Genomic DNA, 55,992 nt, shown 5'->3' with positions numbered 1-55,992 from the left:
CGCAGGCCAGCAGATCCCGCGAGCGGCCCGACTCGCGCACCGGGACGACCCGGTGCAGGCCGGTCACCCGCAGCACCCGGGCGACCACCGGCTCGGGATCGACCAGCACCAACTCGCCGCCGCGCGCCCGGACCCGCAGGTGCGCGGCGGCCAACGTGCGCACCCCGGCAGCGGAGAGCAGCCGCACGCCGGACAGGTCGACCCGCACCACCGGCCGCGCCGGCGCCGCCCAGAGCGCGGCCCGGAACGCCGCCACGGTGGCGATGTCGATCTCGCCCACCGGGCGCAGCTCGACCACGTGGTCGAGCACCTCCGTCACCACGTGGAAGCGGTCGTCTGTCATACCGCAAACCTACCCCCGCCCACCGACAGTTTCCGCTGCTCGGCACCGGGGTTCCGGGTAGTGCCCTGGTGCCGACCCCGAGCCGTCTCAGGGTCATCCCGCAACCGCCCGCACGGCCGTGCCGAGCGGCCCGCCGGACGTTCCCGACCACCGCGGAGCGGCCCCGCCGGACCGCGAACCCGACCACCGCGGAGCGGCCCCGCCGGACCGCGAACCCGACCACCTCGGAGCCGGCCGGTGGACCGGACACGCCGTGCCGGACTCCCCGTCGGAGCACCGGCCGGGCCACAATGAGCCGATGGCCGTTCCCCGCCCGCGCGTCCCTTTGCTGATCCGCCCGGTCCGCGAGCCGGCCACCGTGCCGCCGCCGCTGGCCGGGGCCTGGGCCGCCGCCGACACCCGGCTGGACCGGGCCGACCTGCTGCCGCTGCCCGAGGGTGGGCACGGCCCGGAGGACGTGGTGATCGACGCCGAGGGGCGGGCGGTCAGCGGCGACGAGGACGGCCGGCTCTGGTGGTGGCCGGCGGACGCGCCGGCCGGCACCCGCCCCACGCTGCTCGCCGAGACCGGGGGCCGGCCGCTCGGCATCGAGCTGGACCCGGTCGACGGCGGGCTGCTGGTCTGCGACGCCTATCGGGGGCTGCTGCGGGTCGACCCGGCCGGGACGGTGCACGAGCTGACCGGCACCGCGCCGCCGGTGCACCTGGCCGACAACGCCGCGGTCGCCCGGGACGGCACCGTCTACTTCACCGACTCGTCCGACCGGTTCCCGCTCTCGCACTGGAAGCGGGACCTGCTGGAGCACCGGCCCAACGGTCGGGTGCTGGCGTACGACCGGCGCACCGGGCGCACCGACGTGGTGGCCGACGGGCTCTACTTCCCCAACGGGCTGGCGCTCACCCCGGACGAGTCGGCGCTGATGCTGGTCGAGACCGCCACCCACCGGCTGCTGCGGGTGGAGCTGCCCACCGGGCGGGCCACCGTGCTGGCCGACCTGCCGGCGTACCCGGACAACGTCTCCGCCGTCGGCGACGGCACGTACTGGATCGCGCTGCCCAGCCCGCGCCTGCCGATCATGGAACGGTTGCTGCCCCACCCCCGGGTCCGCCAGCTCGTCGCGCTGCTGCCCGGAGCGGTGCAGCCGCAGCCGCGCCGCTACGGGCTGGTCGCGTTGGTCGACGGCGCCGGGCGGGTGCTGCGCACGCTGCACGGCCCGAGCGGCGCGTACCCGATGGTGACCGGCGTGCGGCAGCACGGCCGGCAGCTCTGGCTGGGCAGCCTGACCGCGACCGGCGTGGCCCGCGTCGACCTGGACTGAGGTCGGCGTGGGGCCGGCCCGCGCGGACGCGGGCCGGCCCTCGGCCGTTCCTCCCCCGGTTCAGCCGCCGCTGTTGCTCGCCGACGGGGTGGGCGCGGGCGACGACCCGCCGGCCACCGCGCCCGGGTGCGGCGTCGGGCTGTGCGTGGGCTTCAGTCCCGCCGGTACGGGCAGCGCGCTGCCCTTGGCGAACTCGTCCCAGCTCACGTTCCAGGCGGTGAAGCCGTTGCCCTGCGCCAGCGGCACCTCGGTGCCCTTGACGGTCACCAGGTCACCGACCTGCGTGACGCCCATCAGCCAGTCCGCCCCGGCGGCCGACACGTTGGTGCAGCCGTGCGAGGTGTTGTTGTAGCCCTGTTCCCCCTCCGACCACGGCGCCGAGTGGATGAACTCGCCGCCCCAGGTCAGCCGCTGGGCGTCGTCCACGTCGACCACGTAGCCGCCGTCCGGCTCGCCGCGGGTGTCGAACGTGGTGTGCTCGTGCTTCTCCATGATCACCATGGTGCCGCTGGAACTCGGCGTGCTCGGCTTGCCGAGGCTGACCGGCAACTTCCGGAGCACCTTGCCGTCCTGGTAGACCGTCATCTGCTTGGTGGTGTTGTCGATGTCGAGCGACACCTGCCGCCCCACCTTCGCGGTCGCCACCCGATCGGAGTCACCGACCGCCTCCTTGCCGATCGGCAGCCCCTCCAGCGCGCTGCGCACGCTGATCCGGGTGCCGGGCTTCCAGCGGTCCGGCGCCCGGTACTCGGCCTGCTTGCCGTCCGCCATCCACGACCAGGTGCCCGGCTGCGGCGGGTCGGTCTTGACGAACAACCGGCGCTGCACGTCCGCCCGCGCCGGTTCCGGAATGGGCGGGTCGAAACCGAGTACGACCGGCATCGCCGTCCCGTACGTCTGATCGTCCTGCAGATACAATTCGCTGGTGACGGCCGGTTTGGTGGATTTGGCCATGGTCGTGAACGTCGTCTTCTGTGTCGCCGTCTTCCCGGAATCCCCGGTCACGGTCACCTCGGCCGTGTACGTCCGGGAATTCGCCAGCGGCCGGTCCGGCACCCAACCGGATCCGTCCTCGCGCGCTCTCGCCGGCACCGGGCGGCCCTTGTCGTCGGTCAGCTTGACGCCGGTCACCCTGCCGTTGCTGGGCTTCGCCCCCACCTCCGCGCTGATCGGCACGTCGCGGGCCCGGTCGGCCGGCGTCACCGTGACCGACGGCGGGGCCGCCTCCGCCCGCTTCGCCACCGACTTCGGGCCGGCGGTGCACGCGCCGACCGCGAGCGGCGCGACCGCGACGGTCATCGCGAAAAGCGTCAGTCGCCGCCTCACAAACATATTTCGCCCCCCATTTCGGCATCCCCTCGCCCACATTCTGTAGGCCCGGCGTCACGGTGTGGCACCTTCGGCGGAATTGCTCAGAAACGGCTGCGCGAAATAGCCCGGCGACTCCCCGATCGGGACCCCGCGCACCCCAACGACCGGTATCGCCGGTCACCCGGGGTCCGGGAGATCTTGGTAGGAAATGGCCCCTGGAGGGGCCGAAACCTTCCAAGATCTACTGGATTCCCACACTGTGGATGGAAAATCTCGGCAGGCGATACAAGTGGGTGTGACGGGGCCAGCCGCGCGGGCGACGGGCTCGGCAGTACCGGTACCGGCGCGGACCGGACGGCCGCAGCCCCGGGCCAGGGCTGCGGCCGTCCGGCTCAGACGTTCGCGACCAGCAGGGCGGGGCGTTCCACACAGTCGGCCACGTGGCGCAGGAAGCCACCGGCCACCCCGCCGTCGCAGACCCGGTGGTCGAAGGTCAGGCTGAGCTGGGTCACCTTGCGGACCGCGAGCTGCCCGTCCACCACCCACGGCTTGTCCACGATCCGACCGACGCCGAGCAGCGCCGCCTCCGGATGGTTGATGATCGGCGTGGAGCCGTCCACCCCGAACACGCCGTAGTTGTTGAGCGTGAACGTCCCGCCGGTCAACCGCGCCGGGGGCAGCGTCCCGGCGCGGGCCGCCGCCGTGGTCTCGGCGAGCGCGGCCGCCAGCTCACCGGTGGTCAGCCGCTGGGCGTCGCGCAGCACCGGCACCACCAGGCCCCGGTCGGTCTGCGCGGCGATGCCCAGGTGCACCCCGGCGGACTGGACGATCCGCTCCCCCTCGGTGTCGACGCGCGCGTTGAGCTGGGGATACCTCCGTAGTCCGCTGAGGCAGATCCGGGCCAGCAGGGCCAGGATGCTCACCGGCGCGTCCGGCGTGGCGGCGTTGATCGCGGCCCGGGTCTCCAGCAGCCCGGTGGCGTCCACGTCGACCCAGATGGTCACCTCGGGGATCTCCCGACGGCTGCGGGAGAGCTTGTCGGCGATCACCTTGCGGATGCCGGTGAGCGGGACGACCACGTCCCCGTCGGCGGTCGGGGCAAGCCCGAGGTGCGCGGCGGGCGCGTCCGGCACCGCCGCCAGCCGGGGCGCCGGGGCGGCCACGGCGGCCTCCACGTCGGCGCGGCGGATCACGCCCCCCGGCCCGGTGCCGCGCAGCGACGCCAGGTCGACCCCGCGCTCCTTCGCCAACCGCCGCACGATCGGCGAGATGACCAACGGAGCGGCCTCCGCACGACCGCCCGGAGCGGCGACCTCTTCAGGCGGTGACGCGGCGGCCACCGGCGCCGGCACGCCGGGCTCGGGGGCGAGCGCCAGGCGGGGCCGGCGACGCCGCCGGCCCGAGCCGCCGTGCCCGGTGCCGTAGCCGATCAGGACGTTGCCGGAACCGGCCCGTTCCTCCTCGCGGTAGGTGGCGTGCGGGTCGGGGGCGGCACCGCCGTCGAGCGCGGCGATGGTGATCAGCGGCTGGCCGACCGGGCGGACCTCACCCGCCGCGCCGTGCAGCGCGACGACCCGTCCGGCGTACGGGCAGGGCACGTCGACCACGGCCTTGGCGGTCTCCACCTCGACCACGCTCTGGTCCACCGTGACCACGTCGCCGACCGCGACCCGCCACTCGACGATCTCCGCCTCGCTGAGCCCCTCACCCAGGTCGGGCAGGAGGAAGTCGCGGGTTCCCACGGTGGCGCTCATGCCGTGTTGACCGGGCATGACCTCACGGCCCTCGCTCCGCTCGGTGCGTTCGCTCATGCCGGGCCGACCGGGCATGACCTCACGGCCCTCGCTCCGCTCGGTGCGTTCGCTCATGCCGCCACCCACCGGCTGTCGGGCTGGTCGTCCCACTGCAGGCGGGCCACGGTGTCCAGCACCCGGTCCACCGAGGGCAGGTGGGTGTGCTCCAGCATCGGCGCCGGGTACGGGATGTCCAGGCCGGACACCCGCAGCACCGGCGCGTGCAGCGCGTGGAAGCAGCGCTCCTGCACCCGGGCGGCGATCTCGGCGCCGACCCCGGCGAAGCCCTGCGCCTCCTGGATCACCACGCAGCGGCCGGTACGGCGTACCGACGCGGTCACCGTGGCGTCGTCGAACGGCACGATGCTGCGCACGTCGACGACCTCCAGGTCCCAGCCCTCCTCCCGGGCCGCCTCGGCGGCGGCCAACGCGACCGGCACCGCCGGGCCGTACGCGACGAGGGTCGCGTCGGTGCCGGGCCGGCGCACCACGGCGGTGCCGATCGGCGCGGTGCGCGCCGGCAGCTCCGCCTCGGCACTGGAGAAGTAGAGCTTCTTCGGCTCCAGGAACACCACCGGGTCCGGGTCGTCGATCGCAGCGCGCAGCAGCGAGTACGCGTCGTCGACGGTGGCCGGGGTGACCACCTTCAGGCCGGGGGTGTGCGCGTAGTACGCCTCGGACGAGTCGCAGTGGTGCTCCACGCCGCCGATGCCACCGGCGTACGGGACCCGGATCACGATCGGCACGCTGAGCGCGCCGCGGGTGCGGTTGCGCAGCTTCGCCACGTGCGAGGCGATCTGCTCGAACGCCGGGTACGCGAACGCGTCGAACTGCATCTCGACCACCGGCCGCAGCCCGGACATGGCCAGCCCGACCGCGAAGCCGACGATGCCGGCCTCGGCGAGCGGGGTGTCGAAGCAGCGCTTGTCGCCGAAGCGGGCCTGCAACCCGTCGGTGATCCGGAAGACGCCGCCGAGCTGGCCGACGTCCTCGCCGAAGACGACCACCCGCTCGTCGTCGAGCAGCGCGTCGGCGAGCGCGGCGTTGAGCGCCTTCGCCATGGTCAGCGTGGCCATCAGGCGTCGCCCTCCTGGTCGCGGTCCGCGGCCAGCTCGGCCCGGACCAGTTCCCGCTGCTCGAGAAGTTGCGGCGTCGGTTCGGCGTAGACGTGGTCGAAGAGGCTGAGCGGGTCCACGGTGGGCTGGGAGTCCATCCGGTGGCGCAGCGTGGCGGCGTACGCCTCGGCCTCCTCGGCGACCGCCGCGACCGCGGCGTCGTCGAGCACGCCCCGGGCCCGCAGGTACGCCTCCAGCCGGGCGATCGGGTCGCGGTCGCGCCACGCCTCGACCTCGTCGGCGTCCCGGTAGCGGGTCTGGTCGTCGGCGTTGGTGTGCGGTTCCATCCGGTAGGTGTGCGCCTCGACCAGGTAGGGGCCCTTGCCGGCGCGGGCGTGCGCGACGGCGCGGTTCAGCACCGCCAGCACGGCCACCGGGTCGTTGCCGTCGACCTGCTCGCTGGGCACGCCGTAGCCGACGCCCTTGTAGGCCAGGCTCGGCGCGGCGGTCTGCCGGGACAGCGGCACGCTGATCGCGTACTTGTTGTTCTGCACCAGGAAGACGACCGGCGCCTTGAACACGGCCGCGAAGTTGATCCCCTCGTGGAAGTCGCCCTCGCTGGTGGCGCCGTCGCCGATGAACGTCAGCGCCACCGTGTCCCGCCCCTGGTACGACTCGCCGTAGGCCAGGCCGGCGGCGTGCACGCACTGGGTGGCCAGCGGGGTGCACTGCGGGGCGGTACGCGTGACGGCCGGGTCGTACCCGCAGTGCCAGTCGCCGCGCAGCAGCGTGAGCACCTCGACCGGGTCGAGGCCGCGGGCGGTCAGCGCCATCGACTCCCGGTAGGTGGGGAAGACCCAGTCGGAGTCGCGCAGCGCGAGCACGCCGCCGACCTGGCACGCCTCCTGGCCGCGCGCGGACGGGTAGACGGCGAGCCGGCCCTGCTTGGTCAGCGCGGTGGCCTGGGTGTCGAAGCGGCGGCCGACGACCATCCGGCGGTACATCTCGCGCAGCGTCTCGACCGGCGGCTCGGGGTAGTCGTCGCGGGGCCGCAGCGGGGTGCCGTCGGGGTCGAGCAGCCGGACCGGCTCGGCCTGCGGCAGCAGGCCGGCCGACGGGTCGGGAGCGGCCGGGTTGGCCGGCCGGCGGGTACGCGGGGATGCCCTGCGGACCGCCTGGGGTGTGGTCGTCACGGCGGGGACCTCCTGGACGTGTGGTGGCCCTATGCTCCTGCTCATGGATGATTGACTCAACATCCGCGATGAAGGCGGGACGAATGGCACGGGAGGGTGAGCGGAGTGAGCCAGGAGACCGGCGCCACAGCGGGCCCGGCGGCCGGAACGGGACGTTCGGCCGGGCCGCTCGACGAGGTCGACCGGCGGATCCTGCGTGAGCTGGTCGCGGACGCCCGGCTCTCCATCCGCACGCTGGCCGAACGGGTGCACGTCTCGCGCACCAACGCGTACGCCCGGGTGGAGCGGCTGCTGCGCGACGGCGTGCTGACCGGTTTCACCGCCCGGGTGGCGCCGGAGCCGGCCGGGTTGGGCACGTCGGCGTACATCGCGCTGACCATCGAGCAGAACACCTGGCGGGAGGTCTCCGCCGAGCTGGCGCAGGTGCGCTACATCGAGCACGCGGCGCTGCTCAGCGGCGAGCACGACGTGCTGGCGCTGGTCCGCGCGCCGGACAACGCCACGCTGCGGGACGTGGTGCTGGACCGGGTGCAGAGCATCGCCGGGGTGCTCTCCACCCGCACCTGGCTGGTCTTCGAGGAGTTCGACGGCGCGCGCACCCCGTGGGCCGAGCGATAACACGAATAAATACCAGAGACTACCCAATCGGGCATTCATCGGTCAATAGCTCCTAAACTGCCGGCGTGGCCATACCAACACATTTCTGGACCGAGACCCGACCCGCGGCGCCGGCGCCGCGGGCCACGCCGCCGGCACGCGTCCCCTCGTCGTTCCGGGGGGACATCGAAGGCATGCGGGCGGTCGCCGTGCTGCTCGTGCTCCTCGGCCACGCCGGGGTGCCGTACCTGGCCGGCGGCTTCGTCGGCGTGGACGTGTTCTTCGTGATCTCCGGCTTCCTCATCACCGGCCTGCTGCTCGACGAACTCGACCGGCGCGGCCAGATCTCCCTGGCCGGCTTCTACGCCCGGCGGGCGAAGCGTCTCCTGCCCGCCGCCGCGACCGTCCTCGTCGCCACGCTGGTGCTGACCTACTTCTTCATCCCGCGGACGCGCTGGTCCGCGACCGCCTGGGACGTCGTCGCCAGCGCGGGCTACGTGATGAACTGGCGGATGGCCGCCCAGTCGCTCGACTACGTCGCCGTCAACGCGGCGCCGAGCGCGGTGCAGCACTTCTGGTCGCTCGCCGTGGAGGAGCAGTTCTACCTGGTCTGGCCACTGCTGCTGATCCTGCTCGGGTGGGTGGGCCGGCATTGGCGCAGGGGCCGGCGCGGCCTCTTCCTGGCCGGGCTGGCGCTGATCGCGGTCCCCTCGTTCCTCTGGGCGCTGCGCACCTCGCCCGCCGACCCGTCGGCGTACTTCGTCACCACCACCCGGATGTGGGAGTTGGCGCTGGGTGGCGCGATCGCCGTCGCGGCCACCGGGCTGGCTCGGGCACCACGCGCGCCGGCCGCCGTCCTGGCCTGGGCGGGACTGGTGACCGTCGTCGGCTCGGCCGCGTTGATCGACACGGAATCCGGCTTCCCGGGCCATGCCGCGCTCGGTCCCACCCTCGGCACCGCCGTGGTGATCGCATTCGGGACGGCCGCCGGCCGAGCAGGGCCCGTCCTCCTGCTCGGCCGCCGACCGTTGCGGGCCGTCGGCGCGCTCTCCTACTCGCTGTACCTGTGGCACTGGCCGCTTCTGATCGCCGCGCAGGCCCGGTTCGGCGACCTGAACACCGGCGAGGCGCTCGCGGTCGTGGCGGTGTCGGCGATCCCCGCCGTGCTCACCTACCACTTCATCGAGAACCCGGTCCGACGGTCCCGGAGCCTGACCGACCGGCCGTCGCTGGCCCTGCGCGTCGGCGCGCTCTGCACCGGTGCCACCGCACTCGCCGCGGTGGCGTTCCACCTGGCCGTTCCCACGTCGGCGGCGCCCGGGACCGCCTCGGTGATCATGGGTCAGGTTCCCGGCAGCACCGCGTCCGCGTCGACGACGCGCCCGCCCGGCGCCGCCGCCCTGGGCGCCGCACCCCGCACCAGCCCGGCCGGCGTGCCGGTCGACCGGGTCAGCTCGATGACCCCCGACCCGATGTCCGCCGTGCAGGACGCCCAGCAGGTCAAGGCGCCGGGTTGTCACGTCGACCTGACGTCCGCGACGCCCAAGGACTGCGTCTACGGCAAGCCGGACGGGACGACCCGTGTCGCGCTCGTCGGCGACTCGCACGCGGACCACTGGGTGCCGGCGATGCGGGTGGTGGCGGAGAAGAACGGCTGGCGTCTGGTCACCTACACGAAATCCGGGTGCCCCTTCCTGGCGGCGGAGATCAGGTTGAACGGCCGGCCGTACACGTCCTGCCGGGCCTGGAACGACGCGGTCCGGGAGCGGCTGCTCGGCGCCGACCGTCCCGACGTGCTCGTGGTCACCCACTCGGAGTACCCGATCGTGGGCGAGGCCAAGACGGACGTGCGGGCGGCGATGGCCCGGGAACTGCGCAGGACGTGGACCGGAATGGTCGAGGCCGGCGTGCCAGTGGTGGTGATCCGGGACACCCCGTTGCAGCTCAAGGACATCGCCGCGTGCGTGGCCCAGAACCCGGAGCACCTGACCCGCTGCACCACCCCCCGCGACGAGGCCCTCAACTACGGCGGCGGCCCGGCCCAGGAGAAGGCGGCGGCCGGACTCGACGGCGTCCGCCTGATCGACCTGAACGACTGGATCTGCCCCGCGAGCCGGTGCGCGCCGGTGATCGGCGGCGTCCTGGTCTGGCGCGACGGCCACCACCTGACCGCCACCTACGCGGAGACCCTCGCACCCCGACTCGACATCGCGCTCAAGCCGGCGATGGCGGCGCTGCGCGCTCATCGTTAGCCGCCGGGAGGTCGGCCGGGTTCAGCGCTCCGGCGGTGGCTCCAGGCCCTCCCGGTCGGCCAGCTCCAGCAGCGGCTCCAGCGAGTGCCGGCGGCCGTCCAGGCCGGCGTGCGGATCACCGCGGTCGGCGAAGCGGGCCGGCATGCTGAGCACGTCGAAGTCCTCCGGCCGGGCGTCGTCCAGCTCGGCCCAGTCCAGCGGCGCCGAGACCAGCGCCCGGGGCGTGGGCCGGATCGAGTACGCCGACGTCATGGTGTGGTCGCGGGCCATCTGGTTGTAGTCGACGAAGACCGGTCGGTCGCGCTGGTCCCGCCACCAGGTGGTGGTGACCAGGTCGGGCCGGCGTCGCCGCATCTCCCGCCCGAGCGCCAGCACCGCCCGCCGGCACTCGCCGAAGCTCCACCGCGGCTCGATCGACAGGTAGACGTGCAGGCCCCGCCCGCCGGTGGTCTTCGGGAAGCCCTCCATGCCCAGCTCGGCCAGGAACGCGCGCACCTCGTGGGCCACCGGCACCACCTGGGCGAACTCCACCCCGGGCATCGGGTCCAGGTCGATGCGCAGCTGGTCGGGGTGCTCCACGTCGGCCGACGAGACCGGCCACGGGTGGAACCGCAGCGTGCCCAGGTTCGCCGCCCAGATCACCACCGCCAGCTCGCTCGGCGCCACCTCGTCGGCGGTCCGTCCGCTGGGGAACGTGATGTGCGCGGTGCGCACCCAGTCGGGCGCACCGGCCGGCAACCGCTTCTGATAGAACGCGTCGCCCCGGTTGGTCTGCCGGGTGGCGATCGTCGCGCCCTCGAACACGCCGCGCGGCCAGCGTTCCAGCATGGTGGGCCGGTCCCGCAGGGCGCGCAGCACGCCGTCGCCGACGGCGAGGAAGTAGCGCACCACGTCCAGCTTGGTCAGCCCGCGCTCGGGGAAGTAGGGCTTGTCGGGGCTGGAGACGCGGACCAGCCGCTCCCCCACCCGGATCTCCTCGGCCGCCGTGGTCGCCACGCCACACACCGTAGGGCACCGACCGGCGTCGCGCGGGCATCTCGTCAGGTGATCAGCAGGACGCCGACCACGATCAGCGGGACCGAGACGAACAGGAAGATGCCGACGCCGGTGAGCACCCGGCCGCCGCCGGCGTCCTCGCGCTCCGGCGCCAGCCCGAACGTGGACCGGGCCGGCAGCATGCCGATCCGGCTCAGCGTCAGGTCGCCGGTCATCCCGATCACGGCCCCGACCAGCAGGAACGCCACGCCGACCCGGTGCACGAAGTCGCCGCCGGCGACCGCCACCCAGATGCCGACCGCCACCGTGATCGCCACCACCGCGATCACGAAGAGCACCAGCGCCTCCCGCAGACCCCGGACCACCGTCGACATGCGCACCTCCCCGACCGGGCCACCCGACCCGGCGGACATTCTGCCGGGTCGATGCCGGCTCGCGCTGCCCCGTGGCCGGGAGCCGTCGGGACCCGGCCGGACGAGCCGGCGGGCCGGCCGGCGCGGTTACCGGGCGCGGGGCCCGGGTACCGGGAGCCGCATGGCGGAGTTGGCAGCGCTCTGGATCGTCCGGCACGGCGAGAGCACCGCGAACGTCGCGGCCACCGCGGCCGAGACGTCCGGTGCCGAGCTGATCGACCTCACCCACCGGGACGCGGACGTGCCGCTGTCGCCCACCGGCGAGGAGCAGGCCCGGGCGACCGGGCGGTGGCTGGCCGGCCTCCCCGCGGAGCGCCGGCCCGAGGTGGCGGTGGTGTCGCCGTACCTGCGCGCGGTGCGCACCGCCGAGCTGGCGCTGGCCGGCACCGGCGTGCCGATGAGCCGCGACGAGCGGCTGCGCGACCGGGAGCTGGGCATCCTCGACGGGCTCACCGGGCACGGCGTACGCCGACGCCACCCCGAGGAGGCCCGGCGGCGGGACCGGCTCGGCAAGTTCTACTACCGGCCGCCGGGCGGCGAGTCCTGGACCGACGTGGCGCTGCGGCTGCGGGCCCTCCTCGGCGACCTGCGCCGCGACCACGAGGGCGGCCGGGTGCTGCTGTTCGGCCACGACGCGCTGGTCTTCCTGCTCCGCTACCTGGTGGAGGGGCTGACCGAGGCGGAGCTGATGGCGCTCACCCGTGAGCACGTGATCGCCAACTGCTCGGTGACCGGCTGGCGCGCCGACGGCGCGGGCCGGCTCGCGCCGGAGATGTTCAACGACGTGACCCACCTGCACCGGCAGGGGGCGCGGCCCACCAGGGAGGACGAGGTCCATGCCGAGCCGGTCTGACGTGATCACCCCCGCGCTGCTGCGGGACTGGGCGTTGCCGGTGCCCTCCGGCGGCAAGGAGGCACGCGGCACGGTGCTGGTGGTCGGCGGTTCCCGGTTCACGCCCGGGGCGGTGCTGCTGGCCGGCGTCGCCGCGCTGCGCGCCGGCGCCGGCGTGCTCCAGCTCGCCGCCCCCGAGTCGACCGCCACGGCACTGAGCATCCAGGTCCCGGAGGCGCTGGTGGTCGGCCTGCCGGAGACCGGCGAGGGCGCGGTCCGGGGCGACCCCGGTGACGTGCTCGGCGGGTTGGTCGCCGATGCGGACGTGGTGACCGTCGGCCCCGGGTTGAACGACATCGACGCCACCCGGGAGCTGCTGCGCCTGGTGCTCGACGCGGCCGGCCGGGAGACCGCGCTGGTGCTCGACGCGTACGCGCTCGGCGCGCTCAGCCACGAGCCGGAGCTGCTGGTCGGCTCCGGCCGCAAGGTGGTGCTCACGCCGAACCTCACCGAGGCCCGCCACCTGCTCGGCCGGGACCCCGGCGACGACCTCGACGCCGAGGCGGTGGAGCTGGCCGGCCGGTACGAGGCGGTGGTCTCGCTCTACGGCCACATCGCCACCCCGGACGGCCGGGCCTGGCGGGAGGAGAGCGGCGACGCCGGGCTGGGCACCTCCGGCAGCGGCGACGTGCGGGCCGGGCTCCTCGCCGGGCTGCTCTCCCGCGGCGCCGACCCGGCGCAGGCCGCGTGCTGGGCGGCGTTCGCGCACGCGGTCAGCGGGCAGCGGCTGGTGCCCCGCTACGGCCGGATCGGCTTCCTCGCCCGCGAGCTGCTCGACGAGATCCCGTACACGTTGGCCACCGTCTGACGGTCGACACGCGGCGGCGAGGGTGTGTGTAACACCACACGGCACCGCCGCGCTGATCCGGTGAAGGGCGCGCAGTCTGCGCGTCCTCCACCGGATCGGCCCCCTGGGAGTACGTGTGAACAACCTTCGTCGCAAGACACTGGCCGCCGCGTCCGCCGTGACGCTCGGCGCCGGCCTCGCCGTCACCGGTGGCCTGGCGCCGGCGGCAGCCGCCGGACCGGAGACCTCGTACCTGGTCCTCGCCCCGCAGGGCGCCACCACCGGCAAGGCCGCCGCCCGGGTGGCCGCCGCCGACGGCACCGTGGTGGCCAGCTACGACCAGATCGGCGTGCTCGTCGCCCGCTCGACCAACCCGGACTTCGCCGCCCGGGTGGCCGGCGCGGGCGTCGAGTCGGTCGCCTCCACCGCCGGCCTCGGCACCGCCCTGGACGAGGGCGAGACGGTCGAGGTCCCGGCGGCGCAGGTCGCCGCCGACCCCACCCGCGAGCCGCTCTACGGCCAGCAGTGGGACATGGACATGATCCGCGTCCCGCAGGCCCACGCGGTGACCACGGGCCGCCCCGACGTCGTCGTCGGCGTCCTGGACAGCGGCATCTCCAGCACCCACCCGGACCTGGCGACCCAGATCGCCAAGGACAAGAGCACGTCCTGCGTCGGCGGCGTCACCGACACCACCGAGGCGGCCTGGAACCCGACCAACAGCGACCACGGCACCCACGTGGCCGGCACCATCGCCGCGGCGATCAACGGCGTCGGCGTCACCGGCGTCGCGCCGGGGGTCAAGGTCGCCGCCGTCAAGGTGGTCAACGACGACGGCTACATCTTCCCGGAGGCCGCGGTCTGCGGGTTCCTGTGGGCGGCCGACCACGGGATGCGGCTGACGAACAACAGCTACTACATCGACCCGTGGGAGCTGAACTGCCGCAACGACGCGCGGCAGCGCCCGGTGTGGCAGGCCGTGCAGCGGGCGATCCGCTACTCGCAGTCCAAGGGCGTGCTCAACGTGGCGTCCGCCGGCAACTCGAACTACGACCTCGCCCACAAGATCACCGACACCGGCAGCCCGAACAACGGGACGCCGGAGGAGCGCGAGAACCTGACCAACGCCTGCCTCGACCTGCCGGCCGAGGCGCCCGGCGTGGTGACCGTCGGCGCGGTGGGCCCGACCGGCGCGAAGAGCTACTACTCCTCGTACGGGCAGGGCGTGATCGACGTGACGGCGCCGGGCGGCGACACCCGGTTCCGGACCCAGGGCGCGCGCTCGACGTCGACCGACGGCATCCTGTCGACCACCTTCAACACGGTGACCCGCACCAACGGGTGGGGCTACAAGCAGGGCACGTCGATGTCCGGCCCGCACGCCACCGGCGTCGCGGCGCTGGCGTTGTCGGCGCACCCGGGCATGACCCCGGGCCAGTTGTCGTCGTTCCTGGAGCGCACGGCGGTGGCGAAGTCCTGCCCGGCCGGCGTCTACAACCCGGTGCCGCTGATCCCGGCGGGCCCGAACGCCTACGACGCGACCTGCTCCGGCGGCAACCGCAACGGGTTCTACGGCGCCGGCCTGGTCGACGCGTACAACGCGGTGCGGTAACCCCGACCGGCACCGACCGGGCCCGGCACGATCGTGCCGGGCCCGGTCCGTTTGTCCTGGTCGGGCGTCGGGTAGGGGGCCTCATCAGTCGACCTAGGAGGTAACCCGGTGTCCACCGACGCGATCGTCCTGCTCAAGGAGGACCACAAGGAGATCCGCCGTCTGTTCAAGGCCTTCCAGGATGCCGAGGACGGGCCGCCGAGCAAGCGCGGGAAGATCGTGACGCAGATCCTCGAGGCGCTGACGGTGCACACCTACCTGGAGAACGAGGTGATGTACCCGGAGGTCCGCAAGCTGGTGCCGGACGTCGAGGACGACATCCTCGAGTCGTACGAGGAGCACCACGTCGCGGACGTGCTCTGCCTCGAGTTGTCCGCCATGGACGCCGACGACGAGCGGTTCGTCGCCAAGACGACGGTGCTGATCGAGAACGTGCTGCACCACGTCGAGGAGGAGGAGCAGGAGTGGTTCCCGAAGGTGCGCGACGCGCTCGGCCGTAACCAGCTCCAGGAGATCGGCCAGCGGATGCTCGACCTGCGCCCTCAGGCGCCGAAGACGCCGACCGCCCCGAAGGCGCTGAAGAAGGCGCGCGACGCCGTGGTCGCCTGAGCCCGGGTGTAAGGCGGGGCCCCCTTTTAACACGTGGATGTTAAGAGGGGGCCCCGCCTATGCAGAATGCGTTAAGAAGGGGCCCCGCCTTACCTCCCTCTCCCGGAGGGCCGGCGGGCCGGCCCCGCTCTCGGTGTGCCCCACGGCGGGCCGCCCAACCCCGCAGGCCCGGTCCGGGACCGACCGCTAGGATTTCCCACGGGCCGTGACTGGCGCTGGAGATGGAGCACCATCGGGGAGCGGCCTCGTCATGAGGACGCATGCCGAGCGCCTGGGCCTTCCGCACGTCACCAGGAGGTCGCATGTCGCACAACGCCGAGTCCACCGCCTTCCGCAGCGCGCTGGAGGTGATCCGCGGCGTCGAGCCGCGGGTGGCGGACGCCATCTCCGCGGAGTTGGCCGACCAGCGCGAGTCGCTGAAGTTGATCGCCAGTGAGAACTACGCCTCCCCCGCGACGCTGCTGGCCATGGGGAACTGGTTCAGCGACAAGTACGCCGAGGGCACCGTCGGTCGACGTTTCTACGCCGGCTGCCAGAACGTGGACACCGTCGAGGCGCTCGCCGCCGAGCACGCCCGGGAGCTGTTCGGGGCCGCCCACGCGTACGTGCAGCCGCACTCCGGCATCGACGCCAACCTGGTCGCGTTCTGGGCGATCCTGGCCGACCGGGTCGAGTCCCCCGCGCTGAAGAAGGCGCAGGTGCGCCACGTCAACGACCTGACCGAGGCGGACTGGTTCGCGCTGCGGCGCGAGCTGGGCGACCAGCGGATGCTGGGCATGTCGCTGGACGCCGGCGGCCACCTCACCCACGGCTTCCGGCCGAACATCTCCGGCAAGATGTTCGACCAGCGCAGCTACGGCACCGACCCGGCCACCGGGCTGATCGACTACGACAAGGTCGCCGCGGCGGCCCGGGAGTTCCGGCCGCTGATCCTGGTCGCCGGTTACTCGGCGTACCCGCGGAAGGTCAACTTCCGGATCATGCGGGAGATCGCCGACTCGGTCGGCGCCACGTTCATGGTCGACATGGCGCACTTCGCCGGCCTGGTCGCCGGCAAGGTCTTCACCGGCGACTTCGACCCGGTGCCGCACGCGCACATCGTCACCACCACCACGCACAAGTCGCTGCGCGGGCCGCGCGGCGGCATGGTGCTCTGCGGCCCGGAGCTGGCCGACCAGGTGGACCGCGGCTGCCCGATGGTGCTCGGCGGCCCGCTGCCGCACGTGATGGCCGCCAAGGCGGTCGCGCTGGCCGAGGCCCGCCGGCCCGACTTCGCCGACTACGCCCAGCGGATCGTGGACAACGCGCAGGCGCTCGCCGACGGGCTGCTGCGCCGGGGCGCGACGCTGGTCACCGGCGGCACCGACAACCACCTGGTGCTCATCGACGTGTCCGGCTACGGCCTGACCGGCCGGCAGGCCGAGCAGGCGCTGCTGGACTCCGGCATCGTGACGAACCGCAACGCGGTGCCGCAGGACCCGAACGGCGCGTGGTACACGTCCGGCGTCCGGATCGGCACGCCGGCGCTGACCACCCGCGGGCTGGGCACCGCCGAGATGGACGCCACCGCCGAGCTGATCCACACCGTGCTCACCCGGACGAGCCCCGGCACCGGCCCCGACGGCGCACCGTCGAAGGCGAAGTACGTGCTGGACCCCGCGGTGGCCGAGCAGGTCGGCAAGCAGGCCGCCGACCTGCTCACCCCGTTCCCGCTCTACCCCGAGGTCACCCTCGGCTGAGCCGCTGTCACCCGGCAGGGGCCGGCACCCGCGCGGGTGCCGGCCTCTGCCGTCAGCGCAGCGGGCGCTTGAGGTGGTAGCGGTGCACCTCGGTGCTGCCCTGCACGTTGTTCACGTCCTCGGCGGCGGTGACCAGCTCCCAACCCTCGCGACCCACGCGGTTGAGGTGCGCGACCGCGGTGTCACCGTACGCGGTGACGTCGGTGCGGGACCCGTCCGGGCCGTACCAGACGAACGAGACGTGGAAATTCCGGCCCTGCCCCTGATAGCGGCGGACCAGCAACGCGTACTCCCAGGCAACCATCCGTCCATTATCAACGGACACCGGGTCGCCGGGGAACACGGGTGGTGCCGGAACCGCGACCCTGCGGCGTCAGGCCGGCGCGCCCACCGCGGCCGTGGCGTCCGCGACCAGCGCGGCGAGCCGGTCCAGGCCCACGTCGATCTGCGCCGGGGTGACCGCGCTCACCGACAGTCGCAGCGCGTTCACCGGCGTGCCGGCGTCGTAGAAGTGCGCCATCGGGGTCCAGAGCACGCCGTACTCCCGGGCCGAGCGGTGCAGCAGCGCGTCGTCGACCGGGAACGGCACGGTGACCACCACGAAGAAGCCACCGGCCGGCACGGTCCAGCGCACCGGTCCGCCGGTCGGGAAGCGCCGGGCCAGGCCGTCGACCAGGTGGGTGAGGTTGCGGGCGTACGCGGCCCGCTCCCGGACGTTCGCGGCCACCAGCGAGCAGTCGTGCGCCAGCAACGCGCCGCCGATCACCGCCTGGCTGATCGGCGACGTGTTGACAGTGACCATGCTCTTGATCTTGGCGAGCTGGTCGGCGAACGGACCGACGGTGCCGTCCGCGCCCCCCACCCGCTGGTCCGCGACCACGTAGCCGACCCGGGCGCCGGGCAGCACCGTCTTGGCGAACGAACCGAGATAGACCACCCGACGGGCGGTGTCCAACGCCTTGAGCGTGGGGCGGCGGTCCACGCCGGCGGCCGGGAACAGGCCGTACGGGTTGTCCTCGATCAGCAGCAGCTCCTCCTCGGCGGCCAGGTCGAGCAGCCGGCGGCGCTGGGCGGTGTCCATGCTCACCCCGGACGGGTTCGCGAAGTCCGGCATCACGTAGCAGGCCCGGGGCCGCAGCCCCTCGGCGCGGGCCCGGCGCACCCCGGCCCGCAGGTCGGCCAGGTCGACACCGTCCGGCCCGCCGGCCACCGGACGCACCGGCAGGTCGACCAGGCGGGCCGCGCCGGTCAGCCCGACGTACGTCGGCGCCACCGCGAACAGCACGTCGGCCGGGTCGGCCCGCAACGCGCGCAGCACCAGGAACATCGCCTCCTGGCAGCCGACCGTCACCACGATCGTCTCCGGGTCGACGGTGAGCCCCTCGTCGACGGCGAGGTGGCGGGCGATCAGGTGGTGCACGATGCCCTTCGTCCGGCCGTACTGCAACAGCGTCCGGTCGACCTGGGCCGGGCTCAGCCCCAGGTCGTCGGCGAGGTGCGCCCGGAACCGGTCCAGGTGGCCGGGCAGCAGCGCCGAGTCGAAGAACTCCTCGTACGGCCGGCCGGCGGCCAGCGACACCGCGTCCGGATAGTGCTGCGCCACCTCGTTGAGGAAGTTCATCGAGTTCAGCGCCGGGTCACCGACGCTGCCGTGCAGCGCCTCGACGGCCAGGTCCACCGGTTCCACGTCAGGCTCCGATCCGGGTGCGCAGCCGCCGGGCCGAGGCCGGGTCGGGACAGCCGCTGAGGATGAGCGCGTCGCGCAGCTCGGCCGCGAGCAGCGCCAGGGCGGCCTCCGCCCCGGCCCGGCCGCCGGCGGCGAGCGCCCAGAGCAGCGGCCGGCCGACCAGCACACCGGCCGCGCCGAGCGCCAGCGCGCGCAGCACGTCGACGCCGCCACGGATGCCGCTGTCCAGCAGCACCGCGCACCGCTCCCCCACCGCGTCGACCACCTCCGGCAGCACGCTCGCGCTGGCCGGGGCGGCGTCGAGCTGCCGGCCGCCGTGGTTGGAGACCACCACCGCGTCCACCCCGGCGTCCGCCGCGCGGACCGCGTCGCGCGCGTCCAGGATGCCCTTGACCAGCAACGGCACCGGGGTACGCGCCCGCAACCAGGCCAGGTCGGCCCAGCTCACCGCCGGCGCGAAGACCGCGCCGGTGTGCGCCGCCACCGCCGAGACGCCGGGCGTGCCCCGGTGGGCCAGGTCGTCCCGCCCGCCGGGCAGGTTGGCGGCGGTGACGTGCGCCGGCAGCGCGAAGCCGTTGCGCACGTCGCGCAGGCGCCGGCCGAGCACCGGCACGTCGACGGTGAGCATCACCGCCGCGCAGCCCGCGCTCGACGCCCGGTCGAGCAGGTCCCCCACCAGGCCCCGGTCGCGCAGCCAGTAGAGCTGGAACCACACCGTCCCGCCGGCCGCCGCGATCTCCTCGACCGGCGTGCTGGACAACGTGCTCGCCACGTAGGGCACGCCCGCCGCGCCGGCCGCCGCCGCCAGCGCCGGCTCGCCGTCGGCGTGCAGCAACCGCTGGTACGCCATCGGCGCGACCGCCACCGGCAACGCGGCCCGGCCCCCGGGCAGCGGCGCCTCGGTGGTCGGCTCGTCCACACCGGCCAGCATCCGGGGCAGCACCGCCACCCGGTCCAGCGCGGCCCGGTTGGCGGCCAGCGCGGTCTCCGCGCCGCTGCCGCCGTCGACGAAGTCCCACACGTCGGCCGGGAGCACGGCCCGGGCCAGCGCGGCGAAGTCCGCCAGGCTGGCCGGCGGCACGAAGCCGGCCCCCGGCGCGTCCGCCCGGGTCGGGGCGCCGTCCGGCGCGCCGCCGGTCGACTCAGCCATGACCGACGCCCCCCGCCGGAGCCGAGACGTCGGCGTCCCCGCCGGTCACCGGCCCCGCGTCGAGGCCGAGGCGCCGGCGCAGGAACGTGGCCACCCGCTGCTGGGCCTCGCGGCCGGCGTCGAACACCCCCGGCATGGCGAAGAAGCCGTGCACCATGCCCGGGTAGTCGGCCGTCTCGGTGGGCACCCCGGCCCCGCGCAACCGGGACGCGTACCGCTCGCCCTCGGCGTGCAGCGGGTCGTGCCCGGCCGTGACGACGAGCGCCGGCGGCAGGCCGGACAGGTCCTCGGCGAGCAGCGGCGAGGCGAGCGGATGGGCCGCGTCCGCCGGGTCGGCGAGGTAGTGGCCGCGGTACCACGCCACCGAGTGCCGGTTGAACAGCAGCGGGTCCTCCTCGCCGGTCGGCCGCCGGCCCGGGCGCTGGTCGGTGTTCGGGTAGACCAGCACCTGGGCGGCGAGCCGGGGACCGCCGTCGGCGCGGGTCAGCAACGTCACCGCGGCGGCCAGGTTGCCGCCGGCGCTGTCCCCGCCGACGGCCAGCCGGCCCGGATCGACGCGGAACTCGTCGGGTCGGGCGGCCAGGTGACGCAGCGCGGCGTGGCAGTCGTCCACCGCGGCCGGGAACGGGTGCTCGGGGGCGAGCCGGTAGCCGACCGTCACGGTCTGGCAGCCGACGAGGTTGACCAGGCGGCGGCAGATCCCGTCGGCGGTGTCCACGCTGCCGAGCGTCCAGCCGCCGCCGAAGAACCAGACGAGTGTGGGCAGCGGACCGTCACCGGCCGGCCGGTGGACCCGCACCGGCAGCGGCCCGGCCGGGCCGGGCACGGTCGTGTCGCGTACCTCGGCGACCGGCTCGACCGCGCCGCCGCCGGCGCGGATCGCGGCGAGGTCGGCGGCGCGGGCCTGCGCCAGGGTCTGGGTGTAGAGCGGCACCGCGCCGGCCGCCGCCCGCGCGGCCCGCCACGCGACCACCTGCGGATCGAGCGTCATCCGGCCTCCCCGGTGGTGACGAAGAGCTTGTCGATGCCGCGCAGGAAGAGGCTACCGCTGTAGCTGTACGGCTGGGTGACAGCGAGCCGGGGGAAGCGGGCGAACAGCCGGGGCAGCGCGAGCCGGCCCTCCAGTTTCGACACCGCGGAACCGAGGCAGAAGTGCAGCCCGACGCCGAAGGCCAACGACGGCGGGCCGTCCCGGTGCGGGTCGAAGCGGTCCGGGTCGGGGAAGCGCGCCGGGTCACGGTTGGCGGCGGCGACCAGCAGCAGCACGTCGTCGCCGCCGGCGACCGGCACGCCGTCCAGTTCGGTGTCGGCCGGCGCGGACCGGGCCAGGAAGTGCACCGGGCTCTCCAGCCGCAGCACCTCGTCCACGCAGCCCCGGGCGAGCGCGTCGTCACCGGGCAGCGCGGCGGTCACCTCCGGGTGCGCGAGCAGCAGCGGCAGGCCGTTGCTGAACATGTAGACGGTGGTGACGAAGCTGGCGTTGAACAGCACGATCAGGTTGCTGATCAGCTCGTCCTCGGTGAGGTCGACACCGCCCGCGTCGAGCACCTCGACCAGCCCGCTGATCAGGTCCTCGGCGGGGGCACGGCGGCGGTGGGCGATCAGGTCGCGGTAGTAGGCCCGCAGCTCCTCGGCGGCCTGGTTGGCCCGGGCCAGCCGCTCCGGCGTCTTGCCGGCGACGTCCATGTACTCGTCGATCCAGTCGACCCGCTGCCGGTACCAGGCCAGGTCGGCGGCGGGCAGGCCGATGAACTCGGCCATCACCAGGGCCGGGACCGGGTACGCGAAGTCGGCGACGAAGTCCACCTCGGTGCCGTCCGCGCCGGCCTCGGCCATCGCGTCCAGGCGTTCGGTGACGATCCGCACCACCACCGGCTCCAGCGCGCCGAGCCGGCGCGGGGTGAACGTCTTGGCGAACACCGCGCGCATCCGGGTGTGGTCCGGCGGGTTGACGAACATCATCGAGGTGAGGAAGGTGCGCAGGATCTCCTGCTCCTCCCAGCCGGGCGGGAAGCCCTTGTACCACCCCGGATCGCGCAGGATCCGGTCCACCACGTCGTACCCGCCGGCGACGGCGGTGACGGTGCTGTGCTCGGCGCGGACCGGAAGGGCGTTGATCGGCCCGAGCGCGTGCAGGGCCGCGTAGAAGGGATAGGGGTTCTGCCGGCCCTGCTCGCTGTACAGGCCGGTCAGGATCTCGCTGACGTCCACGGCGGTTCTTCCTCCCCAGGAAAAGGCGGCGGGGGCGGCCGCCGTGTCGACGCCGCCCCCGCCCGGTGTCACAGCCCGAGCAGTCGCAGGGGGACGGCGTTCGCCATCGCCTGCGCGCCCGCGTCGTTCGGGTGGATGTGGTCCCCGGAGTCGTACGCCGGCAGCAGCCGGCTCGGCTGCGCCGGGTCGCGCAGCACGGCGTCGAAGTCGAGCACGCCGTCGAACTCGGCCCGGCCGGCCCCGCGCAGCCAGGCGTTGACGGCGTTGCGGGTGGCGTCCTTCTCCTCGGTCCACACGCCCGGCCCGCCGTTGCCCTCGTACGGCGTGATGGTGCCGACCAGGCTGGTCAGCCCGCGCGCCTTGACCTGCTGGTTGAGCTGCCGCAGCGAGGCGATGATCGCCTCGCTGCTGTCGCCGTTCATCCAGATGTCGTTGATGCCCAGGTGGGTGACGACGGTCCGGACGCCGGTCTGCGGGAACACGTCCTCGTTCAGCCGGGCCAGCGCGTTCGGGCCCAGCTCGTAGTAGCCGGGGAAGCCGCCCGCGCCGGGCTCCGGGCCCTCGTGGTTGAGCCGGTTGCCGGCCAGGCTGAGGTTGAGCACGCCCGGCGTACGGACCTCCGGGCGGGCGTCGATCAGCCGCTCGGCGAGCAGGTCCGGCCAGCGCTTGTCCGCGTTGACCGTGCTGCCGTTGCCGTCACCGATGGAGTCGCCGAGCACCACCACCGAGCCCGGCGTGACCTTGCGCTCCACGTCGATGCCGGAGAGGAACATCCAGCAGCAGTTCGGCTTGATGGTGAAGCCGGCGCCGCCGGCCGCGGTGGTCAGGTCGGTCGCGCCGATGAAGTTGGTGACCCGGGACTGGCCGTGGAACGTGACCGGCCCGGTGAGCACCGGGAAGTACAGGGTGACCACCAGGTCCTCCTGCTCGGCGACCGGGTAGCCCAGCGGGTCGCTGAGCAGCTCGGCGCCCTTGTTGATGGTGGCCGACGTGCCGCCGGAGAACGTCAGCTCCCGGACGCTGGCCGGGTCCACGTCGGACAGGTCGTCGGCGGTGGCGGTGTTCGGCCGGGCGACGGTGGCGTGACCGACCTTGACGGCCTGCTCGCCGTAGAGGTTGGTGAGCCGGACCCGCAGGCGCGGACCGCCCACCGTGGTCTGCACCGTCATCCGGATGCTCTGGTCGTTGAGGCCGGTGTTGGTCAGCCCCACGGTGTTCCCGCGGGTCACCGCGGCGGCCCAGCTGCCCGCCCACTCGGTGCGCCCCTGCTTGGCGCGCTCGGTGTCGGTGGGGCCGGCGCTCGCGGTGACGGCCGGGGTGCCGGCGATCAGCAGCGTTGCGGCGGACGCTATGACGTGCCATCTCTTCGGGGTCGGCATCGATCCTCCATGTTCGGCAACCCCGGGCGCGGCGCGGTCGGCGCCACCTGCCCGGGCGATGGACCGGAAACTAGCCGCCGCTCGTGACGAGCGTCAATCAACCTGATCGACATGATCAAATGCCCGGGGGATGCCGGGCACCGACGTTCGGCTCTGTCCGCCGTGGACCGCCGCTGCCTAGGCTCGGAACCGGCGGCGGTGCGGTCGCCGACCCCGGCACCCGCCGCCTGCGTCCCGGCCCCGACCTGGCCGGACGCCGCTCGCGGACCACGATGGGGGCTGCCCGATGACCGACCGCCCGAACTACGTGAACGAGGCGCTGGAGCTGTTCGCCGGCTTCGGCGACCGGGAGGCGCTGGTCGGCGGTGACCGCCGGCTCACCTACCCGCAGGTCGCCGCCGAGGTGCGCGGCCTGGCCGCCGCGCTGCGCCGGCACGGCGTACGCCCCGGCGCGGCGGTGCTGGTGATGCTCGGCAACACGGTCGACGGCCCACTGCTGCACCTGGCGCTGCACCTGCTCGGCTGCCGCGCCATGTGGGTCGCCCCGGTCACCTCACGGCGGGAGATCGACGAGTTCGTCGCGCTGGCCGCGCCGGACGTCTTCGTGCACGACCCCCGCGATCCGGTGGCCGGGCAGCTCGCGGCCGGGCTGGTCGGCGTACCGGTGCTCTGCCTGGGGCCCGGCGGCGCCGGACCGGACCTCACCGCGGGCGGCGACACCGACGACCCGACCGACCTGCCGGCCTCCGGGCCCGCGCCGGAGTCGTTCCTGCAGACCAGCGGCACCACCGGCACGCCCAAGCTGGTGCACCACCGGGAGAGCTTCTACCGACAGGTGCTGGTGCTCGCGGCCGGCATCCGGGCCGCCGGGATCCCGCTGCTGCGGCACCTGTCGCACTCCCCGATGTGGCTGGCCAGCGGCCAGATCACCACGCTGGTCAACCTGTTCACCGGCGGGGTGCTGTTCCTGCGCGAGCAGTGGGACCCGGCCGCGTTCATCGCCACCGTGGACGCCGAACGGCTCACCTCCACGTTCGTCACCCCGCCGATGCTCTACGAGGTGCTCGACCACCCCGACCTGCCGGGCGCCGACTTCTCCGCGATGGTCATGTTCAACGTCGGCGCCGGCCCGGCCGCGCCGGCCCGGCTGCGCCAGGCGATCGCCCGCTTCGGCCCGTGCCTGCGCATCGTCTACGGGCTCAGCGAGGCCGTGGTCATCTGCGCGCTGCCCGGGCTCACCGACGACCCGGAGCACCCGGAGCGGCTGCGCTCCTGCGGCCGGCCGTACGGGGACGTGACGGTCGAGATCCGCGACGCCGACGGGCGGGTGCTGCCGGCCGGCGTCGACGGCGAGGTGTGGGCCCGCACGAAGCTGAGCTTCGCCGGCTACCACGGCCAGCCGGAGCTGACCGCCGAGACGCTCGTGGACGGCTGGGTACGCACCCGCGACATCGGGCACCTGGACGACGACGGCTTCCTCTACCTGGTCGACCGGTTGCAGGACCGGATCCTCACCCGGCAGCGGAGCTGGCCGATCTACTCCCGCCCGATCGAGGACGTGCTCGCCGGCCACCCCGAGGTCCGCGCCGCCGCGGTGATCGGGGTGCCGGACCCGGTGGCCGGGGAACTGCCGCACGCGTACGTGGTGCCGGCGCCGGGCGCCTCGGTCACCGGCGACGACCTGATCGCGCTGGTCGTCCGGGAACTGAGCGAGACCTGGGCGCCCGGCGCGGTGGAGTTCGTCGACGCGCTGCCGCTGAACCGGTCCGCCAAGGTCGACAAACGCGCGCTGCGGGCCCGGTACGCCGAGGCGCACCCGGCCGACGCCGACCCGATCGGCAGTCCGGCGTGAACCCGCGCCGAGAGTTGTACACCCTGGTCGGCGCCGACCTGCTGTCCATCCTCGGCACCCGCATCTCGGTGATCGCCATCCCCTGGCTGGTGCTGGAGACGACCGGCAGCCCCACCAAGATGGGGCTGGTGGCGGCCGCCGAGACGCTTCCGTACATGCTCTCCAGCGCACTCGCGACCCCGTGGGCGGACCGGTTCGGGGTACGCCGTACCTCGGTGTTCGTGGACGCGGCGAGCGCCGCCGCGATGGCGGTGGTGGCGCTGGCGCCCTGGCTCGGCTTCGGCACGCTGCTGGTGCTGGTGGCGGTCGCCGGTGGGCTGCGCGGCATCGGCGACCGGGTCAAGCACGTGCTGTTCAAGCCGGCCGCCGAGCGGGCCGGGGTGCCGCTGATCCGGCTCACCTCCGCCTACGACGGGCTGGCGCGGGGCATGACGCTGTTCGGCGCGGTGCTCGGTGGGCTGCTCATCGACTGGGTGGGGGTGACCCGGGCGATCTGGATCGACGCGGCCACGTTCGCGGTCTGCGCGCTGCTGATCGGGGTGCTGGTCCGGCCGCCCGCGTCGACGCAGCCGGCGCCCCGGGAACCGTACCTGCGGGCGCTGCGCGGGGGTTTCGCGTACCTGCGCACCGACCAGACACTGCTGATCATGCTGATCGTGGTCTCCGCGTCCAACATGTTCGCCAACGCCAGCGTCGCGGTCTGGATCCCGCTCTGGGTGAACCAGGTGCTCGGCGACCCGGCCGGGTTCGGGCTGCTGCTGGGCGTCTTCTCGGCCGGGGCGTTGCTGGGCAACCTGCTGTTCACGCTGCTCGGCACGCGGCTGCCGGGCCAGGCGGTGTTCGCGCTGGGGTTGGCGCTCAGCGGCGCGCCCCGACTGCTGGCGCTGGCGCTCAGCGACGACCTGGTGGTGGTGCTCGTGGTGACGTTCCTGTCCGGGATCGGGGTCGCGGCGGTGAACCCGCTGCTCGGCGCCGCGCTCTACCAACGGGTGCCGGCCGCGTTGCAGACCCGGGTGCTGGGCATCTCCGGCTCGGTGGCGTTCCTCGGCCTGCCGGTGGGCGCGCTGCTCGGTGGCTGGTCGGTGGCGCTGCTCGACCTGACCCCGGCGCTGCTGGTGATGTCGGTGGCCTGCCTGGTGCTCACCGTGGCGCCGCTGCTGTTCTTCCGGCCCTCCGCCGACCGGCCGGCGCCGGAACCGGTCGCCCCCACGCCGGCCTGAGCGGCGACCGCGCTCCGTTGCGGACGCTCACCGGCGTCCAGCACCGCACCTCCTCGGGGCCGCCCCGACCATGCGCGAAGCGCTACTCTCTGGCTGCCACGGGCGACGTCCGCGGCGGCAACACGGGGGAAGTCGAGAGTGCACCGGCGCGGCGACGCTCCGGTGTGTCCTGCGTCTGGCGCAGCGGACGGTCAGCGCCGTCCATCGGTCGACCTCTCTCCCGGCTCGTCGGCGGGTCCGGCGGGCCGGTGGCCTGGCCAGTGCTCGAAGGACGGAAAGAGGAGTATGAGCGTCATCCGAAAGCGTCGCACCCGGAACACGGCGGCGTTGCTCGCCGTGGCCCTGACGACAAGCCTGATCAGCGGCGGGGCCGCCCAAGCGGTCAGCGGCGTCAGCCCCGTGCCGGCGGGCAGCTATTCCTTCACCGCGAAGATCCAGAACGACCTGCGCGCCTGCTCCGCGGTGCTGGTCGACCCGACCTGGGTGATCACCACCGCGAGCTGCCTCGCGGAGCCCGGCCAGCAGCTCGTCGCCGGCCCGCCCACCCGGCGCACCACCGTCACGGTCGGCCGGACGGATCTGAGCACCACCGCCGGGCACGTCCTCGCCGTCACCGCCGTGCTCCCCCACCCGACCCGCAACGTCGCGCTCGCCCAGTTGGAGAAGCCGGCGGACGGGGTGCCGCCGGTCACCATCGGCGCGGCTGCCACGACCGGTGAGGAGCTGCTGGCCGCCGGCTTCGGCCGCACCGCGACCGAGTGGGTGCCAAACAAGCTGCACGCCGGCACGTTCACGGTCACCGGCGTCGCGGCGGACGCCCTGACCGTCGACGGCAGCGGCACCTCGGCCAGCCTCTGCAAGGGCGACGCCGGCGGCCCACTGCTGCGCACCGGCGCCGGCCAGCCCCAGCTGGTCGCGCTGCACGACAGCTCCTGGCAGGGCGGCTGCCTGGCCGAGACCGACACCCGGCGCACCGCGACCGAGGTCCGGGTGGACGGCCTGGCCCCGTGGATCGCCGCGAACACCAGCAACAACTACGTGGCGCTCGCCCCCGGCGGTCTCCTGCTCGACACCCGCAGCGGCACCGGCGCCACCGCCGGGCTCCGCGGCGCGGACAGCACCACCGACTTCCCGGTGCTCGGCGTCGGTGGGGTGCCCACGACCGGCGTCTCCGCCGTCCTGGTCGACGTGACCGCGGTCAGCCCAACCGTCAACACGTTCCTGACGGTGTTCCCCCGGGGTTCCACCCAGCCGGCCACGTCGTCCCTCAACGCCTCCGCCGGCGAGATCATCTCGACGACCCAGGTCGTCCGTCCGGGCCCGGACGGACGCGTCTCGGTCCACAACAAGGCCGGCAGCGTCCACGTCGTCGTCGAGGTGCACGGCTACTTCACCACTGGAGCCGGCGGCGGGCTGGTCGCCGTGCCGCACACCCGCGTGGTCGACACCCGCACCGGCACCGGCAAGATCCCGACGAACGGGTCCCGGACGTTCACGTTCACCGGCGGCGTCGTCCCGAGCGGCGCGACCAGCGTCTTCCTGGACGTCGCCGTGGTCGGCGCGACCAGCGCGAGCTTCCTCCGCGCCTACCCGGAGGGCGGGGCGGACTCGACAAGCGTGCTCGACTACGTCGGCGGGGTCACCTCGCAGGGCGTCACGGTCAAGCTCTCGTCCGCCGGTCGGGCCACGTTCTTCAACAAGGGTCCCGCGGTCGACCTGGTGATCTCCGTGCAGGGCTACGTGACCGCCGACCCGTCACTCGGTGCGGACCTGCGGACCGCCCCGGCAGTCCAGGTCGCCGACACCCGGGCCAACGGCGGCGCGCCGGTCAAGGCGAAGGGTGAGCTGTTCGTCAACCTGGGCGACGCTGTCGGCGCCTCGTCCGGCGCGATGGGCGGTGCGATCCTGTCGGTCACCGCCGTGGGTCCGACCGGTTCGGGCTTCCTCACCGTGGAGTCGGGCCAGGGCCCGTTCGGGTACACCCCGGACGGACCGGTCGTGTCGAGCCAGTCCGTGGCGAACTTCGCCGCCGGCCAGGTCGCCCGGACCACCATGGTGATGGTCCAGTTGAACGACGCCGATCCCCGCAACTCGACCAAATCGGTGCGGATCCTGAACGTCAGCGGCGGCACCGTGCACGTGATCGTGACCCTGCACGGCTGGTTCAACCCCCCGGCGGGCGCCGGCGCCTGAGGCGACAGCGTCACACCGGCCTCCGCCGCCCCGACCGGTCGACCGGTCGGGGCGGCGGACCGCTTTCCCCGCCACCACCGCTCGGCTAGCCTCCCCGTCATGCCATCGACGATGACCGAGGCCACGGATCCGTGGTGCCTGCGCCCCGGCGAGGCCGCCGACCTGCTGTGCGACCATCCGTGGCACCGGTTCGTGGTGCTGGGCGACAGCGTCGCGGAAGGTCTGTGCGAGCCGCTCGACGGCTACCCGGACGTGCAGTGGGCGGACCGGATCGCGGCCGAGCTGCGGGCCGTGCGACCGGAGCTGGCGTACCTCAACCTGGGGCGGCGCGGGCTGCGGGCGCACGAGGTGCGGGCCACGCAGCTGGCCGACGCGCTGGCGTTCGGACCGGACCTGGCGCTGGTGGTGTGCGGTGGCAACGACGCGTTCCGGCCCGGCTACGACCCCGACGCGGTCGACGCGGAGCTGATCGCGATCATCACCGCGTTACGCGACGCCGGGGCGGACGTGATCACGGTGGGCATGTTCGACGTCTCGCACAGCCCGGCGGTGCGGGACTCGCTGCGGGCCGGGCTGGGCGTGCGGATGCGCCGGCTGGCCCAGCACACCCGCGCGGTGGCCGAGCGCCTCGGTACGCTGCACGTGCACCTCACCGACCATCCGCTGGTCGCCGACCCGTCGCTCTACAGCGGCGACGGCCGGCACGGCAGCGCCCGCAGCGACGCCGTCGCCACCGCCGAGACCCTCCGCGTCCTCGCCACCCACCACACCCGTCGCCCGCACGTCGCGGACGGGTCACGACGGGGGCCGGTCACCGGCGGATGACCTGCTGGGCGCACCGGCCGGCCGCCCCTGACGGTTTCCGTCCTGACCTCGGCGCCAACCGGCCCGTGGTCGAGTGGTCGAGTGGTCGACGCTCGCCGCTGATGGTGGCGGGCCAACCCGACGCCAGCCAGCGCTCGCCGGCAGCGCTCGCCGACGGCGCTCGCAGACGGCGGCGGCGGTCCGGCGCACGAGCGCCTTTCGAGCTGATGGCGTAAACGACTCAACACCCCCGGCCGGCACCCTCGCGACCCGCACCCTCGTGCGCCCGCCACGTCGGGCCGAATCAGCGACCGTGAGTCGTTCCTGCCCTCAGCTCGAAAGGCACCCGAACCGGCGTCGTCCCCGCCACCACCCGTTGATCAAGGAGTTGGCGTCGGGTCCACCGGGGCGCGGGGACGCGAACTCCTTGATCACGAACGCCGGCGGGGGGGGTCACTGTCAGGGGCAGTCGGGGGTCAGGAGGCCGGTGAGCAGGGCGCGCAGGGTGCGGGCGAAGAGGTCGCCGTCGGGCGGGGCGCCGGCGCCGGCGCCGGCGGCGAACGCGGCGGCCAGGTGGGGGTACGCCGCCATGTCCACGTGGTCGAACGTGACCGTGCCCGTGGCCCCGGCGCTGCGGGCGAAGAGCGAGACGACGCCGGTGACCATGGCGATCGCCTCGAACTTGGCGGCGACCCCGGCCGGCACCGGTTGCAGGATGCGCAGGCAGGCGTCGAAGTGGGCGAGCGTGTTCGGCCCGGGCGTCGCGCGTCGGCCGAGCGCGTCGGCCAGCCACGGGTGCCGCCGGTGCAGGGCGAGCTGGCGGCGGGCCAGCAGCAGGAACTGGTCCACCCAGCCGCCGTCGTCGGTCGGGTGGGGCCGCAGCTCGCCCACGCACCGGTCGACCATCAGGTCCAGCAGGTCGTCGCGGGACGACAGGTGCCGGTAGAGCGAGCCGGCGGCCATGTCGAGCGCGCCGGCCACCGCCCGCATCGACACCGCGTCCAGCCCGCCGGCGTCGGCCAGCGTGACCGCGGCGGCGGCGATCTCGTCCCGGCTGTGCGTCGGGGTCGGCCCGCGGCTGCCGCGGGGCGGCCGGGTCCAGATGGACGGTCCGGTGGATCCGCCGCCGGCCGGATTCGGGGATGCGCCGCTCACCCCACAACTGTAAACTGCAAACAGCGTTCGCAGTTTTATGGGGTCGAAGGGGAACGGTCATGCAACGGATCACGGCGCCGGACGGCGCGGACATCGTCCTGCACTCCACGGGCACCGGGCCGGGGCTCGTGGTGGTGCACGGGGGCGGGGTGACGATCGCGGAGTACCGCCGGCTGGCCGCGCGGCTCGCCGAGCGGTTCACCGTGCACCTCTACAACCGGCGGGGTCGGGCGGACGCGCCACCCCGGCGCGAGCCGTACACGGTGGAGCAGGAGATCGACGACCTCGGCGCGGTGCTCGCGCACACCGGCACCCGGTGGGCGGTCGGGCACAGCTACGGCGCGTTCGTCGTGCTGCGGGCCGCGCTCCGGCTGCCGCTGGACCGGATCGCCGTCTACGACACCCCGCTGCGGCTGGCCGGGCACGGCATGCCGATGGCGTTCCTCGAACCGGCCGAGGCGGCCGTCCGGGCCGGGCAGACCGCCCGGGCCCTGGCCATCGTGGCCGCCGCCGTCGACCCGCAGAACCCGGCGTCGCGGCTGCCGCTGCCGGTCCGGGCCGCGATCACCCGGCTGTTCCTGCGGACCGAGGTCGGGCGCACCATGGGCGCGCTGGTCGGCATGACGCTCGCCGAGTCCCGGCAGATCCTGGCGTACGAGGGGCCGGCCGAGCAGTACGCCGGCATCACCGCCGCCACGCTCCTGATCAGCGGCGCCAGGGCCGCGCCGTTCTTCACCGAGACCAACGAGCTGCTGGCCGCCGCCCTCCCCCACGCCCGCACCCTGAGCGTGCCCGGCAGCCCGCACAACGGCATCGCCGTGGCGCCGCCCGCCCTGATCACCCCCCTGTCCGCCTTCTTCACCGCCCCCGGTGATCATGAAGTTGACGGCGACAGATCAGACGCCGAGCACCGCTAACATCATGATCAACGGGGTCGAGTGGGGGTGAGGCGGTCAGTCGGTGAGCAGGATGCCGGTCATCAGGACGCCTCGGGCCAGGTTCAGGACACCCTCACAGCCCGGGTAACCGACCCTCGCCAGGGCACCGGAGGCGGTGCGGTCGAACAGGTACGGGGCCAGACTCCAGGGGACGTCGGCGGTGACCGTCTCCCCGGTGTCGATCCGCACGAAGTCCATCGCCACCCGATCCGCCTCGTGGTAGCGCTGGAGGATGTGGCCGCCCGCGTCGATCGCCGCGCGTACCCCCTCCTCCCACGCCACCGCGCTCATCTCCGGGCCGATCAGCACGCCGAGCCCGGCGGACCCGCCGGCCGGCTTGGCGACCAGGTCGGCCTGCTCGGCCAGCGCCCGGTCGAGCTGGTCGGCGGTGAGCGCCACGGTGTGCGGCACGTACCGGCGGACCAGCGCCCGGTCGGTCTCCGACAGCAGGTCCAGGTCGGCCCAGAGCCAGGCGTAGTTCATCTTGTTGCTGAGCAGCCAGGCGGCGCTGCTGACGAACATCGGCAGCGTGCCGGCCGCCAGCGCGCCGGCCACCGCGTCCAGGCCGTCGCTGGGCGTGACCCGGTTGGGCACGAAGAGCCGGAACAGCGCGTCCACCGGGGCGCCACCCACCACCAACCGCCGCTCGTCGTCCAACGTGGCGGTGCCGACCGAGGCGATGACCAGGTCGATGCCGAACGGCCGGGCCTGGTCGATCAGCGGGTCGAGGATCCGGAGGAACATCTCCGGCGTCTCCAACCCCGGATAGTCGCCGTCGAAGTCCAACAGCAACGCCACCCGGGCACCATCGGGCAGGCCGAGCGTGTCCCGGATGGCGACGAACCGCTGGTCCAGCAGGGACGGCGCGGGCCGCGCCCGGTCGAGCAGGCCGGCGTCGCGGTAGAGGTCCGCGTACCGCTGGATCACCGTGTCGGCGTCGAAGCCGCCGCCGAGGCTGCTGTCGATGTTGTACTCCACGATGCACGGCACGCCGCCGGAGAACAGCACGTCCGGCCGGTACGCGGCCAGCAGCCCCTCGTGCAGCTCCTCCGCCGGGTCGAGCAGCCGGGTCTCCCCCTCCGGCACGTCGAGCAGCCGGCGCAGCTCGTCGGCGGTGCGCGCCCGCCGGCAGCACGCCTCCAGGATGAGCTGGGCGATCCGGTCACACACCTCGTTCAGCTCGCGGAACGCGTCCGCGGTGAGCACCGGCGGGCGGGCCAGCCGCCACTGCATGTTGTAGGTGGCCCGGCCGTGGAAGATCTTCTCCCAGGCACCGGCGCCGGCCGTCACCATGGCCGACCGGGTGGGCTCGGGCAGGTCGTTCCACGCCGCGTCCAGCGGCGGCCACGAGTAGTTCGGGTCCATCGTTCATCCGTCCTTGAGGGTCAGTTGGATGGCGGCGGTGAGCTGGTCCCGGCCGGGCTGCACGGCCCGGTCCAGGGCCGGCGCGAACGGCAGCACCGCGCCGTCGGGCCGGGTGACCCGCCGGGGCGGGGCGGCCAGCCGGACCCGCTCCACCACCGTCGCGATGATCTCCCCGGCGATGCCGCAGGAGCGGTTGCCGTCGTCGACCACGACCAGCCGGCCGGTGCGGCTCACCGACCCGATCAGCCCGTCCCAGTCGAACGGGTGGAGCGTGCGCGGGTCGAAGACCTCCACCGACGCCTGGTCGGCCAGCTCGTCGGCGACCGCGAGCGCGTCGTGCACCAGGTGGCCGACCGCGACCACTGTGACGTCGTCGCCGGCCCGGCGGACCACGCCCCGGCCCAGCGGCACCGGCGCCGGGTCGGGCACGTCCTCCCGCAGGTCCAGCGCGCCGGCCGGGGCGAAGACCACCACCGGGTCGTCGCAGCGGATCGCGGAGACCAGCAGCCCGTACGCGTCGGCCGGGGTGGCCGGCACCACGGTGGTCACCCCGGCGTGGGCGAACAACGCGTACGGGTGGTCGGAGTGCTGCCCGGCCCAGCCGGTGCGGGAGCCGGAACCGGGCACCAGGTAGGTAACCGGCACCGCGCACTGGCCGCCGGTCATCAGCGGGAACTTGTGCGCGTGGTTGACGATCTGCTCGAAGACCAGGAACAGCAGCGACGGGATCTGGAACTCCACCACCGGCCGGGCCCCGGCCAGCGCCGCGCCGGTGGCGAAGCTGGTGAACGCCTGCTCCGACAGCGGGGTGTCGCGGACCCGTTCCGGGCCGAACTTCTTCACCAGGCCGGTGGTGACGTTGGCGGCGGCCACCCGGATGTCCTCGCCGAGCACCAGGACCGACTCGTCACGGGCCATCTCGTCGGCGAGCGCGCGGGTGAGCGCCCTGCGGTAGGAGAGCCGGGGCATCAGCCACCTCCGGTCCGGGCGGTCAGCCCGCTGGCGTACAGGTGGTCGAGGGCGGTCGCCGGATCGGGGTGCGGACCGGCCAGCGCGAAGTCGACGGCGGCGGCCAGGACCGCCTCGACGGCGGCGTCGATCTCGGCCCGTACCGCCGGGTCCAGCCGTTCACCCTGGATGTCGACCGGGTCGCGGGACCGGCCTTCGGCCACCTCGTCCGGCGGCCGGTAGTCGAGGCGTACCCGGTGTTCGAAGGTGTGGTGGGCGTCGAACCGGTAGGTGTGCGCCTCGATCAGCTCGGGTCCGCCGCCGGCGCGCATCCGTGCGACGGCGGCGGCCGCCGCCGCGCGTACCGTCTCCGGGTCCTGGCCGTCGACGGCGACCGCCGGCATGCCGAACGCGGCGGCCCGCCCGGCGACGGTGCCGGCGACCGCGCCGGCGACCGGCATGGTGGTGGCGTAGCCGTTGTTCTCGCAGACGAACAGCACCGGCACCCGCCAGAGCGCGGCCAGGTTGAACGCCTCCAGGAGCATTCCCTCGTTGACCGCGCCGTCGCCGAAGAACGTGGCGCCGACCAGGTCGGCGCCGCGGCGCCGCGGGGCCCCCCCCCCCCCGGGGGGGGGGGGGCCCCCCGCCCCCCCGCCCCCGGTGGGGCCGCGCCCCCCCCCCGCGCCGTAGGCGGCGGGGCGCGCCCCCCCCCCCCCCGCGCGCCCCCGCCCCCCCCCCCCCCCCCCGCCCCCCGGCCCCCCCCCCCCCCCCCCCCCCGCGCCGCCGGCGCTCCCACACCGCGCCGGTGAGGATCGCGCCGGCGGCCCCGACGATCGCGTTGGCGCCGAGCACGCCGACGGCGAAGTCGGCGGCGTGCATCGACCCGCCCCGCCCCCGGTTCAGCCCGGTGACCCGGCCGCACAGCTCGGCCAGCATCCGGGCCGGGTCGGCGCCCTTGGCCAGCACGTGCCCGTGCCCGCGGTGGGTGCCGGTGACCAGGTCACCGGCGTCCAGCGCCGCGCAGACCCCGGCGGCGATCCCCTCCTGGCCCAGGTACGGGTGGATGCCGCCGACGATCTCCCCGGCGTCGACCAGCTCGATCGCGCGCTCCTCGAAGCGGCGGATCAGCCGGACCGTCCGGTAGAGCGCGGCCGGGTCGGGGCCGGTCACGCCGGACGGCCCTCCTTGATCGCGGCGAGGATGTCGTCCCAGAGGCGGGCCCGGGCGGCCAGCGCGGTGTTCACCGTGTCCGCGCACTCCTGCCACTTGGTGTCGTCGTCGCCGCACAGGTCGGCGAGCATCTGCATGGCCATCGGGGTGTGCTGCTCGCCGTCGACCTCGATGTGCCGCTCCAGGTAGTCGACGAACGTGTTCAGCCGGTTGCTGCGCTCGTTGACGGCGACGACCTGGGTGAACATCTCCGGGATGAGGTCCTCCCGGCCGAACGCGAACGCTGCCGCCTGGCAGTGCACCGGGGTGGTCTCGATGATCCGCCAGGTGGTGCCCGCGAACGCCGCCGACGGCGCCGGCACCCCGGCGGCGCCGAACGCCTCGGTGACCGGCCGGCCGGCGCGCAGCAGGTCGACCAGTTTCTCCACCGCTGAGGTGTCCGCGCCGGCCTCGGTCATGCCCCGCACGTACAGCTCGAAGTGGCTGATGTAGCCCTCACCCAGCTCGTCGCTCTCCTCGACCATCACGATGTCGTTGATGAGTCGACGGCTGCCGGTCGGGCCGGTCGGGATCCACGGCACCGTGACGCAGGTGAGCTGGCGCTGCAACGACTTCAGCAGCGACATGAAGTCCCAGACCGCGAAGACGTGGTGCTCCATGAACGTGACAAGCGCCTCGTGGGTGTCCAGGTTGGCGTAGAGCGGGTGGTTGACCACCACGTCGCGGCGCTCGGTCACCGCCCGCTCCAGCCGCTCGATGCCCGGGTGCGTCTTTCCCCAGTCGTACCGTGACATTGTCAGCCTCCCTGCTGGGCGCGGTCGCGCCAGATGACCGGGCAGTAATCGGGGTCCGCGTAGTCCGGCCGGCCCTCGTCGGTGCGGCGGACCAGCACGTCGTGGTTGTACGCGGCGAGCGCGCCGTCGGAGAGCGGATACTCCCGCCAGGCGTTCGCGCCGTCCTGCAGGTGCAGCGAGATCGCCCGCCGGGGGCGTCCGCTGACGTTCGCACCGCTGCCGTGGTAGGTGCGGCAGTGGTGGAAGCTCATGTGTCCCTTGGGGATCACCATCGGGATCTTGCGGATCTCGGCGTGGTTGTACGCCGCGTTCTCGGCCAGCATCGCCTCCAACTGGCTGCGGTCCCGGTCGGCGAAGTGCCGCACCACGGTGTCGTCCGCGCCGATCTCCCGCCAGCGGTGCGAGCCGTCCACCATGGTGATGGTGCCCATCTCCTCGCCGCAGTCGTGGAACGGGATGAACGCGGTGAGCATGTCCTCCGACGACGAGGACGCCCAGTAGTGCTTGTCGAAGTGCCAGGGCACGATGTTCGACGGCTCACCGGCGATCGGCGGCTTCCAGATCAACGTGGACTGGAAGATCCGGATCTCGGTGGCCCGGGCCAGCCGGGCCGCGACCGCCCCGATCAGCGGCTTGCGCAGGATCCGGGCGATCCCGTCGTGCTCGTGGTGGACGTAGTCGTTGTGCCGCTGCACGTCGCCGCGTGACGGCTCCCAGTAGGCCAGCTTCGGCGGGCGCACCGGCAGCCGCCGGTCGCGTTCCCCGGCGTAGTAGCGGTCGGTCGCCGCCACCAGCTCGTCCACCTCGTCGTCGGTGAACAGCTTCTTCGACAGGTACCAGCCGTGCTCGGCGTAGTGCCGGACGTCGTCGTCGGAGGGCAGCAGCGCCTCCTCCTCGGCGGTCAGCCCGGGATCGATGGTGGTCATACCCCTACCCCTCCTACCCCTCCGGCCGCGACGACGGGGGTCGCCCCCGCCGCGGCCAGCTCGCGTTCCTTGGCCTCGTAGAGCGCCTTGATGTTGCCGCTGCCGAAGGTGCGCGCCCCGCGCCGCTCGATGAGTTCGAGGAAGAGCGTGCGGCGCACGTGCATCGACTCGGTGAAGATCTGCAGGAGCTGGCCGTCGTGGTCGGAGTCGACCAGGATGCTCAGCTCGCGCAGCCGGTCCACCGGCGCGTCCAGTCGGCCGACGCGCTGTTCCAGGTCGTCGTAGTAGGCGCCCGGGGTGCGGGCGAACCGCACGCCCCGGCCGGCGAGCGCGCCGACCGCGCTGACGATGTCGTCGGTGCGCAACCCGAGGTGCTGCACCCCGGCGCCGGCGTGCCAGCGCAGGAAGTCCTCGATCTGCCCCGGCCGGGCGCCGGTGTCCGGTTCCAGCAGCACCAGGGTGACCAGGCCGGACGGGCTCTGCACCACCTTGGAGTTCATCGCCTGCCCGGCGACCTCGACGTGCTCGGTGAAGATGTGGGCGAAACCGAACACCTTCTCGTAGTGGGTGACAGTGGCGTCGAGCTGCCCGGGCGGCACGCAGACCGCCAGGTGGTCGACCTCGGCCAGCAGCGCGTCCCCGTCCGGCGCGGCGACCGGCTCGATCGCGCCGGGCAGGAACACGCTCCGGTCGCCGCGCCGCTCGACGAGGCGGTGCAGCACGTCGCCGAAGCCACCGACCTCGGCGATCACCACCTCGGCGTCCGCGCCGGTGTAGGCACGCGGCGGGGTCACCCCGGTCGCGCCGCGCTCCACCAGCTCCGCGTACGCCCCGGCGGCGTCGTCGACCGCCAGCGCCACCACGGCGATGCCGTCACCGTGCCGGTGCACGTACGTGGCGGCCGGGTGCTCGGCGGACAGGCCGGTGGTCAGCAGCAGCCGGATGCCGGCCTGGGCCAGCAGCAGGGAACGCTGCCCGGCCAGCCCGGTCTCCGGGCCGCCCTGGCCGCGCAGCCGGAACCCGATCGCGGTGTCGAAGTAGAAGGCCGCCTGCCGGGCGTCCCCCACGTAAAGCTCCAGATGGTCGATGCCGTTGATGTGCATGGGCTTCCCCCTGTTCCCCCCGTGGTAGCGACCCGGGCTCGTCGCCCGGGGATGGAGTCCGGTCAGTCCGCGTCCGGGGTGGCGACCCGGCGCAGCAACAGGCTGACGTTCTGGCCGCCGAACCCGAACGAGTTCGTCAGCGCGTGGTCGGTCCGGGTGGGCCGGGGCACGGCGCGGACGTGGTCCGCCTCGCACTCCGGGTCCGGGTCGTCCAGGTGGTAGGTGGGCGGGAGCAGGCCGCGCCGCAGCGCCAGCGCGGTGGCCGCGGCCTCCAGCACGCCGGACGCGCCGAGCAGGTGCCCGGTCAGCGCCTTGGTGGAGCTGACCGGCACGCCACCGAGGCCGAACACGTCGGCCAGCGCGATCGTCTCGGCGACGTCGCCGAGCTTCGTGCCGGTGCCGTGCGCGTTGACGTAGCCGACGTCGGCCGGCTCGATCCCACCGGCGGCCAACGCGCGGCGCATGCACGCGGCCGCGCCGGCGCCGTCCGGCCGCGGCGCGGTCGGGTGGTACGCGTCGGTGTTGGTGCCGTAGCCGGCGACCTCGGCGTAGCCGGTCACGCCCCGGGCGGCGGCGTGCCCGGCCCGCTCCAGCACCAGCAGCGCCGCGCCCTCGGCGAGCACGAACCCGTTGCGCCGCTTGTCGAACGGGCGGCTCGCCTCGGTGGGCTCGTCCCAGCCCCGGGCCAGCGCCCGGGCGTTGCCGAACGTGTCGGCGAACGTGCCGAACAGCGGTGCCTCGCTCGCCCCGCAGACCACCACGTCGGCCTCGTCGGCGCGGATCAGGCGTACCCCGTCGGCGACGGCCTGGGCGCCGGAGGCGCAGGCCGTGCCCACCGACGAGCTGTAGCCCCGGATGCCGTGCGCGATGGCGATCCGGGCCGACGGCATGTTCGGCAGGATCCCGGTGAGCAGGTACGGGCTGACCGCGGCCCGGCCCCGTTCGGCCCGGGCCACGATCTGGCGTTCCAGTGTGGACATGCCACCGACCCCGCCGACGATCACCGCGATCCGCTCCGGGTCGACGTCCCGCCCCACCTCGATGCCGGCGTCGGCGAGCGCCTCCGCGGCAGTGAGCAGCGCGAGCAGCACGACCCGGTCGAGCACCTTCGTCTCCGGCCCGGAGGCGACGCTGCGCGGGTCGATGTCCGGCAGCACCCCGGCCACCTCCAGGCTGTCGGCCGCCGGGTGCCCCGCCGGGGGGCGGCGCAGGCCGGAGCGGCCGGTGAGGAGCGCGTCGAACGTCTCCGCGACGCCGCGGCCGGCCGGCGTGAACAGCCCCATGCCGGTGATCAGGACGGTCATGACGGCGCCTCGGTCAGGTAGCGCTCGCGCAGCGCCACCTTGCGGACCTTGCCGGTCACGGTGACCGGGATGTCGTCGGCGTGCACCGGCACCACCCGGCGCAGCGTGGCGGCCACGTCCGGCCCGAGCGCGGCCCGGATGCGGGCCGTGCGGTCCTCCGCCGGGTCGGCCCCGGCCGCCAGTTCCAGCAGCACGTCGGTCGTCACCCGGTCGCCGTCGGGCTCCTTGACGATGACGACGGTGCAGTCGGTCACGTCGGCGCAGGCGGCGAGGATCCGCTCCTCGGACAGCGCGGTGAAGAACCGCTTCCCGTTCGCCTCGACCGAGTCGACCGCCCGGTCCAGGTGGTAGTAGCGGCCCTCGTCGTCGGCGCGTACCAGGTCGCCGGTGAGGTACCAGCCGCGCAGCCGGAACCGGTAGGTGGTGACCGAGTCGTTCCAGTAGCCGCGGAACAGCGACGGCGAGTCGATGCCCAGCCAGCCGACCTGCCCGGCGGGCAGCTCGTTGCCGTCGGCGTCGAGCACGGCCACCCGCGCGAACCGGTAGGGGCGGCCGACGCAGCGACCGTAGCGGTCGGTGTCGACGGTGTGCGTGAGGTGGAACATCGAGTGGCCCATCTCGCTGGAGCCGAGCCCGTCGATGAAGACCGAGCCGGGCACCCGGGTCACCCCGGCGCGGGTCACCACGTCCCGCGAGCCGACCGCGACCAGCCGGCGCACGTGCGGCTCGTGCGAGCAGTCCCCGGTGTTGAACCACAGCCGTACCGAGTCCAGGTCGTAGCCGGACAGGTCGAAGCGGGCCAGCTCGGCCCAGGTCATCGAGAAGCCGAACACGCCGTCCGGGCGCCACCGCTGGATCGCGTCGAGCACCCGCTCGCCGCCCTGTTCGGAGAGGAGGAACATCTGGGCCCGGTTGCCCAGCGCCTGGTTGACCATGAGCACGGTGGCGGTGTGCGGGGCGGGCAGCGCGTTGAGGATCCGGGTGGTGCCCTGCGCCTGCGGCATGGACAGCAGGTGCCGGGTGGCGGCGAAGAGACTGGCGTGCGAGTGCAGCACCGCCTTCGGCACGCCGGTGGTGCCGGAGGTGTGCGTGATCACGATCGGGTCGTCGGGGTGGTGCCGGTAGTGCGCGGGCGCGGCGGCCGGATCGCCGGCACCGGCCCGCGCCGGCTCACCGAGCAGCGGCGCGCCCAGGTCGTGCCCGGCCAGCGCGGCGGCGTGCTCGGCGTCGGCGAGCACACCGGCGGCCCGCAGCCGGCGGATGTACTCGGCGGCGATCTCCGGGCGCAGTCGGCCGTTCATCAGCGCCGGGATGGCGCCGAGGCGGGTCAGCGCCAGGAACGACAGCACCATGTCGGCGGCGGTGCCGGCCCAGACCGCGACCGGGTCGCGCGGCTTCACCCCGCGTTCGTGCAGCCAGGCCGCCCGGGCGGCGACCATCCGGTCGAGTTCGCCCAGGGTCAGCGGGGTTTCCGCCGCCCGCCCGTCGACAGCGGTGTCGAACGTGAGCCCCGGCCCGTCCGGGTCGGCGCCGTGGGCCAGCACCCGGGCGAGCACGTTGCCCGCGCCCAGTTCGGTGTCGGCGGCCAGCGCGCCGCGTAGACCCTTCGTCCTCATTGACGTGTCTCCTCCCCCAGCAGCACCGCGGTCGCCTCGCCCGGCGTCCCGTCCGGTGCCGGTTCGATCAGGATCAGCAACGCCTGCGCGGCGTCGCCGTCGTGGCACAGCAGGTCGACCTCGGCCTCGCCCTCGGCCCGGGGGTCCCCGGTGGGGCTCAGGCACACCACCGGCCCGTCCAGTCCCCAGCGCGCGGCCACGTGCCCGGCCACGCTGTTCGGCACCGACTGGAAGAAGAACAGTGGACCGACCCGCCCGCCGCCGGCCACCGTCTCCCGCACGTGCGCCGCCCCGGCCGTGTCGCCGCCGGCGCTGACCAGCACCACCGCCGTCCGGTTGTCGGCCGGCAGCGGCCCGGCACCGTAGCGCCGGGTGAGGCAGCGCTCGGCAACGGCCACCACCAGCGGGTGGAACGCCGAGAACACGAACCCCGGCACCCCCGGCGGCGCCGCTCCCGCGTCCCCCTCCTCGGGCCACCGCGCCTCGGCCAGCACCGCGATCCCTTGGCGCGACCGTGCAGGTGGCGTGGAGGCGGTCACGGGGCACTCACCAGGAGGGCGGTGTTGGCGCCGCCGAAGGCGGCGTTCAGGGTCAGGGCGTACGGGGTGGCGGCGGGGCGCGGGGCGTCCCGGATGACGTCGAGCGGGCACGCCGGGTCCGGGGCCAGCCAGCCGGCGGTGGGCGGCAGCTTGCCGTGCGCCAGCGCCAGCACGGTGACCACCAGTTCGAGCAGCCCGGACGCCTCCAGCGCGTGCCCGTGCACCGACTTGGTGGCACTGACCGGCAGCCGCCCGGCGAGGTCGCCGAAGACCCGGGTCAGCGCCGCCGCCTCCGAGGCGTCGCTGAACGCGGTGCCGGTGGCGTTCGCGTTGACGTAGCCGACCGCGGCCGGCGGCAACCCGGCGCGGCGCAGCGCCGCCTCGACCGCCCGGGCCAGCCCGAGCCCGCCCGGATGCGGCTGGCACGCGTGGTAGGCGTCCCCGGCCCGGCCCCAGCCGGCCACCGTGGCCAGCGTCGGCGCGCCCCGTCGGGCGGCGACGTCGGCCGACTCCAGCACCACGGCGGCCACCCCGTCACCGAGCAGCAGCCCCTTCCGGCCGGCGCTGAACGGGCGTACCGCCCCGTCCGCGGCGAGCGCCCGGCCGGCGTCGAAGAGCGCGAACTGGTCCGGCTCGACCAGGTAGCCGGCCGCGACCACGACCCGATCCAGGTCGCCCCGGCGGATCAGCGCGGCGGCGTCGGCGACCGCGGTGCTCGCCGAGACGCAGGCGGTGGTGTAGACCCGGGTCGGCCCGCCGAGGCCGCACCGGTCGGCCAGGTGGCCGGCGAGCGCCGGCACCGGCGGCCCGAGCCGCCCGCCGTCCGCCGCGCCGGGCACGTCCGACGGTTCCACCGACCACCGGGGTACGGGCAGCGAGTGCGGCCCGCCGTGGGTGGCCAGGAACAGCGCCGTGCCCGCCCGGCCGGCCGGGTCCAGCCCGGCGGCCCGGCCGGCGCGGTCGACCGCGTCGGCCAACTCGTCGGCGAGCGTGCCGGTCTCCGGCAGGGTGGCCGCCACGGTGACCCGGCGGCCGGTGGTGTCGAAGCGGCGCACCGGGGCGAACGCCGGGGCGCCGGTGAGCACCCCGGCCAGCAGCGCGTCGGCGCCCCTGCCGAGGGCGCTGACCGCGTGCGTGCCGGTGATCCGTACGGGGCCCCGCTCAGCCATCTGCGGGAGCGGTCAGCGAGGCACGGAACACGGTCAACGCGTCGTCGACGGTGCGGACGCCGGCGACCTGGTCGTCGGTCAGGTCCAGCCGGCGGTCGAACCGCTGCTCGACGAGGTGCACCAGCCAGGCCAGTTCCATCGAGCCGAGCCGGTCCGGCACCTGGTCGGCGGGCTTCGAGGTCAGTTCGGCGAGCATCTGCACCAGGTCAGCTCGCCCCAGGTCGGGCTGACCGGGCATCAGGAGTTGTCGCTGTTCGCGGCTGCCCGGTCGGCGACCATCGTGGTGAACTCGCCCACCGTCATCAGGGCCAGCTTCTCCGACTCGTCGTCGGCGAACTTCAGCCCGTACCGGTCCTCGACCCGGACGGCGAGGTCGGCCAGCGCCAGCGACTCCAGGTCGACGCCGGAGGGGCCGAGGGTGGTGCCGTCGTCGAGGTCCTCGACGTCGTAGTTCATGTCGGCGAGCTGGTCGATGACGAAGGTGCGGACCTCGTCGCGCATGGGTGTGACCTCATTTCCGTGTAACCAGTTACCGGTGCCCGGTCGGGACACCGTGTCCGGGTGGGCCGGCCGTGCCGCCGTCGTCCAGCGGGAGCTGACGCGGCGGCTGATCCGGCGCGCGGGTGGCGTGCCGGCCGGCCGGTCCGGGGCGGGGATCGGGGTGGGTCGGATGCCCGGTGGGCACCCGGTGGGGGTGGTGCTCGCGCAGCGGGCCGGTCACGTGGCCGCGTCCCGCAGCGCCGGGGCGGAGCGGACCAGCTTGCCGGTGGTGGTGCGGGGCAACTGGTCGAGCAGGTGCAGGGCGCGGGGCCGTTTGAAGCCGGCCAGCCGCTCGGCGATCAGGCGGTCCAACTTCTCCTCGGTCAACGCGCCGTCGGTCTGCACGTAGGCGCTGATCCCGTCGTCCCAGACCACCACCGCGGCGGTCACCCCGGGCAGGCCGGCCACGGTGGCCTCCACCTCGGTCAGGTCGACCTTCAGGCCGCCCACCGACACCTGGGAGTCGAGCCGGCCGGCGATGGTGACCAGCCCGGTCTCCGGGTCGACCACGCCGGCGTCGCGGGTGTGCAGCCAGCCGTCGGCCCAGCGGGTCGGGTCGGCGAGCCCCACGTACGGGTTCGCCGGGCAGCTCACCCAGAGCTCGCCGTCCTGCTCCCGGACCCGGATGCCGGGGGCCGGCGCGATGGCGGGGCGGTGCCGCCCGTACAGGTCGGTGCCGATGACGCCGACCTCGGTCATCCCGTACATGTTGCCCAGCGGGACGCCGTAGCGGTCGGTGAAGGCCCGGGCGACCGCGGCGGGCACCAGCTCGCCGCCGGTGGTCATGCGCGCGAGCTGGGGCAGCGGCCCGGTGGGCACGGTGGAGGCGAGCAGTCCGATGTGGAACGGCACCCCGAGCACGGTGGCCGGGGTGTCCTGGGCGGTGATCGCGGCGAGCACGGCGTCGCCGCTCAGCCGTTCCGGCGGGCACAGCTCGACGCCGGCGTGCAGCCCGTAGAGCAGGCCGCCGACCAGGCCGAGCACGTGCACCATGCTGGGCAGCAGGATGATCCGCTCGCCGGGCCGCGCGACCCCGTCGATCTCGGTGTAGCGGCGCACCTCGGCGACCAGGTCGACGGCGGTGCGGCCGATCACCTTGGACGGCCCGGTGGAGCCGGAGCTGAGCTGGATCACCGCGTGCGGGCTGACGGCCGGCCGGTCGGACCAGGCGCTGACGCCGGCGGTGACGTCGACGAAGATCCGCAGCGCGCCGCCGCCGGTGCGCACCGGCGCGACCACCACCTGCGGGGTCAGCCGGTGCAGCGCCCGGTCGACCTCGTGGTCGGTGAGCCGGTGGTCGAGCAGCACGGCCTGCGCGCCGGCCCGCCAGGTGGCCAGCAGGTGCGCCACGTACGCCAGCGACGGGGGCAGGCGCAGCGCGGCCGCGCCGCCGGCGCGCAGCCCGGCCTCGGTCAGCCGGGCCTGCGCCTCGCCGACCAGCCGGCGCAGCGTGCCCCGGTCGACGGGCTCGGGCAGGCGGAGACAGATGTCCTCGTCGCGTCCGGCGAGCAGGACCTCGTCCACCCAGCCCGCCGTCGATATGGGATCTTGCGCCCCGGTCACGACCCGCCACCGCCCAGCCTAGAGATGGGCGGAAACCCGCCCGAGAAGAACGCCCTTCGCGTTTGCTGACCGGAACACTACGAGGGCCTTCTCCGCATCACCAGATGCAAATGGCTAGATCCAAAACAGCGGCTGGGTGGATTGCTCAGGCTCGATCGGACAGGCAGGATCGGGCGCACGCCGGCACAGTGGCCCGCCGGCCGCGTCGTCGTGCGCGGGCGTGGGCGCCGGGCGCGGGCGTGAGGAAGCGTGCGGAACAGGCACCCTCCATCCTGGGCATCACCGTCGCGACGGACCGGCCCGGTCCAGCGATGTGGACGGAGCAAGCCGTGCGTGGTCTCTACCTGGTCCTGCTCGTCGTGCTGATCGCGGTGCTTCTCGGCTGCGCCGGTGGCTGCCCGGGCGGGCCCGGGAGGCCGGCCGCAGCCTACGCCGCCGCGCGAGCGGCGGCGCTGACCGCGCCGGTCAGCGGTCGACGGTCGGCGGCGGCGCGGCGCCGCGCAGCACCAGCGCGCTGTTGAACCCGTCGAAGCCACGCGCCCCGACCAGCGCGATCCGGCTCCGCGGCCGGCGGGGTTCCCGCAAATAGGTCAGCTCGCAGCCGGGCGCGGGCTCGTCCGGGCCGGCGGAGGCGGGCAGCACGCCACGGGAGAACGCGAGCAGCGCGGTGGCCGCGTCCAACGCCGACCCGCCCTGGTGGGCCCGGCCGGTCAGCGGCTTCTGCGTGGTCACCGGCGGGGTCCGGTCGCCGAACACGGCGCGCAGCGCGGTCGCCTCGGCCCGGTCGTACGCCGGCACCCCGAGCGCGTCCGGCCAGATCACGTCCACGTCGTGCGGCCGGACCGCGGCCCGGTCCAGGGCCAGCCGCAACGCGCGGGCGTAGTGGGTCGGGTCGGGTCCGGCCTCGACGTCGGTGGGCGCGGCGTCGTGGGTGGCCGCCCAGCCGGTGATCTCCCCGTAGATCCGGGCGCCCCGATCCAGCGCGTGCCCCAGTTCCTCCACCACGAAGACCGCGCCGCCCTCGGCCGGCACGTAACCGCTGGCCGCGGCGTCGAACGGCCGGTACGCGCGTGCCGGGTCGGCGACGTCGCTGAGCAGGCCGGAACGGAGCTGGCAGGCCAGCGCGTACGGGCTCAGCGGGCACTCGGTCGCGCCGGCGAGCACCACCGGCGTGCCCCGCCGGACGGTACGCGCCGCGTGCGCGAGGCTGTCCAGCCCGCCGGCCGACTCGGAGACGGTGACGCCGGACGGCCCCTTGAACTGGTGCCGGATGGACAGTTGCCCGACGCTGGCGGCGTAGAACCAGGCGATCGACTGGTACGCCCCGACCGTGCGGGTCGGCCCGCCCCAGAGCCGTTGCAGCTCCCGCTGCCCGAACAGGTTGCCGCCGGAGGAGCTGGCCAACGTCACCGCCCAGCGGTACGGGTCGGGCGACACCTCCGGCAACCCGGCGTCGGCCAGCGCCAGCCCGGTGGCGGCGAACCCCAGGTGCGTCCATCGGTCGGTCTGCACCCGCGCCCGGGTGCCGACGAAGCCGGCCGGGTCGAAGTCGGCCACCTCGCCGGCCACCCGGGTCGGGTAGCCGGCCGGGTCGAACAGCGTGATCGGGCCGGTGCGCCGGGTGCCGGCGAGCACGGTGGCCCAGTGCGCGTCCGTGCCGACGCCGCTGGGCGCGACCACGCCGATGCCGGTCACCACCGCCCGCGCCGTCACGATGGGGTCACCGCCAGCCGGCGGAACACCATCGCGGACTGGAAGCCGCCGAAGCCGCTGCCCACCGAGAGCGCCACGTCCACCGGCACCTCCCGCGCCTCGTTCGGCACGTAGTCCAGGTCGCACTCCGGGTCCCGGGTGGCCCAGTTCGCGGTGGGCGGCACGACGCCGTACTCGATGGCCAACGCGCAGGCGGCCATCTCGATCGAGCCGATCGCGCCGAGCGAATGCCCCACCATCGACTTGATCGAGCTGATCGGCACCCGGTACGCGGCCGGGCCGAGCGCCCGCTTGAACGCGGCGGTCTCGTGCCTGTCGTTCTGCCGGGTGCCGGAGCCGTGCGCGCTGACGTACGACACGGCCGACGGGGCGAGCCGGGCCTGGCGCAACGCGTCGGTGATGGCCACCGCCATCTCCGCGCCGTCCGGGCGCAGCCCGGTCATGTGGAAGCCGTTGCTGCGGCTGGCGTAGCCGGCGACCTCGCAGTAGACGTGCGCGCCCCGCCGGCGGGCGTGTTCCGCCTCCTCCAGCACCAGCACCGCAGCGCCCTCGGCGAGGACGAAACCGTGCCGGTCGGCGTCGAACGGCCGGGACGCGTGCTCCGGGTCGTCGTTGTCCGGGCTGGTGGCCCCGATCGCGTCGAACGAGGCCACGGTGACCGGGGAGATCGGCGAGTCGGCGGCCCCGGCCAGCACCACGTCCGCCTCGCCGTCGGCGACGAGCTGGTGGGCGTACCCGATCGCGTCGATGCCGGAGGTGCAGCCGGTGGAGATCACCTGGGCCGGGCCGTGCAGGCCGTGCCGGCAGGCCACGTCCGCGGCCAGGCTGCTGGGGACCAGCGCCTGGTAGAGGTACGGCCCGCCGAGCGTGTGGTCGACCAGCCAGTGTCGGCCGGAGTCGCTGACCCGGACGTACTCCTGCTCCAGCGCCATGGTGCCGCCGACGGCGGTGCCGAGCACCACGCCGGCCCGTTCCCGCTCGGCGTCGCTGAGCGTCAGCCCGCTGTCGGCGAGCGCCTCGGCGGAGCAGGCGAGCGCGAACTGCACGTACCGGTCGGCGCGCTGCCGTTCGGCGAGCGTGATCCCGGCGGCGTCGGGGTCGAAGTCGCACTCGGCGGCGATCTGCGAGCGGAACGGCGACGGGTCGAAGAAGCTGATCCGCCGGGTGGCGGTCCGCCCCTCGGTGATCGTCTTCCAGAACCGGTCGCGGGTGGCGCCGCCGGGCGCCACCACGCCGACGCCGGTGACCACGGTGCGCCGGCCGGTCACGACGGCTCCCGTGGCGGTGGGGCGGCGCTCTCGGTGTCGACGTGGCCGAGTTCCGGGCGGGGGGCGAGCGGGCCGAGGTGGAAGACCACCTCGGCCGGCTCGTCGCCGGTGTTGCGCAGCCGGTGCCGGACGTCCTTCGGCACGTAGAGCGCCTCGCCGGCGGCCACCGGGACCGGCTGGTCGTCCAGGTCGACGGTGATCGCGCCGCGCGCCACGTAGAGGAACTCCTCGCTGTACGGGTGGTAGTGCTCGGCGATCCGCTCCCCCGGCGCGAGCGCGGCCACCCCCATGAACCCGGAGGTGCTGCCGACGGTCTTCGGGCCGAGCAGCACCCGCAGCTCGCCCCCGCGCCGCCGGTCGGCGGAGACGTCGTGGACGGAGACCCGGGCGGTGGTGGTGTCGGTCATCGTGTGCCTCCCGCGTACGCCCGCTCGATCTTCTCCTTGATCACGGCGAGCTGGATCGCGCTGTTGGTGTTGATCCGCGCGGTCATGCCGGCGTTGTCGACCGGCGCGGTGGGCTTCATGGCGAAGTCCTGCGTCCAGGTCATCCGGGTGCCGCCGGGGATCTCCTCGTAGCGCCAGTGGATGCGCATGTACTCGAACGGCCCGGTCTCCACCCGCCGGGCGTGCACCTGGCGGGTGGCCGGGTCGGCGGTGCGTTCGCTGACCCAGCTCCACGCCACGCCGTTCTCGTCCGGGTGCATGGTGAGCCGGAAGCGGACCGTGTCGCCGTCGCGGTGCAGGATCTCGGCCACCGCGTACTCGGTGAACAGCTCGGTCCACCGGGCCACGTCGTTGGTGACGTCCCAGACCAGCGACAGCGGGGCGAGGATGTCGACCGCGTTCTCGGTGTGCCCCGGCGGGTCCGCGCGGCGGGCGACCAGGTCGGCGACGCCGGCGATGCTCAGCCCGCCGGCCTGCTCGGGGATCCTCACCCGCCACCGGTCGGCCACCACCGCGGCGAGTTCGAGCAGCGCCAGCGAGTCCATGCCCAGCTCGTCCAGGCTCGCCGCCGGCGTGGTGGCGGCGGCGTCGGGGTCCAGGCCGCAGTGCGTCACCAGGATGTCGGTGATCTCGCTGGTGAGCGGTCGGTCGGGGGCGACGGTCATGGGTTCCTCCAGGTGGTCGGTCCGGTGGCGGGAACGGGGGTACGGCCGGCCGGTGCGGGCCCGGCACGCGGGTCGGGCACGGCGGCCCGCACCGGCGCCGTGCCGGCGCTGTCGGCGTTCCCGGTGTTGTCGGTGTTGCCGGCGTTGTCGGTGCTGTCGGGGATCGGGGCGAGCAGGCGCTCGACCAGCGCGGTGGTGTGCCGGGCGGCCCGGAACGCCGGGTCGCGCAGCACCCGCCGGGCGAACGGGATGGTGGTCCGCACGCCGGGGCCGGCCACGTCGAACTCGGCCAGCGCGCGGTCCAGCCGGTTCAGCGCGGCCGTCCGGTCCGGCGCCCAGACCGCCACCTTGGCCAGCAGCGAGTCGTAGTGCGGGCTGACCAGGTAGCCGGCGTGACCGTGCGTGTCTACCCGGGTGAACGGGCCGCCCGGCGGCCGGAACCGCTCCAGCCGGCCGGGGGCGGGCGCGAAGTCGCGGTCCGGGTCCTCCACGTTGACCCGACACTCGATCGCCACCCCGTGCAGCCGCACGTCGGACTGCCGCATCCGCAGCGGCGTGCCGGCGGCGATGTGCAACTGCTCCTGCACCAGGTCGACGCCGGTGACCATCTCGGTGACCGGGTGCTCCACCTGGATCCGGCAGTTGATCTCCAGGAAGTGGGCGCGTTCCGCGTCGTCCACCAGGAACTCGACCGTGCCGGCGCCGGTGAAGCCGACCGACAGCACCCCACGCAGGGCGACCTCGGCGAGCGTGTCCAGCGTGGCCGGCCGCAGCGCGGGCGCCGGCGCCTCCTCGACCAGCTTCTGGTGCCGGCGCTGCACCGAGCAGTCCCGGGTGCCGAGGTGCACGCCGTTGCCGTGGCCGTCGCAGAGCACCTGCACCTCGACGTGGCGGGCGTCGGCGAGGTACCGCTCGACGTACACCCGGTCGTCGCCGAAGGCGACCTGCGCGGCGGCGCGGGTACGGGCGTACGCGCGGGGCAGCTCGGCGGCGGACCGCACCACGGTCATGCCGCGCCCGCCGCCGCCGGCCGCGGCCTTGAGGATCACCGGGTAGCCGACCTCGGTGGCCACCGCCTGGGCCTCGGTGACGGTCGGCAGCGTCCGCACGCTGCCCGGCGGCAGCGGCAGGCCGGCCCGGCTCATCAACGCGCGGGCGGTGGACTTGTCCGCCAGCGCGGCCATCACCTGCGGCGGCGGGCCGACGAAGACCAGCCCGTTCTCCGCGCAGATCTCGGCGAAGTCGGCGTCCTCGGAGAGGAAGCCGTAGCCGGGGTGGACCGCCTGCGCGCCGGTCTGCCGGGCCGCCTCGACGATCGCCGCGGCGTTCAGGTAACTGCGGCGGCTGGCCGCCGGCCCGATCCGGACCGCCTCGTCGGCCAGCCGCACCGGCAGCGAGTCGGCGTCGGCGCTGGAGTGCGCCACCACGGTCCGCACGCCCATCTCCCGGCAGGCGCGCAGCACCCGCAACGCGATCTCACCGCGGTTGGCGATCAGCACCTTGTCGAACATCAGGCGTCCTGTCCGGTCACCGGGTCCAGGGCGATCAGCGGCTGGTCGTACTCGACCGGCTTACCGTCCTCGACCAGCACCTCGACCACCCGGCCGGCCTGGCCGGCGGTCACCTCGTTCATCAGCTTCATCGCCTCCACGATGCCGATCACCTGACCCGGCCGGACCAGGTCGCCGACCGCGACGAACGGCATCGCCCCGGGCTCGGGGGCGCGGTAGAACGTGCCCACCACGGGCGCCCGCACGGTCGGCCGGTCGGCCCCGGGCGTCACCTGCGCGACGGTCCGCGCCACCGGTTCGCCGGCCGGGTCCAGGCCGGTACGCGGCACCGGCGGCACCGGGTCGTGCCACTCCACCTCCAGCGCCGCGTCGCCGCTGCGCAGCCGCACCCGGCGTACCGGGCCGGTCAGGTCGGCGACCAGCTTGCGGGCCTGCCGACGCAGCCCGTCCAGTACCTGCTCGGCTCCGGCGTCCGCCATCACGCCACCTCCGGCCGGCCGTCGCCGGATGCCGGTCCGGCGCCCGGCACCGCCCGGCCCGCCGACTCGGCGACGCGGGCCGGCGCGGTCGACGGCTCGACGGAGCGGACCGGCACGGTCGACGGCTCGACGGAGCGGACCGGCACGGTGGACGGCTCGACGGAGCGGGCCGCGCCGAAGCGGCGGAAACGCTGCCGGCGGCGGCGTACCAGCGTGGCCGGCGGCACCGTGAGCAGCGGGGCGAGGTTCGCCGCGATCGCCCGGCCCAGCAGGTCGGCCGCGCCCGCCGGGTCGCCGTGCGCGGCCGGGTACGGCTCCGGCACCAGTTCGTCGACCACGCCGAGCCGGCACAGGTCGGCGCCGGTGAGCCGCAGCGCCCGGGCGGCCTGCGGGGCGGCGGCGCTGTCCGGCCAGAGGATCGCGGCGCAGCCCTCCGGGCTGATCACCGAGTAGACGGCGTGTTCCAGCATGAGCACCCGGTCGGCGACGGCGAGGGCCAGCGCGCCACCGCTGCCGCCCTCGCCGGTGACCACCGCGACGACCGGGGTGGGCAGCACGCTCAGCGCGAGGATGTTCTCCGCGATCGCCGCGGCCTGGCCCTGCTGCTCGGCGGCCACCCCGGGGTCCGCGCCCGGCGTGTCCACCAGCGTCACCACGGGCAGCCGCAGCCGGGCCGCGAGGCGCATCAGCCGCAGCGCCTTGCGGTGCCCGGCCGGGCTGGCCATGCCGAAGTTCCGGGCCACCAGCTCGGCCGTGGTGTGTCCCTTCTGGTGGCCGATCACCATCACCGGCCGGCCGTCGAGGCGGGCGACGCCGCCGACGACCGCCGGGCAGTCCGCGCCCAGCCGGTCGCCGTGCAGCTCGACGAAGCCGTCGAACGCGGTCTCCAGGTAGTCGAGCGTGGTCGGTCGGCCGGGGTGCCGAGCGGTGCGTACCGTCTCCCAGGGATCGCGGTCCGGCCGGGCGGTGGGCGACCCGGCGGCGACCGGCCGCGACACCGGCGTGGGGGGCCGGCGGGCGGCCCCGGCGACTGCGAGCAGCGCGGCCAGCCGTCCCCGCAACGCGTGCCGGGGCACCACCATGTCGACCTGCCCGTGCCGCAGCAGGTACTCCGCGGTCTGGAAACCCTCCGGCAGCGCGGCGCCGGTGACCTGGCGGATCACCCGGGGGCCGGCGAAGCCCAGCCGGGCGCCGCTCTCCGCGAGCACCACGTCGGTGTTGGTGGCGAACGACGCGGCCACCCCGCCGTACGTGGGATCGGTGACCACGCTGACCGTCAGCAGGCCCGCCTCGCGCAGCCCGGCCACCGCCTGGCTGACGGTGGCCATCTGCATGAGCGACAGCGCGCCCTCCTGCATCCGTGCCCCGCCGGACGCGGTGACCAGCACCAGCGGGATGCCGTCGGCCAGCGCCCGCTCGGCGGTCCGGGTGATCAGCTCACCGACCGCGCAGCCGAGGCTGCCGCCGAGGAAGCGGAAGTCCATCACGGCCAGCGCCACCGGGTGTCCGCCCAGCCGCGCGGTGCCGCACAGCACGGCCTCGTCCAGGCCGGTGGCGGCGCGGGCCGCGCCGAGCCGGTGCGGGTACGGCAGGGCGTCGACGAAGTCGATCGGGTCGACCCGGACCGCCCGGTCCGGCAGCGGGACGAACGAGTCCGGGTCGACGAGCTGCGCCACCCGGTCCGGCGCGTCCAGCCGGGCGTGCGAGCCGCACTCGGGGCAGACGTCCAGGTTGCGGCGCAACCGCTTGCGGTAGAGCAGCGAGGCGCAGCCGTCGCACCGCGACCAGAGCTGCTCGTCGCGGGGCGCGGTGGTGGTCACGACCGCCGCCCGGCGTCGTACCGGTAGAAGCAGTGGGCCATGGCGTCGCGGGGCGAGCGCCAGGTCGGCAGGTACGGCGAGATGTACGGCCGCAGCCGCTCGCTGACCCGGACGAACTCGGGATGCCCGCGAGCCTCCTCCACCGCGCCCTGCGCCGGCGTCTCCGTCTCCAGCAGGTGCACGTAGAGGTCGTGGAGCCGGTAGAGGGACCGGTGCCGCACGCCGACCAGGCCGGGCAGCTCGGTCGCGTCGGACTCGGCGAAGATCTCGGCGACCCGGTCCTCGGCGGTGGGCACCACCTTCGCGACGATGAGCGAACGGTCCATTCGCGGCCTCCCCTGGTACGTCCCGGTGCGCGGCGGACCGGTCACGCCGCACGGATGGCCCACGGTCCCGCCGACGCCGTCAACCGGGCGTCAACCGGGTCCCACCGGGCCGCAAGATTGGTGACGCTGCGTTGACGCAACCTGTGCGTCAGCTATGCGAAGATCGATTGTGGCTTTCCATTGACGACACTTATTCGCAGATCACGGGCCACTTACGAATACGTTACGGAGGGTCAACGAAGCCATCGGCCGTTGACTCAGAGTAACAGACGTTGATATTCTCCGTTCCGGTCGACCCGGCCACGGCACTCGTCCGGCGACCGCGGCGGAGACGTTCCGACATCGGCGTCGCGGGCGGGAAGATCCGGGCAGACAGGACGGTCGGGACTCAGGGTTCCGGTGCTGGGGGGTGCGCCGTGTCCGGTGGATCGAGGATGCCGACGGCGGGGGATCCCGTCCCCCGCGTGGCGTTGCACCTGCTCGGCGGCTTCCAGTTGCTGCACGACGAGGTGCCGGTGGTGGTGCCGCGCGGGCTGCAACGGGTCATCGCGCTCATCGGGCTGCGCCCGGCCGCGACCCGTAGCCACCTCGCCGGGCTGCTCTGGCCCGAGACCCCCGAGGAACGGGCGCTCTCGTCGCTGCGTACCGCGTTGTGGCGCCTCCGCCAGGACCCGTGCTGCCCACTGCGCACCGACGGTGACACGGTCCGTCTCGGACCCACCGTCCACCTCGACGTGGACGAGCTGGTCGAGACCGCCGCCCGGGTCCGCGACGGCGTGGTGCCCCGCGGCGCCGCCGGCACCGGCCGGCACGACCTGCTCCCCGGCTGGTACGACGACTGGGTGCTGCTGGAACGCGAACGACTGCGCCAGTTGCGCCTGCACATGCTGGAGGAACTCGCCGGCAACCACCTCACCGCCGGCCGCCACGGCGAGGCGCTCGAGGCGGCGCTGGAGGCGATGGCCGCCGAGCCGCTGCGCGAGACCCCGCACCGCCTGGTCGTCCGCATCCACCTCGCCGAGGGCAACGCGTTCGAGGCGGTGCACGCGTTCTACGTCTACCGTGACCTGCTCCTGCGCGAGCTGCGCCTGGAACCCTCCCCGGCCATGACGGCGCTGCTCGACGACACGCTCGCGCCGATCCGCCGGGCCAGCCGGCCGGATCCGCCGCAGCCGCGTACCGGGCGGCCCGCCAACGTCGCGCCACGCGGCCCGGCGCCGCAGCCGCGCGGCGCGCCGTCACCACCCCCATCACTGCCCAGGGGTACGCCGTGACGGCGAGGTGACACCCGCCCCGGCATGGTGGGACGCACGACCGCCGCCGTCCGGCCGGTGGTCGACGCGGCAGCAGCGCGGCGGAAGGGGTCTGCGATGAGTCGACTGTTGGTGGTCAGCCGGATCGTGCCCGGATCGCAGGGCCGGGTGGCCCAGATCTTCGCCGAGTCCGACGCGACCGAGCTGCCCCGGCTCACCGGGGTCCGGCACCGGTCGCTGTACTACCTGCACGACCTGTGCGTCCATCTGATGGAGACCGTCGACGTCGCCCCCGACCCGACCGCCGACCTGCGCGGCCACCCGCTCTACGAACGCGTCAACGAGCGGCTCTCCGCGCACACCTCGCCGTACCTGCCGACCTGGCACTCCCCGCGCGACGCCGTGGCCGGCTGCTTCTACAGCTGGGACTCCGCCGACGCGCCCACGCCCGACCGGATCCGCTGACCGGACCGGGCCACCGACGGGGGCACCCCGGGACCGCGCACGGCACCAGGTCCCGGGGTGTCCTCCCGCACCCACTGTCATCCTCCGGCCACCGGCCGGCAGGATCGATCCCACCGTCGACGCCCCACCGCCGACCTGCCTGTCGTGCCGCGCGTACGTGTGCAAAGCTGCCCCGAGCTTTCTCGCGACCGTCGTGCACGTACATAGAAGGAGGTAGGCCATGCCGTCGAGCTTCGGGCAGTGGCTGCTCGTGATCCTGGCCCTGCTCATCGGACTAGTCGTCGGCTGGATGGTGAGCGGTCGCCGGAGCGGCCCCGGCGCAGCGGCGCCCACCGTGGACGGTGCCACCGCCCCGACCACCCTGGCCACCCCGGTGACCGCCACCGTCGACGAGCCGCAGCCGGCCGCCGTGGTGGACGAGACGCCGGCCCCCGCCGCAGTGACCGACCGGCCGGCCCCGGCCGACGTGGACACCCCGACCGCCGACGCCGCCTCGACCGCCGACGCCGCGACCGCCGAGTCCGAGCCGGTCGTGGTCACCGCCGCCGGTTCCGCCGACGAGCCGGTGGCCGTCTCGACGCCCGCCGCCCCGACCGGGCCGGTGCCGGCGGACGAGCCGGCCACGGCTGACGAGCCGGTGCCGGCGGCGCCGGTCGTGGCGACCGAGCCCGAGCCGGAGCCCGCCGTCGCCGAGCCCGTCACCGCTGAGCCCACCGTCGCCGAGCCCGCCGCGGCCGAGCCCGTCACCGCTGAGCCCGTCACCGCTGAGCCCGTCACCGCTGAGCCCGTCACCGCTGAGCCCGTCACCGCTGAGCCCGTCGCGGCCGAGCCCGTCGCGGCCGAGCCCGTCGCGGCCGAGCCCGTCGCGGCCGAGCCCGAGCCGGAGCCCGTCGCCGCCACGGTCACGCCGGTCACGGCCGCGACCGAGCCGGAGCCCGTCACCGCAGCGCCGGCGCCCGCCGCCGCGGGCGCGACGGCGTCGTCCGTCGTCACCGGGCCGGTGCCGTCGTCGGTCGACGCGGCGCCGGCCGGGGAGGAGCGGGAGCCGGCCACCGTGGCCGCCGAGCCGGCAGTGGCCCCGATCGTGCCGACGCCCCGGGCCTCGGCCGAGAACGACGTGCCGTCGCCGGCCGACACCGACGCGCCGGACGACTTCCGCCGCATCCAGGGCATCGGGCCGAAGCTGGCCGCCGCCCTCCAGGCCGCCGGCATCCGCACCTACCGCCAGCTCGCCGAGCTGGACGAGGCCGCGCTGCGCGAGACCGTGAAGGCCGCCGGCCTGCGTGCCGCGCCCGGCCTGGCCACCTGGCCGCAGCAGGCGAAGGTGCTGGCCGGGGCCCCCGCCGAGGCCGACAAGGTGCTGCCGGCCAGCGCCGAGTAGCCCGTACCCGTTCCGGGGCGGGGGGGGGGGGGGGGGGGGGCCCCCCCCCCCCCCCGCGCCCCCCCCCCCCCCCCCCCCCCCCCCCCCCCCCCCCCCCCCCCCCCCCCCCCCCCCCCCCCCCGCGCCGGC

Annotated in this window: 48 protein-coding genes, 4 pseudogenes and 1 riboswitch (1 of these 53 cut by a window edge); of the genes and pseudogenes, 16 read left to right on the top strand and 36 right to left on the bottom strand. The window is 74.6% G+C overall.

Annotated elements, in window-relative coordinates:
- A protein-coding gene (locus tag ACH495_RS13235) for an anti-sigma factor antagonist (protein ID WP_396857952.1) crosses the window boundary here: on the bottom strand, nucleotides 1–343 show its 5' portion. 11 nt of this gene lie to the left of the window's left edge; the window shows 343 of its 354 coding nt (coding positions 1–343); the start codon lies at nucleotides 341–343; its stop codon lies off the left edge, out of view.
- Nucleotides 344–641: 298 nt separating this feature from the next.
- Between ACH495_RS13235 and ACH495_RS13230 the strand changes: the two genes are divergently transcribed.
- Nucleotides 642–1,661: an SMP-30/gluconolactonase/LRE family protein gene (locus ACH495_RS13230; RefSeq protein ID WP_396857951.1), complete on the top strand. Its 1,020-nt coding sequence runs from the start codon at nucleotides 642–644 to the stop codon at nucleotides 1,659–1,661.
- A 60-nt stretch (nucleotides 1,662–1,721) separates the two neighbouring features.
- Here the strand turns inward: ACH495_RS13230 and ACH495_RS13225 are convergent, their stop codons facing one another.
- The 4 genes from ACH495_RS13225 to pdhA all read right to left on the bottom strand — a co-directional run bounded on the left by ACH495_RS13225 (nucleotide 1,722) and on the right by pdhA (nucleotide 7,046).
- Complete coding sequence (locus ACH495_RS13225) at nucleotides 1,722–2,993, bottom strand: Ig-like domain-containing protein (RefSeq protein ID WP_396857950.1); 1,272 nt, start codon at nucleotides 2,991–2,993, stop codon at nucleotides 1,722–1,724.
- 371 nt (nucleotides 2,994–3,364) lie between these two features.
- On the bottom strand, nucleotides 3,365–4,726 hold the full coding sequence (locus ACH495_RS13220; RefSeq protein WP_396858053.1) for a dihydrolipoamide acetyltransferase family protein: 1,362 nt from the start codon (nucleotides 4,724–4,726) through the stop codon (nucleotides 3,365–3,367).
- A gap of 110 nt (nucleotides 4,727–4,836) precedes the next feature.
- On the bottom strand, nucleotides 4,837–5,841 hold the full coding sequence (locus tag ACH495_RS13215; protein ID WP_396857949.1) for an alpha-ketoacid dehydrogenase subunit beta: 1,005 nt from the start codon (nucleotides 5,839–5,841) through the stop codon (nucleotides 4,837–4,839).
- A complete protein-coding gene (pdhA, locus tag ACH495_RS13210) occupies nucleotides 5,841–7,046 on the bottom strand; it encodes a pyruvate dehydrogenase (acetyl-transferring) E1 component subunit alpha (protein WP_396858052.1) in 1,206 nt (401 codons plus the stop codon). Before pdhA ends, ACH495_RS13215 begins: the two co-directional genes overlap by 1 nt.
- A gap of 72 nt (nucleotides 7,047–7,118) precedes the next feature.
- Here pdhA and ACH495_RS13205 point away from each other — a divergent pair, with 72 nt between their 5' ends.
- Both ACH495_RS13205 and ACH495_RS13200 read left to right on the top strand, forming a co-directional pair.
- Nucleotides 7,119–7,631 (top strand): Lrp/AsnC family transcriptional regulator, encoded by a 513-nt coding sequence (locus ACH495_RS13205; protein ID WP_396857948.1) that lies wholly within the window; start codon nucleotides 7,119–7,121, stop codon nucleotides 7,629–7,631.
- A 65-nt stretch (nucleotides 7,632–7,696) separates the two neighbouring features.
- On the top strand, nucleotides 7,697–9,862 hold the full coding sequence (locus ACH495_RS13200) for an acyltransferase family protein (protein WP_396857947.1): 2,166 nt from the start codon (nucleotides 7,697–7,699) through the stop codon (nucleotides 9,860–9,862).
- A 21-nt stretch (nucleotides 9,863–9,883) separates the two neighbouring features.
- Here the strand turns inward: ACH495_RS13200 and ACH495_RS13195 are convergent, their stop codons facing one another.
- Together ACH495_RS13195 and ACH495_RS13190 are read right to left on the bottom strand one after the other, a co-directional pair.
- Entirely contained in the window at nucleotides 9,884–10,867 is a 984-nt protein-coding gene (locus tag ACH495_RS13195; RefSeq protein ID WP_396857946.1) for a DNA polymerase domain-containing protein, read from the bottom strand.
- Between the two features lie 35 nt (nucleotides 10,868–10,902).
- The gene (locus tag ACH495_RS13190; protein WP_396857945.1) at nucleotides 10,903–11,232 is read right to left on the bottom strand and encodes a hypothetical protein; all 330 of its coding nucleotides are present in this window, start codon (nucleotides 11,230–11,232) and stop codon (nucleotides 10,903–10,905) included.
- Nucleotides 11,233–11,392: 160 nt separating this feature from the next.
- On the opposite strand from ACH495_RS13190, the gene ACH495_RS13185 reads away from it, so the two are divergent.
- The 5 genes from ACH495_RS13185 to ACH495_RS13165 all read left to right on the top strand — a co-directional run bounded on the left by ACH495_RS13185 (nucleotide 11,393) and on the right by ACH495_RS13165 (nucleotide 16,910).
- On the top strand, nucleotides 11,393–12,124 hold the full coding sequence (locus ACH495_RS13185; protein WP_396857944.1) for a histidine phosphatase family protein: 732 nt from the start codon (nucleotides 11,393–11,395) through the stop codon (nucleotides 12,122–12,124).
- Nucleotides 12,108–12,971 (top strand): NAD(P)H-hydrate dehydratase, encoded by an 864-nt coding sequence (locus ACH495_RS13180; RefSeq protein WP_396857943.1) that lies wholly within the window; start codon nucleotides 12,108–12,110, stop codon nucleotides 12,969–12,971. Before ACH495_RS13185 ends, ACH495_RS13180 begins: the two co-directional genes overlap by 17 nt.
- Before the next feature lie 115 nt (nucleotides 12,972–13,086).
- The gene (locus ACH495_RS13175) at nucleotides 13,087–14,562 is read left to right on the top strand and encodes a S8 family peptidase (RefSeq protein WP_396857942.1); all 1,476 of its coding nucleotides are present in this window, start codon (nucleotides 13,087–13,089) and stop codon (nucleotides 14,560–14,562) included.
- A gap of 108 nt (nucleotides 14,563–14,670) precedes the next feature.
- Nucleotides 14,671–15,171 carry a hemerythrin domain-containing protein gene (locus tag ACH495_RS13170; RefSeq protein WP_396857941.1) on the top strand — a complete coding sequence of 167 codons (501 nt, stop codon included), beginning with the start codon at nucleotides 14,671–14,673 and terminating at the stop codon, nucleotides 15,169–15,171.
- Between the two features lie 195 nt (nucleotides 15,172–15,366).
- Nucleotides 15,367–15,455: riboswitch (ZMP/ZTP riboswitch) on the top strand.
- Nucleotides 15,456–15,473: 18 nt separating this feature from the next.
- Complete coding sequence (locus ACH495_RS13165) at nucleotides 15,474–16,910, top strand: glycine hydroxymethyltransferase (protein WP_396857940.1); 1,437 nt, start codon at nucleotides 15,474–15,476, stop codon at nucleotides 16,908–16,910.
- A gap of 52 nt (nucleotides 16,911–16,962) precedes the next feature.
- Here ACH495_RS13165 and ACH495_RS13160 read toward each other — a convergent pair whose 3' ends face one another.
- The 6 genes from ACH495_RS13160 to ACH495_RS13135 all read right to left on the bottom strand — a co-directional run bounded on the left by ACH495_RS13160 (nucleotide 16,963) and on the right by ACH495_RS13135 (nucleotide 23,310).
- Nucleotides 16,963–17,214 carry a hypothetical protein gene (locus ACH495_RS13160; RefSeq protein ID WP_107160278.1) on the bottom strand — a complete coding sequence of 84 codons (252 nt, stop codon included), beginning with the start codon at nucleotides 17,212–17,214 and terminating at the stop codon, nucleotides 16,963–16,965.
- 69 nt (nucleotides 17,215–17,283) lie between these two features.
- Nucleotides 17,284–18,597, bottom strand: a complete 1,314-nt coding sequence (locus ACH495_RS13155; RefSeq protein ID WP_396857939.1) for a PLP-dependent aminotransferase family protein — start codon at nucleotides 18,595–18,597, stop codon at nucleotides 17,284–17,286.
- A 1-nt stretch (nucleotide 18,598) separates the two neighbouring features.
- Nucleotides 18,599–19,747, bottom strand: a complete 1,149-nt coding sequence (locus ACH495_RS13150; protein ID WP_396857938.1) for an alpha-hydroxy acid oxidase — start codon at nucleotides 19,745–19,747, stop codon at nucleotides 18,599–18,601.
- Nucleotides 19,740–20,738: an alpha/beta hydrolase gene (locus ACH495_RS13145; protein WP_396857937.1), complete on the bottom strand. Its 999-nt coding sequence runs from the start codon at nucleotides 20,736–20,738 to the stop codon at nucleotides 19,740–19,742. The genes ACH495_RS13150 and ACH495_RS13145 overlap by 8 nt, the downstream gene beginning before the upstream one ends.
- The gene (locus tag ACH495_RS13140; protein ID WP_396857936.1) at nucleotides 20,735–21,958 is read right to left on the bottom strand and encodes a cytochrome P450; all 1,224 of its coding nucleotides are present in this window, start codon (nucleotides 21,956–21,958) and stop codon (nucleotides 20,735–20,737) included. Before ACH495_RS13140 ends, ACH495_RS13145 begins: the two co-directional genes overlap by 4 nt.
- Nucleotides 21,959–22,026: 68 nt before the next feature.
- Nucleotides 22,027–23,310 (bottom strand): SGNH/GDSL hydrolase family protein, encoded by a 1,284-nt coding sequence (locus ACH495_RS13135; RefSeq protein WP_396858051.1) that lies wholly within the window; start codon nucleotides 23,308–23,310, stop codon nucleotides 22,027–22,029.
- Between the two features lie 313 nt (nucleotides 23,311–23,623).
- Between ACH495_RS13135 and ACH495_RS13130 the strand changes: the two genes are divergently transcribed.
- The 4 genes from ACH495_RS13130 to ACH495_RS13115 all read left to right on the top strand — a co-directional run bounded on the left by ACH495_RS13130 (nucleotide 23,624) and on the right by ACH495_RS13115 (nucleotide 29,427).
- On the top strand, nucleotides 23,624–25,189 hold the full coding sequence (locus ACH495_RS13130) for a class I adenylate-forming enzyme family protein (protein WP_396857935.1): 1,566 nt from the start codon (nucleotides 23,624–23,626) through the stop codon (nucleotides 25,187–25,189).
- A complete protein-coding gene (locus ACH495_RS13125) occupies nucleotides 25,186–26,409 on the top strand; it encodes an MFS transporter (protein WP_396857934.1) in 1,224 nt (407 codons plus the stop codon). Before ACH495_RS13130 ends, ACH495_RS13125 begins: the two co-directional genes overlap by 4 nt.
- A gap of 285 nt (nucleotides 26,410–26,694) precedes the next feature.
- Nucleotides 26,695–28,602, top strand: a complete 1,908-nt coding sequence (locus ACH495_RS13120; protein ID WP_396857933.1) for a S1 family peptidase — start codon at nucleotides 26,695–26,697, stop codon at nucleotides 28,600–28,602.
- 99 nt (nucleotides 28,603–28,701) lie between these two features.
- Complete coding sequence (locus tag ACH495_RS13115; RefSeq protein ID WP_396857932.1) at nucleotides 28,702–29,427, top strand: SGNH/GDSL hydrolase family protein; 726 nt, start codon at nucleotides 28,702–28,704, stop codon at nucleotides 29,425–29,427.
- A gap of 438 nt (nucleotides 29,428–29,865) precedes the next feature.
- On the opposite strand, the gene ACH495_RS13110 is transcribed toward ACH495_RS13115, so the two are convergent.
- A complete protein-coding gene (locus tag ACH495_RS13110) occupies nucleotides 29,866–30,561 on the bottom strand; it encodes a TetR/AcrR family transcriptional regulator (protein WP_396857931.1) in 696 nt (231 codons plus the stop codon).
- Nucleotides 30,562–30,620: 59 nt separating this feature from the next.
- Between ACH495_RS13110 and ACH495_RS13105 the strand changes: the two genes are divergently transcribed.
- Nucleotides 30,621–31,478, top strand: a complete 858-nt coding sequence (locus tag ACH495_RS13105) for an alpha/beta fold hydrolase (RefSeq protein ID WP_396857930.1) — start codon at nucleotides 30,621–30,623, stop codon at nucleotides 31,476–31,478.
- 36 nt (nucleotides 31,479–31,514) lie between these two features.
- On the opposite strand, the gene ACH495_RS13100 is transcribed toward ACH495_RS13105, so the two are convergent.
- From ACH495_RS13100 to ACH495_RS12995, 22 genes and pseudogenes are all read right to left on the bottom strand, one after another.
- Complete coding sequence (locus ACH495_RS13100; protein ID WP_396857929.1) at nucleotides 31,515–32,864, bottom strand: hypothetical protein; 1,350 nt, start codon at nucleotides 32,862–32,864, stop codon at nucleotides 31,515–31,517.
- A 3-nt stretch (nucleotides 32,865–32,867) separates the two neighbouring features.
- Nucleotides 32,868–33,833 carry an alpha-ketoacid dehydrogenase subunit beta gene (locus ACH495_RS13095; RefSeq protein WP_396857928.1) on the bottom strand — a complete coding sequence of 322 codons (966 nt, stop codon included), beginning with the start codon at nucleotides 33,831–33,833 and terminating at the stop codon, nucleotides 32,868–32,870.
- A pseudogene (locus ACH495_RS13090) lies at nucleotides 33,833–34,426 on the bottom strand (thiamine pyrophosphate-dependent enzyme); the annotation flags it as partial. The pseudogene ACH495_RS13090 and the gene ACH495_RS13095, both read right to left, overlap by 1 nt.
- Before the next feature lie 160 nt (nucleotides 34,427–34,586).
- Nucleotides 34,587–34,982: pseudogene (locus ACH495_RS13085) on the bottom strand (thiamine pyrophosphate-dependent enzyme); the annotation flags it as partial.
- Nucleotides 34,979–35,776 (bottom strand): DUF3050 domain-containing protein, encoded by a 798-nt coding sequence (locus ACH495_RS13080; RefSeq protein WP_396857927.1) that lies wholly within the window; start codon nucleotides 35,774–35,776, stop codon nucleotides 34,979–34,981. The gene ACH495_RS13080 and the pseudogene ACH495_RS13085, both read right to left, overlap by 4 nt.
- A 2-nt stretch (nucleotides 35,777–35,778) precedes the next feature.
- Nucleotides 35,779–36,702 (bottom strand): phytanoyl-CoA dioxygenase family protein, encoded by a 924-nt coding sequence (locus ACH495_RS13075; RefSeq protein ID WP_396857926.1) that lies wholly within the window; start codon nucleotides 36,700–36,702, stop codon nucleotides 35,779–35,781.
- Nucleotides 36,699–37,805 carry a 4-hydroxyphenylpyruvate dioxygenase gene (gene hppD / locus ACH495_RS13070; RefSeq protein WP_396857925.1) on the bottom strand — a complete coding sequence of 369 codons (1,107 nt, stop codon included), beginning with the start codon at nucleotides 37,803–37,805 and terminating at the stop codon, nucleotides 36,699–36,701. Before hppD ends, ACH495_RS13075 begins: the two co-directional genes overlap by 4 nt.
- A gap of 62 nt (nucleotides 37,806–37,867) precedes the next feature.
- Nucleotides 37,868–39,109 carry a beta-ketoacyl-[acyl-carrier-protein] synthase family protein gene (locus tag ACH495_RS13065; RefSeq protein ID WP_396857924.1) on the bottom strand — a complete coding sequence of 414 codons (1,242 nt, stop codon included), beginning with the start codon at nucleotides 39,107–39,109 and terminating at the stop codon, nucleotides 37,868–37,870.
- On the bottom strand, nucleotides 39,106–40,725 hold the full coding sequence (locus ACH495_RS13060) for a class I adenylate-forming enzyme family protein (protein ID WP_396857923.1): 1,620 nt from the start codon (nucleotides 40,723–40,725) through the stop codon (nucleotides 39,106–39,108). Before ACH495_RS13060 ends, ACH495_RS13065 begins: the two co-directional genes overlap by 4 nt.
- Complete coding sequence (locus ACH495_RS13055) at nucleotides 40,722–41,219, bottom strand: hypothetical protein (RefSeq protein ID WP_396857922.1); 498 nt, start codon at nucleotides 41,217–41,219, stop codon at nucleotides 40,722–40,724. The genes ACH495_RS13060 and ACH495_RS13055 overlap by 4 nt, the downstream gene beginning before the upstream one ends.
- A gap of 41 nt (nucleotides 41,220–41,260) precedes the next feature.
- Complete coding sequence (locus ACH495_RS13050) at nucleotides 41,261–42,433, bottom strand: beta-ketoacyl-[acyl-carrier-protein] synthase family protein (RefSeq protein WP_396857921.1); 1,173 nt, start codon at nucleotides 42,431–42,433, stop codon at nucleotides 41,261–41,263.
- Complete coding sequence (locus ACH495_RS13045) at nucleotides 42,426–42,671, bottom strand: acyl carrier protein (protein WP_396857920.1); 246 nt, start codon at nucleotides 42,669–42,671, stop codon at nucleotides 42,426–42,428. The genes ACH495_RS13050 and ACH495_RS13045 overlap by 8 nt, the downstream gene beginning before the upstream one ends.
- Nucleotides 42,671–42,934 (bottom strand): acyl carrier protein, encoded by a 264-nt coding sequence (locus ACH495_RS13040; protein WP_107160335.1) that lies wholly within the window; start codon nucleotides 42,932–42,934, stop codon nucleotides 42,671–42,673. Before ACH495_RS13040 ends, ACH495_RS13045 begins: the two co-directional genes overlap by 1 nt.
- Before the next feature lie 216 nt (nucleotides 42,935–43,150).
- Nucleotides 43,151–44,515 (bottom strand): class I adenylate-forming enzyme family protein, encoded by a 1,365-nt coding sequence (locus ACH495_RS13035; protein WP_396858050.1) that lies wholly within the window; start codon nucleotides 44,513–44,515, stop codon nucleotides 43,151–43,153.
- Between the two features lie 486 nt (nucleotides 44,516–45,001).
- Complete coding sequence (locus ACH495_RS13030; protein WP_396857919.1) at nucleotides 45,002–46,249, bottom strand: beta-ketoacyl synthase N-terminal-like domain-containing protein; 1,248 nt, start codon at nucleotides 46,247–46,249, stop codon at nucleotides 45,002–45,004.
- On the bottom strand, nucleotides 46,246–47,517 hold the full coding sequence (locus ACH495_RS13025) for a beta-ketoacyl-[acyl-carrier-protein] synthase family protein (RefSeq protein WP_396857918.1): 1,272 nt from the start codon (nucleotides 47,515–47,517) through the stop codon (nucleotides 46,246–46,248). Before ACH495_RS13025 ends, ACH495_RS13030 begins: the two co-directional genes overlap by 4 nt.
- The gene (locus ACH495_RS13020) at nucleotides 47,514–47,924 is read right to left on the bottom strand and encodes a cupin domain-containing protein (protein ID WP_396857917.1); all 411 of its coding nucleotides are present in this window, start codon (nucleotides 47,922–47,924) and stop codon (nucleotides 47,514–47,516) included. Before ACH495_RS13020 ends, ACH495_RS13025 begins: the two co-directional genes overlap by 4 nt.
- On the bottom strand, nucleotides 47,921–48,628 hold the full coding sequence (locus ACH495_RS13015) for an SRPBCC family protein (RefSeq protein ID WP_396857916.1): 708 nt from the start codon (nucleotides 48,626–48,628) through the stop codon (nucleotides 47,921–47,923). The genes ACH495_RS13020 and ACH495_RS13015 overlap by 4 nt, the downstream gene beginning before the upstream one ends.
- Nucleotides 48,625–50,139, bottom strand: coding sequence for an acetyl/propionyl/methylcrotonyl-CoA carboxylase subunit alpha (locus ACH495_RS13010; protein ID WP_396857915.1), 1,515 nt, complete (start codon nucleotides 50,137–50,139; stop codon nucleotides 48,625–48,627). Before ACH495_RS13010 ends, ACH495_RS13015 begins: the two co-directional genes overlap by 4 nt.
- Nucleotides 50,139–50,756 (bottom strand): annotated as a pseudogene (locus tag ACH495_RS13005) (acetyl-CoA carboxylase biotin carboxyl carrier protein); the annotation flags it as partial. The pseudogene ACH495_RS13005 and the gene ACH495_RS13010, both read right to left, overlap by 1 nt.
- Before the next feature lie 26 nt (nucleotides 50,757–50,782).
- A pseudogene (locus ACH495_RS13000) lies at nucleotides 50,783–52,438 on the bottom strand (acetyl-CoA carboxylase carboxyltransferase subunit alpha); the annotation flags it as partial.
- The gene (locus ACH495_RS12995) at nucleotides 52,435–52,764 is read right to left on the bottom strand and encodes a TcmI family type II polyketide cyclase (RefSeq protein WP_396857914.1); all 330 of its coding nucleotides are present in this window, start codon (nucleotides 52,762–52,764) and stop codon (nucleotides 52,435–52,437) included. The pseudogene ACH495_RS13000 and the gene ACH495_RS12995, both read right to left, overlap by 4 nt.
- 434 nt (nucleotides 52,765–53,198) lie before the next feature.
- Here ACH495_RS12995 and ACH495_RS12990 point away from each other — a divergent pair, with 434 nt between their 5' ends.
- The 3 genes from ACH495_RS12990 (at nucleotide 53,199) to ACH495_RS12980 (ending at nucleotide 55,863) form a co-directional block, all read left to right on the top strand.
- Nucleotides 53,199–54,038, top strand: a complete 840-nt coding sequence (locus ACH495_RS12990) for a BTAD domain-containing putative transcriptional regulator (RefSeq protein ID WP_396857913.1) — start codon at nucleotides 53,199–53,201, stop codon at nucleotides 54,036–54,038.
- 96 nt (nucleotides 54,039–54,134) lie between these two features.
- Nucleotides 54,135–54,482: a TcmI family type II polyketide cyclase gene (locus tag ACH495_RS12985; RefSeq protein ID WP_396857912.1), complete on the top strand. Its 348-nt coding sequence runs from the start codon at nucleotides 54,135–54,137 to the stop codon at nucleotides 54,480–54,482.
- Nucleotides 54,483–54,702: 220 nt separating this feature from the next.
- A complete protein-coding gene (locus ACH495_RS12980) occupies nucleotides 54,703–55,863 on the top strand; it encodes a hypothetical protein (RefSeq protein WP_396857911.1) in 1,161 nt (386 codons plus the stop codon).
- Nucleotides 55,864–55,992 lie beyond the last annotated feature (129 nt).

The organism is Micromonospora sp. NPDC018662, from assembly GCF_044391475.1.
Lineage (GTDB): Bacteria > Actinomycetota > Actinomycetes > Mycobacteriales > Micromonosporaceae > Micromonospora.
Note: the sequence above shows the minus strand (reverse complement) of the source record. Positions and strands in the feature narration are given on the sequence as shown.

What these genes read in the sequence shown, in the direction of transcription:
- ACH495_RS13045 (WP_396857920.1), bottom strand. Translation starts at nt 42,671, where the DNA reads ATGCCCGGTCAGCCCGACCTGGGGCGAGCTGACCTGGTGCAGATGCTC.
- ACH495_RS13225 (WP_396857950.1), bottom strand. Translation starts at nt 2,993, where the DNA reads ATGTTTGTGAGGCGGCGACTGACGCTTTTCGCGATGACCGTCGCGGTC.
- ACH495_RS12995 (WP_396857914.1), bottom strand. Translation starts at nt 52,764, where the DNA reads ATGGACCGTTCGCTCATCGTCGCGAAGGTGGTGCCCACCGCCGAGGAC.
- ACH495_RS13040 (WP_107160335.1), bottom strand. Translation starts at nt 42,934, where the DNA reads ATGCGCGACGAGGTCCGCACCTTCGTCATCGACCAGCTCGCCGACATG.
- ACH495_RS13230 (WP_396857951.1), top strand. Translation starts at nt 642, where the DNA reads ATGGCCGTTCCCCGCCCGCGCGTCCCTTTGCTGATCCGCCCGGTCCGC.
- ACH495_RS12990 (WP_396857913.1), top strand. Translation starts at nt 53,199, where the DNA reads ATGCCGACGGCGGGGGATCCCGTCCCCCGCGTGGCGTTGCACCTGCTC.
- ACH495_RS13095 (WP_396857928.1), bottom strand. Translation starts at nt 33,833, where the DNA reads ATGCCCCGGCTCTCCTACCGCAGGGCGCTCACCCGCGCGCTCGCCGAC.
- ACH495_RS13215 (WP_396857949.1), bottom strand. Translation starts at nt 5,841, where the DNA reads ATGGCCACGCTGACCATGGCGAAGGCGCTCAACGCCGCGCTCGCCGAC.
- ACH495_RS12985 (WP_396857912.1), top strand. Translation starts at nt 54,135, where the DNA reads ATGAGTCGACTGTTGGTGGTCAGCCGGATCGTGCCCGGATCGCAGGGC.
- ACH495_RS12980 (WP_396857911.1), top strand. Translation starts at nt 54,703, where the DNA reads ATGCCGTCGAGCTTCGGGCAGTGGCTGCTCGTGATCCTGGCCCTGCTC.
- ACH495_RS13015 (WP_396857916.1), bottom strand. Translation starts at nt 48,628, where the DNA reads ATGACCGTCGCCCCCGACCGACCGCTCACCAGCGAGATCACCGACATC.
- ACH495_RS13010 (WP_396857915.1), bottom strand. Translation starts at nt 50,139, where the DNA reads ATGTTCGACAAGGTGCTGATCGCCAACCGCGGTGAGATCGCGTTGCGG.
- ACH495_RS13190 (WP_396857945.1), bottom strand. Translation starts at nt 11,232, where the DNA reads ATGTCGACGGTGGTCCGGGGTCTGCGGGAGGCGCTGGTGCTCTTCGTG.
- ACH495_RS13075 (WP_396857926.1), bottom strand. Translation starts at nt 36,702, where the DNA reads ATGACCACCATCGATCCCGGGCTGACCGCCGAGGAGGAGGCGCTGCTG.
- ACH495_RS13150 (WP_396857938.1), bottom strand. Translation starts at nt 19,747, where the DNA reads ATGGCTGAGTCGACCGGCGGCGCGCCGGACGGCGCCCCGACCCGGGCG.
- ACH495_RS13180 (WP_396857943.1), top strand. Translation starts at nt 12,108, where the DNA reads ATGCCGAGCCGGTCTGACGTGATCACCCCCGCGCTGCTGCGGGACTGG.
- ACH495_RS13220 (WP_396858053.1), bottom strand. Translation starts at nt 4,726, where the DNA reads ATGAGCGCCACCGTGGGAACCCGCGACTTCCTCCTGCCCGACCTGGGT.
- ACH495_RS13080 (WP_396857927.1), bottom strand. Translation starts at nt 35,776, where the DNA reads ATGTCACGGTACGACTGGGGAAAGACGCACCCGGGCATCGAGCGGCTG.
- ACH495_RS13145 (WP_396857937.1), bottom strand. Translation starts at nt 20,738, where the DNA reads ATGACGCTCGATCCGCAGGTGGTCGCGTGGCGGGCCGCGCGGGCGGCG.
- ACH495_RS13120 (WP_396857933.1), top strand. Translation starts at nt 26,695, where the DNA reads ATGAGCGTCATCCGAAAGCGTCGCACCCGGAACACGGCGGCGTTGCTC.
- hppD (WP_396857925.1), bottom strand. Translation starts at nt 37,805, where the DNA reads ATGCACATCAACGGCATCGACCATCTGGAGCTTTACGTGGGGGACGCC.
- ACH495_RS13130 (WP_396857935.1), top strand. Translation starts at nt 23,624, where the DNA reads ATGACCGACCGCCCGAACTACGTGAACGAGGCGCTGGAGCTGTTCGCC.
- ACH495_RS13100 (WP_396857929.1), bottom strand. Translation starts at nt 32,864, where the DNA reads ATGGACCCGAACTACTCGTGGCCGCCGCTGGACGCGGCGTGGAACGAC.
- ACH495_RS13115 (WP_396857932.1), top strand. Translation starts at nt 28,702, where the DNA reads ATGCCATCGACGATGACCGAGGCCACGGATCCGTGGTGCCTGCGCCCC.
- ACH495_RS13020 (WP_396857917.1), bottom strand. Translation starts at nt 47,924, where the DNA reads ATGACCGACACCACCACCGCCCGGGTCTCCGTCCACGACGTCTCCGCC.
- ACH495_RS13060 (WP_396857923.1), bottom strand. Translation starts at nt 40,725, where the DNA reads ATGAGGACGAAGGGTCTACGCGGCGCGCTGGCCGCCGACACCGAACTG.
- ACH495_RS13165 (WP_396857940.1), top strand. Translation starts at nt 15,474, where the DNA reads ATGTCGCACAACGCCGAGTCCACCGCCTTCCGCAGCGCGCTGGAGGTG.
- ACH495_RS13065 (WP_396857924.1), bottom strand. Translation starts at nt 39,109, where the DNA reads ATGACCGTCCTGATCACCGGCATGGGGCTGTTCACGCCGGCCGGCCGC.
- ACH495_RS13050 (WP_396857921.1), bottom strand. Translation starts at nt 42,433, where the DNA reads ATGGCTGAGCGGGGCCCCGTACGGATCACCGGCACGCACGCGGTCAGC.
- ACH495_RS13160 (WP_107160278.1), bottom strand. Translation starts at nt 17,214, where the DNA reads ATGGTTGCCTGGGAGTACGCGTTGCTGGTCCGCCGCTATCAGGGGCAG.
- ACH495_RS13185 (WP_396857944.1), top strand. Translation starts at nt 11,393, where the DNA reads ATGGCGGAGTTGGCAGCGCTCTGGATCGTCCGGCACGGCGAGAGCACC.
- ACH495_RS13105 (WP_396857930.1), top strand. Translation starts at nt 30,621, where the DNA reads ATGCAACGGATCACGGCGCCGGACGGCGCGGACATCGTCCTGCACTCC.